General features: G+C 57.9%; 53 protein-coding genes and 1 pseudogene. 22 read left to right on the forward strand and 32 right to left on the reverse strand.

Annotated features, from left to right (window positions below; translation table 11 throughout):
- Positions 1–205, forward strand: a 205-nt coding sequence (locus AC13CN_RS07840) for a hypothetical protein (protein ID WP_483053111.1), incomplete at its 5' end; no start/stop codon positions are given.
- On the opposite strand, the gene AC13CN_RS07845 is transcribed toward AC13CN_RS07840, so the two are convergent.
- The 5 genes from AC13CN_RS07845 to AC13CN_RS07865 all read right to left on the reverse strand — a co-directional run bounded on the left by AC13CN_RS07845 (position 189) and on the right by AC13CN_RS07865 (position 6,583).
- The gene (locus AC13CN_RS07845; RefSeq protein ID WP_062372392.1) at positions 189–383 is read right to left on the reverse strand and encodes a DUF6316 family protein; all 195 of its coding nucleotides are present in this window, start codon (positions 381–383) and stop codon (positions 189–191) included. The two genes, AC13CN_RS07840 and AC13CN_RS07845, sit on opposite strands and share 17 nt — an antisense overlap.
- Before the next feature lie 80 nt (positions 384–463).
- Positions 464–3,610 carry an efflux RND transporter permease subunit gene (locus AC13CN_RS07850; RefSeq protein WP_228168721.1) on the reverse strand — a complete coding sequence of 1,049 codons (3,147 nt, stop codon included), beginning with the start codon at positions 3,608–3,610 and terminating at the stop codon, positions 464–466.
- A 13-nt stretch (positions 3,611–3,623) separates the two neighbouring features.
- Positions 3,624–4,838: an efflux RND transporter periplasmic adaptor subunit gene (locus AC13CN_RS07855; RefSeq protein WP_062363107.1), complete on the reverse strand. Its 1,215-nt coding sequence runs from the start codon at positions 4,836–4,838 to the stop codon at positions 3,624–3,626.
- A 23-nt stretch (positions 4,839–4,861) separates the two neighbouring features.
- The gene (locus tag AC13CN_RS07860) at positions 4,862–6,172 is read right to left on the reverse strand and encodes a TolC family protein (RefSeq protein ID WP_228168720.1); all 1,311 of its coding nucleotides are present in this window, start codon (positions 6,170–6,172) and stop codon (positions 4,862–4,864) included.
- A 63-nt stretch (positions 6,173–6,235) separates the two neighbouring features.
- Positions 6,236–6,583 carry a hypothetical protein gene (locus tag AC13CN_RS07865; protein WP_074210978.1) on the reverse strand — a complete coding sequence of 116 codons (348 nt, stop codon included), beginning with the start codon at positions 6,581–6,583 and terminating at the stop codon, positions 6,236–6,238.
- A gap of 109 nt (positions 6,584–6,692) precedes the next feature.
- Here AC13CN_RS07865 and AC13CN_RS07870 point away from each other — a divergent pair, with 109 nt between their 5' ends.
- Complete coding sequence (locus tag AC13CN_RS07870) at positions 6,693–6,953, forward strand: hypothetical protein (protein ID WP_483053112.1); 261 nt, start codon at positions 6,693–6,695, stop codon at positions 6,951–6,953.
- Positions 6,954–6,968: 15 nt separating this feature from the next.
- Here the strand turns inward: AC13CN_RS07870 and AC13CN_RS07875 are convergent, their stop codons facing one another.
- Entirely contained in the window at positions 6,969–7,925 is a 957-nt protein-coding gene (locus AC13CN_RS07875) for an arsenic resistance protein (RefSeq protein WP_042924031.1), read from the reverse strand.
- A 602-nt stretch (positions 7,926–8,527) separates the two neighbouring features.
- On the opposite strand from AC13CN_RS07875, the gene AC13CN_RS07880 reads away from it, so the two are divergent.
- From AC13CN_RS07880 to AC13CN_RS07895, 4 genes are all read left to right on the forward strand, one after another.
- A complete protein-coding gene (locus AC13CN_RS07880) occupies positions 8,528–9,418 on the forward strand; it encodes a sce7726 family protein (protein WP_054641256.1) in 891 nt (296 codons plus the stop codon).
- 7 nt (positions 9,419–9,425) lie between these two features.
- A complete protein-coding gene (locus AC13CN_RS07885) occupies positions 9,426–10,361 on the forward strand; it encodes a sce7725 family protein (RefSeq protein ID WP_054641257.1) in 936 nt (311 codons plus the stop codon).
- A gap of 50 nt (positions 10,362–10,411) precedes the next feature.
- On the forward strand, positions 10,412–11,395 hold the full coding sequence (locus AC13CN_RS07890; protein ID WP_197746084.1) for an RES family NAD+ phosphorylase: 984 nt from the start codon (positions 10,412–10,414) through the stop codon (positions 11,393–11,395).
- A gap of 97 nt (positions 11,396–11,492) precedes the next feature.
- Positions 11,493–11,720: a DeoR family transcriptional regulator gene (locus AC13CN_RS07895; protein WP_252860391.1), complete on the forward strand. Its 228-nt coding sequence runs from the start codon at positions 11,493–11,495 to the stop codon at positions 11,718–11,720.
- 33 nt (positions 11,721–11,753) lie between these two features.
- Here the strand turns inward: AC13CN_RS07895 and AC13CN_RS07900 are convergent, their stop codons facing one another.
- The gene (locus AC13CN_RS07900) at positions 11,754–12,062 is read right to left on the reverse strand and encodes a hypothetical protein (protein ID WP_054641258.1); all 309 of its coding nucleotides are present in this window, start codon (positions 12,060–12,062) and stop codon (positions 11,754–11,756) included.
- A gap of 254 nt (positions 12,063–12,316) precedes the next feature.
- Between AC13CN_RS07900 and AC13CN_RS07905 the strand changes: the two genes are divergently transcribed.
- The 4 genes and pseudogenes from AC13CN_RS07905 to AC13CN_RS07920 form a co-directional block, all read left to right on the forward strand.
- Complete coding sequence (locus tag AC13CN_RS07905) at positions 12,317–12,898, forward strand: DedA family protein (protein ID WP_058578690.1); 582 nt, start codon at positions 12,317–12,319, stop codon at positions 12,896–12,898.
- A gap of 66 nt (positions 12,899–12,964) precedes the next feature.
- Positions 12,965–13,768 carry a PhzF family phenazine biosynthesis protein gene (locus AC13CN_RS07910; protein WP_253557272.1) on the forward strand — a complete coding sequence of 268 codons (804 nt, stop codon included), beginning with the start codon at positions 12,965–12,967 and terminating at the stop codon, positions 13,766–13,768.
- Positions 13,769–13,937: 169 nt separating this feature from the next.
- Positions 13,938–14,888, forward strand: coding sequence for a DUF808 domain-containing protein (locus AC13CN_RS07915; RefSeq protein ID WP_253557273.1), 951 nt, complete (start codon positions 13,938–13,940; stop codon positions 14,886–14,888).
- A gap of 125 nt (positions 14,889–15,013) precedes the next feature.
- Positions 15,014–15,235 (forward strand): annotated as a pseudogene (locus tag AC13CN_RS07920) (NYN domain-containing protein); the annotation flags it as partial.
- Here the strand turns inward: AC13CN_RS07920 and AC13CN_RS07925 are convergent.
- Genes AC13CN_RS07925 through AC13CN_RS07935 form a run of 3 tightly spaced genes read right to left on the reverse strand, consistent with a single transcriptional unit; the run spans position 15,196 to position 16,583 of the window.
- On the reverse strand, positions 15,196–15,492 hold the full coding sequence (locus AC13CN_RS07925; RefSeq protein WP_058578686.1) for a DUF1330 domain-containing protein: 297 nt from the start codon (positions 15,490–15,492) through the stop codon (positions 15,196–15,198). The pseudogene AC13CN_RS07920 and the gene AC13CN_RS07925 sit on opposite strands and share 40 nt — an antisense overlap.
- A 60-nt stretch (positions 15,493–15,552) precedes the next feature.
- Positions 15,553–16,101 (reverse strand): hypothetical protein, encoded by a 549-nt coding sequence (locus tag AC13CN_RS07930; protein ID WP_232059488.1) that lies wholly within the window; start codon positions 16,099–16,101, stop codon positions 15,553–15,555.
- 29 nt (positions 16,102–16,130) lie between these two features.
- Positions 16,131–16,583, reverse strand: a complete 453-nt coding sequence (locus AC13CN_RS07935; protein WP_172515490.1) for a MerR family transcriptional regulator — start codon at positions 16,581–16,583, stop codon at positions 16,131–16,133.
- A 70-nt stretch (positions 16,584–16,653) separates the two neighbouring features.
- Between AC13CN_RS07935 and AC13CN_RS07940 the strand changes: the two genes are divergently transcribed.
- Positions 16,654–17,682: an SO_0444 family Cu/Zn efflux transporter gene (locus AC13CN_RS07940; protein WP_253557274.1), complete on the forward strand. Its 1,029-nt coding sequence runs from the start codon at positions 16,654–16,656 to the stop codon at positions 17,680–17,682.
- Between the two features lie 311 nt (positions 17,683–17,993).
- Here AC13CN_RS07940 and AC13CN_RS07945 read toward each other — a convergent pair whose 3' ends face one another.
- Positions 17,994–18,899, reverse strand: coding sequence for a LysR substrate-binding domain-containing protein (locus AC13CN_RS07945; protein ID WP_253557275.1), 906 nt, complete (start codon positions 18,897–18,899; stop codon positions 17,994–17,996).
- 170 nt (positions 18,900–19,069) lie between these two features.
- Between AC13CN_RS07945 and AC13CN_RS07950 the strand changes: the two genes are divergently transcribed.
- Positions 19,070–19,648, forward strand: a complete 579-nt coding sequence (locus AC13CN_RS07950) for an NAD(P)H-dependent oxidoreductase (protein ID WP_058578681.1) — start codon at positions 19,070–19,072, stop codon at positions 19,646–19,648.
- Between the two features lie 21 nt (positions 19,649–19,669).
- Here AC13CN_RS07950 and AC13CN_RS07955 read toward each other — a convergent pair whose 3' ends face one another.
- Positions 19,670–20,005: a response regulator gene (locus tag AC13CN_RS07955; protein WP_289099386.1), complete on the reverse strand. Its 336-nt coding sequence runs from the start codon at positions 20,003–20,005 to the stop codon at positions 19,670–19,672.
- Between the two features lie 367 nt (positions 20,006–20,372).
- On the opposite strand from AC13CN_RS07955, the gene AC13CN_RS07960 reads away from it, so the two are divergent.
- Positions 20,373–22,142 carry a mechanosensitive ion channel family protein gene (locus AC13CN_RS07960; protein WP_253557276.1) on the forward strand — a complete coding sequence of 590 codons (1,770 nt, stop codon included), beginning with the start codon at positions 20,373–20,375 and terminating at the stop codon, positions 22,140–22,142.
- Between the two features lie 41 nt (positions 22,143–22,183).
- Here AC13CN_RS07960 and AC13CN_RS07965 read toward each other — a convergent pair whose 3' ends face one another.
- Positions 22,184–25,657, reverse strand: coding sequence for an acyl-[ACP]--phospholipid O-acyltransferase (locus AC13CN_RS07965; RefSeq protein WP_089675960.1), 3,474 nt, complete (start codon positions 25,655–25,657; stop codon positions 22,184–22,186).
- A gap of 193 nt (positions 25,658–25,850) precedes the next feature.
- Here AC13CN_RS07965 and AC13CN_RS07970 point away from each other — a divergent pair, with 193 nt between their 5' ends.
- Positions 25,851–26,705, forward strand: coding sequence for a putative RNA methyltransferase (locus tag AC13CN_RS07970; RefSeq protein WP_172515492.1), 855 nt, complete (start codon positions 25,851–25,853; stop codon positions 26,703–26,705).
- Between the two features lie 107 nt (positions 26,706–26,812).
- On the opposite strand, the gene AC13CN_RS07975 is transcribed toward AC13CN_RS07970, so the two are convergent.
- On the reverse strand, positions 26,813–27,019 hold the full coding sequence (locus AC13CN_RS07975) for a cold-shock protein (protein WP_009095703.1): 207 nt from the start codon (positions 27,017–27,019) through the stop codon (positions 26,813–26,815).
- A 476-nt stretch (positions 27,020–27,495) separates the two neighbouring features.
- Here AC13CN_RS07975 and AC13CN_RS07980 point away from each other — a divergent pair, with 476 nt between their 5' ends.
- Positions 27,496–28,761, forward strand: a complete 1,266-nt coding sequence (locus tag AC13CN_RS07980) for a dicarboxylate/amino acid:cation symporter (RefSeq protein WP_074210970.1) — start codon at positions 27,496–27,498, stop codon at positions 28,759–28,761.
- Between the two features lie 233 nt (positions 28,762–28,994).
- Here the strand turns inward: AC13CN_RS07980 and AC13CN_RS07985 are convergent, their stop codons facing one another.
- Complete coding sequence (locus tag AC13CN_RS07985; protein WP_044629799.1) at positions 28,995–29,168, reverse strand: YqaE/Pmp3 family membrane protein; 174 nt, start codon at positions 29,166–29,168, stop codon at positions 28,995–28,997.
- Between the two features lie 186 nt (positions 29,169–29,354).
- On the opposite strand from AC13CN_RS07985, the gene AC13CN_RS07990 reads away from it, so the two are divergent.
- Positions 29,355–31,397, forward strand: coding sequence for a TonB-dependent receptor (locus AC13CN_RS07990; RefSeq protein ID WP_289111088.1), 2,043 nt, complete (start codon positions 29,355–29,357; stop codon positions 31,395–31,397).
- Positions 31,398–31,631: 234 nt separating this feature from the next.
- Here the strand turns inward: AC13CN_RS07990 and AC13CN_RS07995 are convergent, their stop codons facing one another.
- The 3 genes from AC13CN_RS07995 to AC13CN_RS08005 all read right to left on the reverse strand — a co-directional run bounded on the left by AC13CN_RS07995 (position 31,632) and on the right by AC13CN_RS08005 (position 36,069).
- Positions 31,632–34,205: a glucose/quinate/shikimate family membrane-bound PQQ-dependent dehydrogenase gene (locus AC13CN_RS07995; RefSeq protein WP_273423229.1), complete on the reverse strand. Its 2,574-nt coding sequence runs from the start codon at positions 34,203–34,205 to the stop codon at positions 31,632–31,634.
- Between the two features lie 280 nt (positions 34,206–34,485).
- Positions 34,486–35,490, reverse strand: a complete 1,005-nt coding sequence (locus AC13CN_RS08000) for an NADP-dependent oxidoreductase (RefSeq protein ID WP_062361357.1) — start codon at positions 35,488–35,490, stop codon at positions 34,486–34,488.
- Between the two features lie 186 nt (positions 35,491–35,676).
- Entirely contained in the window at positions 35,677–36,069 is a 393-nt protein-coding gene (locus AC13CN_RS08005) for a septal ring lytic transglycosylase RlpA family protein (protein WP_044629795.1), read from the reverse strand.
- 332 nt (positions 36,070–36,401) lie between these two features.
- Here AC13CN_RS08005 and AC13CN_RS08010 point away from each other — a divergent pair, with 332 nt between their 5' ends.
- The 4 genes from AC13CN_RS08010 to AC13CN_RS08025 all read left to right on the forward strand — a co-directional run bounded on the left by AC13CN_RS08010 (position 36,402) and on the right by AC13CN_RS08025 (position 39,211).
- Positions 36,402–36,809 carry a hypothetical protein gene (locus AC13CN_RS08010; RefSeq protein ID WP_232059490.1) on the forward strand — a complete coding sequence of 136 codons (408 nt, stop codon included), beginning with the start codon at positions 36,402–36,404 and terminating at the stop codon, positions 36,807–36,809.
- Positions 36,803–37,519 (forward strand): hypothetical protein, encoded by a 717-nt coding sequence (locus tag AC13CN_RS08015; RefSeq protein ID WP_307725477.1) that lies wholly within the window; start codon positions 36,803–36,805, stop codon positions 37,517–37,519. Before AC13CN_RS08010 ends, AC13CN_RS08015 begins: the two co-directional genes overlap by 7 nt.
- 117 nt (positions 37,520–37,636) lie before the next feature.
- Positions 37,637–38,428, forward strand: a complete 792-nt coding sequence (locus AC13CN_RS08020) for an RsiV family protein (protein ID WP_289111091.1) — start codon at positions 37,637–37,639, stop codon at positions 38,426–38,428.
- Positions 38,429–38,653: 225 nt separating this feature from the next.
- Positions 38,654–39,211 (forward strand): cytochrome b, encoded by a 558-nt coding sequence (locus AC13CN_RS08025; protein ID WP_228219774.1) that lies wholly within the window; start codon positions 38,654–38,656, stop codon positions 39,209–39,211.
- Positions 39,212–39,236: 25 nt separating this feature from the next.
- Here the strand turns inward: AC13CN_RS08025 and AC13CN_RS08030 are convergent, their stop codons facing one another.
- Positions 39,237–41,030: a 7TM diverse intracellular signaling domain-containing protein gene (locus tag AC13CN_RS08030; RefSeq protein WP_253027425.1), complete on the reverse strand. Its 1,794-nt coding sequence runs from the start codon at positions 41,028–41,030 to the stop codon at positions 39,237–39,239.
- A gap of 157 nt (positions 41,031–41,187) precedes the next feature.
- Positions 41,188–42,054 (reverse strand): LysR family transcriptional regulator ArgP, encoded by an 867-nt coding sequence (locus AC13CN_RS08035; RefSeq protein WP_044628958.1) that lies wholly within the window; start codon positions 42,052–42,054, stop codon positions 41,188–41,190.
- A 160-nt stretch (positions 42,055–42,214) separates the two neighbouring features.
- On the opposite strand from AC13CN_RS08035, the gene AC13CN_RS08040 reads away from it, so the two are divergent.
- The gene (locus AC13CN_RS08040; protein WP_483053113.1) at positions 42,215–43,870 is read left to right on the forward strand and encodes a multidrug ABC transporter permease/ATP-binding protein; all 1,656 of its coding nucleotides are present in this window, start codon (positions 42,215–42,217) and stop codon (positions 43,868–43,870) included.
- A 46-nt stretch (positions 43,871–43,916) separates the two neighbouring features.
- Here the strand turns inward: AC13CN_RS08040 and AC13CN_RS08045 are convergent, their stop codons facing one another.
- The 4 genes from AC13CN_RS08045 to AC13CN_RS08060 form a co-directional block, all read right to left on the reverse strand.
- Positions 43,917–44,684, reverse strand: a complete 768-nt coding sequence (locus AC13CN_RS08045; protein ID WP_062372434.1) for an ABC transporter ATP-binding protein — start codon at positions 44,682–44,684, stop codon at positions 43,917–43,919.
- A 31-nt stretch (positions 44,685–44,715) separates the two neighbouring features.
- Entirely contained in the window at positions 44,716–44,952 is a 237-nt protein-coding gene (locus AC13CN_RS08050) for a hypothetical protein (RefSeq protein WP_062361348.1), read from the reverse strand.
- A 199-nt stretch (positions 44,953–45,151) separates the two neighbouring features.
- Positions 45,152–45,475, reverse strand: a complete 324-nt coding sequence (locus AC13CN_RS08055) for a glycerophosphodiester phosphodiesterase family protein (protein ID WP_062361346.1) — start codon at positions 45,473–45,475, stop codon at positions 45,152–45,154.
- Positions 45,476–45,735: 260 nt separating this feature from the next.
- Positions 45,736–46,941, reverse strand: a complete 1,206-nt coding sequence (locus tag AC13CN_RS08060) for an IS1380 family transposase (protein WP_483053114.1) — start codon at positions 46,939–46,941, stop codon at positions 45,736–45,738.
- A gap of 5 nt (positions 46,942–46,946) precedes the next feature.
- On the opposite strand from AC13CN_RS08060, the gene AC13CN_RS08065 reads away from it, so the two are divergent.
- Complete coding sequence (locus AC13CN_RS08065) at positions 46,947–47,348, forward strand: DUF6691 family protein (protein ID WP_062372443.1); 402 nt, start codon at positions 46,947–46,949, stop codon at positions 47,346–47,348.
- 104 nt (positions 47,349–47,452) lie between these two features.
- On the opposite strand, the gene AC13CN_RS08070 is transcribed toward AC13CN_RS08065, so the two are convergent.
- The 8 genes from AC13CN_RS08070 to AC13CN_RS08105 form a co-directional block, all read right to left on the reverse strand.
- Positions 47,453–48,817 carry an NADH-quinone oxidoreductase subunit N gene (locus AC13CN_RS08070; RefSeq protein WP_483053115.1) on the reverse strand — a complete coding sequence of 455 codons (1,365 nt, stop codon included), beginning with the start codon at positions 48,815–48,817 and terminating at the stop codon, positions 47,453–47,455.
- On the reverse strand, positions 48,817–50,286 hold the full coding sequence (locus AC13CN_RS08075) for a complex I subunit 4 family protein (RefSeq protein WP_062372451.1): 1,470 nt from the start codon (positions 50,284–50,286) through the stop codon (positions 48,817–48,819). Before AC13CN_RS08075 ends, AC13CN_RS08070 begins: the two co-directional genes overlap by 1 nt.
- Positions 50,287–50,301: 15 nt before the next feature.
- Positions 50,302–52,200: an NADH-quinone oxidoreductase subunit 5 family protein gene (locus AC13CN_RS08080; protein WP_074210964.1), complete on the reverse strand. Its 1,899-nt coding sequence runs from the start codon at positions 52,198–52,200 to the stop codon at positions 50,302–50,304.
- Complete coding sequence (gene nuoK / locus AC13CN_RS08085; protein ID WP_036206236.1) at positions 52,197–52,508, reverse strand: NADH-quinone oxidoreductase subunit NuoK; 312 nt, start codon at positions 52,506–52,508, stop codon at positions 52,197–52,199. The genes AC13CN_RS08080 and nuoK overlap by 4 nt, the downstream gene beginning before the upstream one ends.
- A complete protein-coding gene (locus AC13CN_RS08090; RefSeq protein WP_074210963.1) occupies positions 52,505–53,041 on the reverse strand; it encodes an NADH-quinone oxidoreductase subunit J family protein in 537 nt (178 codons plus the stop codon). The genes nuoK and AC13CN_RS08090 overlap by 4 nt, the downstream gene beginning before the upstream one ends.
- Positions 53,041–53,937: a complex I subunit 1/NuoH family protein gene (locus AC13CN_RS08095; protein WP_074210962.1), complete on the reverse strand. Its 897-nt coding sequence runs from the start codon at positions 53,935–53,937 to the stop codon at positions 53,041–53,043. Before AC13CN_RS08095 ends, AC13CN_RS08090 begins: the two co-directional genes overlap by 1 nt.
- Positions 53,934–55,526: a heavy metal-binding domain-containing protein gene (locus AC13CN_RS08100; protein WP_483053116.1), complete on the reverse strand. Its 1,593-nt coding sequence runs from the start codon at positions 55,524–55,526 to the stop codon at positions 53,934–53,936. The genes AC13CN_RS08095 and AC13CN_RS08100 overlap by 4 nt, the downstream gene beginning before the upstream one ends.
- 263 nt (positions 55,527–55,789) lie before the next feature.
- On the reverse strand, positions 55,790–56,152 hold the full coding sequence (locus tag AC13CN_RS08105) for an NADH-quinone oxidoreductase subunit A (protein WP_036206228.1): 363 nt from the start codon (positions 56,150–56,152) through the stop codon (positions 55,790–55,792).
- Positions 56,153–56,496 lie beyond the last annotated feature (344 nt).

The following is a 56,496-nucleotide window of genomic DNA, read 5'->3' on the forward strand; positions in this document are numbered from 1 at the left end:
GGCTGGCAACGGCTGTTTGCTCAAGGCCGAAGTGTTTTCTACCCCCTCTGGAGAAGAGCGCCAGACGCCGAGGCACGAATACCAGACTTGTTCACCTCCTCAGGAGGACTATGCCGATGACACGCCGGAAAATGGGGAGACCCTAGGTCGCCTGTACCTTGGCGACTTTGTGGATTTTGGGCCATTGGCTACTCATCCTTTTTGACAGTTTTCAGGAGTTCCGCAAGGCTGTCTTCGGCCGCTTTTTTGTTCGGGAATGGCCCGATATTTTGACCTTCACGGGTTAAAAAATACCAGTCACTGTTGATGGCGTGGATGCGATGTGTTCGAAAGGGTGAGGCTTCTTTCAAGTCATCTATTCGTTGCTTGGGTGGATCGTTCATAGTCTTTCCAGGATATAAACCGCAATAAAAGAACATTGAAAAAATCATGGGGAGATTCCCCCCCCACGATGGAGTGTTGGTTAACTATCAGTGTCGTGATTAATGTCGCCTGTGGGCGTGGAGTTACTGGCACTTCTGCCATGCAACAGCGCATAGAGCACAGGGAGTACAAACAACGTCAACAGGGTGGACGAGATAATCCCGCCGATCACCACGGTCGCCAGAGGACGCTGTACTTCGGCACCGGTGCCGGTATTGAGTGCCATGGGTACAAAGCCGAGGCTTGCTACCAGGGCGGTCATCAATACCGGCCGTAAGCGGATCAGGGCGCCTTCGACAATGGCCTTCATCAGGTCACCCTGCTCGTGCCACAGATCGCGGATAAAGGCGATCATCACCAAGCCGTTTAACACCGCCACCCCGGAGAGGGCGATAAAGCCAACACCCGCCGAGATCGACAGGGGCATGTCTCGCAGCCACAGGGACAGAACCCCGCCGGTGAGGGCCAGTGGCACGCCGGTGAAGATGATCAAGGCATCTTTGAGGGAGCCGAAGGCCATCACCAAGAGTGCGAGGATGATGGCGAGGGTCACGGGCACCACGATGGCAAGCCGCTGACTGGCGGACTGCAGTTGCTCGAAGGTCCCGCCGTAATCCAGCCAGTATCCGGCGGGTAGGTCCACGTCGTCCGCAATGCGCGCCTGTGCTTCCTCGACAAATCCGCCCAGGTCGCGGTCCCGCACGTTGGCGGTGACCACCACCCGACGCTTGCCGTTTTCCCGGCTGATCTGGTTGGGCGCCGGAGCCAGCTCCAGCTCGGCCACTTCCGACAGGGGCACATAGCCACCGTCCGGCAGGGGGACAGGTAGGTCCGCGAGGCTGTCCACATCCCGGCGGATGTCTTCGGGAAGACGCACCACCAACTGGAAGCGGCGGTCGCCTTCGTAAATCAGGCCGGCGTTTTCGCCCCCGACACCGGCTGCCACCAGATCCTGGAGATCATCCACGGTCAGCCCGTAGCGGGATAGCGCCATGCGCTTGGGGTGTACCGACAGCATGGGCAGGCCGGTCACCTGTTCGACCCGGGCATCGGCGGCGCCCTCCATGGATTCCACAACCTCAAGGACGTCGTTGGCCGATGCCAGCAGCTGATCCAGGTCATCGCCGAACACCTTGATGCCGAGGTCGGCGCGCACGCCGGAGATCAGTTCGTTGAAGCGCATTTCTATGGGCTGGGTGAACTCGTATTTGTTGCCCGGCAGTTGGGTCACGGCGTCCTCCATTTCCGCCACCAGTTCATCCTTCGTCTTGTCGGGATTGGGCCACTGGTCGCGAGGCTTGAGGACGACAAAGTTATCCGCTACGCTGGGGGGCATGGGGTCGGTGGCCACTTCCGGCGTGCCGATCTTGGCGAACACCTTGTCCACCTCCCCAAAGGCCTTCAGCCGTTCTTCCAGCTGCGATTGCATCTCGATGGACTGCTCCAACCCGGTGCCCGGGATGCGCAGGGCATGGAGTGCAATATCCCCTTCATCCAGTTGTGGAATAAATTCCGACCCCAGGGTGGTCGCCAGCCAGAGACAGACCGCTACCAGCGTGGTCGCGCCGCCCAACACCAGCCAGCGGAACCTCATAGCCACCCGCAGCGCAGGCCTGTAGAGCGATTTAGCACCGCTGATTACCGGGCTTTCCTTTTCGCTGATCTTGCCCCCCATAAAGACCGCAACAGCGGCGGGCACCACGGTCAGTGACAGCACCATGGCCGCCAGCAGTGCCATTACGACAGTGGCCGCCATGGGGTGGAACATCTTGCCCTCGACCCCGGTGAGAGCAAAGATCGGCAGGTACACCACAGTAATGATGGCGACACCAAACAGGCTGGGACGAATCACTTCGTTGGTGGCCTCGAACACCAATTGCAGACGTTCCTTGAGGGCCAACTGACCCTGGTGCTGGGCCTGGGACAGGCGCCGGATACAGTTCTCGACGATGATGACCGCGCCGTCGACGATCAGGCCGAAATCCAGCGCCCCCAGACTCATCAAATTGGCGGATACGCCAGACCGCACCATACCGGTGATGGTGGCGAGCATCGAAAGCGGAATGACAGCTGCCGTGATCAAGGCGGCGCGCAGGTTGCCCAGCAACAGAAACAGCACCACGATCACCAGCAGTGCCCCTTCAAGCAGGTTCTTCTCCACCGTGGCAATCGCCTTGTCCACCAGGGCTGTGCGGTCGTATACCGCCTCCACCTTGACGCCGTCGGGCAGGGAGGGCTGAATGGCCTCCAGCTTTTCGGCCACCGCCTGTGCTACCGCCCGGGAATTTTCCCCCACCAGCATCATGGCGGTGCCCATCACCGTTTCCTTGCCGTCGCGGGTGGCGGCGCCGGTGCGCAGCTCCTTGCCAATGGCCACTTCAGCTACATCGGCTACCCGGACTGGCGCACCATCCCGGTTGGCAATCACCACCTGTTCAATATCGCCAATGGTGGCCAGCTGCCCGGGCGAGCGCACCAACAGCTGTTGGCCGTTGCGTTCGATATAGCCGGCGCCGCGATTGGTGTTATTGGCCCGCAGGGCGCTGACCAGTTCATCCACCGTGATGCCGAACTCCAGCAACCGTTGGGGCGACGGCGTGACGTGGTACTGCTTGTCGTAGCCGCCAATGGTGTTGACTTCGATCACGCCGGGCACCTGGGCCAACTGGGGTTTGATGATCCAGTCCTGGATCTCCCGCAGTGCCGTAGCGTCCAGCGGACTGCCATCCGCTTGAGCGGCGCCGGGCAGGGCTTCTACGGTGTACATGAAGATCTCGCCAAGACCGGTGGCGATGGGACCCATCTCCGGCTCCAGCCCGGGGGGCAGCGCGCTCTTGATGGCGCCCAATCGCTCATTGATCAGATTGCGGGCGAAATAGATGTCCGTGCCTTCCTCGAACACCACCGTGACCTGGGACAGGCCGTAGCGGGACAGGGACCGGGTATAGGACAGGTTGGGCAGGCCGTACAAGGCCGTTTCCACCGGGAAGGTGATGCGTTGCTCTGCCTCCAGGGGCGAATAGCCCGGTGCCTCGGTGTTGATCTGTACCTGGACATTGGTGATATCCGGCACCGCGTCGATGGGCAGGCGCTGAAAACTCCACACGCCCACGCCGACCAGCACCAGAATAAGGGATAACATTAAAAACCGTCGCTCTACCGAGAGACGTAAGATGGCATTGATCATCATAGCCTCCTGGTTAGTGGTCGTGGGATGCGCCGGATTTTTCGATATCGGCCTTGATCAAATAACTGTTTTCCACCACATAGCGATCGCCTGCTTGCAGGCCGCCCAGTACCTCAGTCAGGTTGCCGTCGCTGCGGCCCAGCTCCAGTGGGCGGATCTCGTAGGTGTCATCCACCTGAATAAACACCACGGTCCAGTCCCGGAAGGATTGCAGGGCGCGGTTGTCAACCACCAAGGGGGCCTCCACCGTTTCCACCACGATATCCCCGGCCACCAGCAAACCCGGGGTCAGCAGTCCCTCGGCATTGTCGACTTCGACCCGGGCCAGGGTGTAGGGCGCGTTGCCGGGTGCCGGCAGCAGGTGGCGGATGGTGCCTTCCCGGTCAATGCCGTCAGCCTTCAGTCGGACTTTCTGGCCAATGGCAACCTCGGCCCGTTGGCCGGGGAAGACCTTGAATTCCGCCCACAGAGTGGTCAAATCGGCAATGGCGAATAGGGGTTGCTCCCCGGTCATTTCTCCGTTGCTGATCCGACGCTCAATGACGATCCCGTCGATGGGCGCTCGCAGTGCGTAGGTTTGCAGGCTTTCGTTGGACTCGACTTGAGCGAGCACGTCACCACGCTCGACCCGATCGCCCAGATTGACCTTCACCTGGCTGACCACGCCCGGGAAACGGGCGCGGATCCGGGCAATCTGCTGCGGTGCCGTGGTCAGGCTGCCGTAGGTGGTGAGGCTGCGCTCGATGGCACTCGGCCCGGCTGCGGCCGTTGTGATACCCGCTTTTCGGGCGATAGCCGGGGCGATCCGGGTGCGACCTTCGTGGGATTCCCAGTGCCAGCGGTAGTTCTTGCCGTCCATGGCGAGGCTCACTTCTACGTCGAAGGAGTGGGGTTCGGTCACCACGCCATCCCCCAGCCAGTAGTCCCCCTGGTAGGCGAAGTCGAAGGTGTCCACTTGCCCACCCAGGCGGGTGAGCTGGACATTGAGGTCAATATCATCAGTAACGGCGCGGCCATCCCTGGTGACCCAGGCCCGGTATTCCGGTGGGACCCCCTGCTCGAAGATCTGCAGTTCGACGGTGGCGTCGTTCTGTTGCAGCAGTATGCCGCCGTTAGGCCCCTTGACCTCTGCCTGCGATTCGTCGTGTTGTTCCTCGGCAGCTTGTAAGGGGCTGATGGCAAGGCAGGTGGCCACCAGAATCAGACAGAGTTGTTTTATCAGTTGCATGGTGTGAATCCTGAATTTGTGGGTTAGCGCGTCGGGGCGCCCGGAACAGTCGCGAGTGGCTGCGCCGTAAGTTGTTCGATCAACGCCTGGTTGAGCAGCGCCGTGGTGGCGGCGTCGACCAATGCCTGCCGTGCTGAGAGCAGCTCCCGCTGTGCGGCGGTCCACTCCACATAGCTGTAGCGGCCGTTTTCATAGGCTTCGCGGGTCTGAGTGAGTGCCTCGGTCAGGTCGGGAAGCATTTGGCTGCGAATCTGCTCAACAGTCTCGATACTTTGTTGCCGCAAGTGGTAGGCGTCGAACAGGCGCGAATGGAGGCGCAGCAGGGTATCCTCCCGGCGGAATCGGACCTCATCCCGCGCCGCCAGGGCGGCCTGCACCTCGCCGCGATTGCGCCGTCCGGAAAAGAGCGGTACCGAGAGCCCAGCGGTCAAGCCCGTATCATCCGTCTCCTCGAAACGCCGGACGCCCACCTGCCAACGGATGTCGCTTTCGGACTGGCTGCGCGCCAGCTGAATCTCCGCTTCGCGGATACGCTGTTCGCTCGCGTAGATTTGAATGGCTGGGCTGTCGCTGACCCGCTGGTACAGGGCATCGAAGTTGTCGGATGAACCGAACTGGAACAGATCGCCTTCCAGCATTTGAAAGTCCGGGCTGGTATCGCCCCACAGGGAAGCCAGAGCCATTTTCCGGCTCTCGTAGGCGGCTCGAAGACGGGACTGCTCAATACGACTCTGGGTGAGCGCGGCCCTGGCGCGCAGGACTTCGGCCTGGGGCGCCGCGCCCCTGTCGGCGCGACGGGTGACGATCTCGTGGGTGGCCTCGGCCAGCGCCACAGCTTCAGCGGCCAGTTGGAGTTTTTCCTGCAGGGCCAGTGTGGCGACAAAGCGCTGGGTCGCCTGTCCCAAGAGATCCAGGGTCTCGGCCCGGCGCTCGGCCTCGACCCGCCCGTATTGTGAGTCAACTACGCTGACGCGGGCCTGACGCTTGCCGCCAAGTTCGAGGACCGATGACAAGGACAGGGTGTACTCTGCCCCGTCAACTCCTCGCAGATTGTCGCTGCCGAGGAAGTTTTCCACTCCCAGGCCGGCCTCCAGGGCAGGATTTTGATCTGCCGTGATGCGTCGGCCATCAAGACCCTGAAGGCGAAAATCGAAGACCTGGAGGCCGGGGTTTTGTGCCATGGCCCGCGAGAGAGCTTTGGACAGAGTGAGCGGTTTCTCCCCGGCGAGTGCCAGGGTAGAACCAAATGCCAGCGTTAGAAGGCAAAAGGCATGGATAATAGAGTGGCACGGCATTGCGCGCCGCCCGTTTTTTACGGGCATTCTGAAAAGCATGGGACTGCTCCTACGAAAGTCTAAATGACAGTTGTTCCCCGGGTGGGGAAGGTATTCGCAGGGTCAGGAAATGGGAGGGCGGAAAAGGGAGGATTGAACCCCGGTGGTGAAGTTGGCTTGGTAGTCGGACTGTACTATTCCCGCGGTCAGGGTGAAAATATTGGTGAGGGTTCCCATCAATACCATGTGAAAGGAGCTATGGCTATGATGGCAATGGTCGGCTGAATGACTGGGGTTGTCGGGAGACGACTTGGTTGCCTGATTTTCGCTGGAAAAATCCGCTGATTCGTGTGAATGCGCATCATAATGTGGCATTGCGGGGTTGTGCGGCTGTGCCTCATAGGCAATAGACACCACTGATTGCAAAGCAATCAACAGCGTTATTACCATTATGAAACAGCGTTTAACCATGCAAGTGGTCCCGGAATTGGAATTTGACCGTGAGCCTAGCAGAAAGGCAACCACATGGAAAGGACTGGACTCCCATGGCGTTACGTGAGTCCGTCGTGCGCTGCCCTGAGTGGCGGGCGATTGCACCGACCAACCGCAGTTCGTCTATGTGGCTGCCGCCGGGGGCAGCCGGGCCGGGATCAATATGGCCGGCGGCGACGCTATGCTCGATCTTCGCGCCATGCCGGCGGTCATGGCGATGCGGGCCAATATGACCGTGCAGGAATTGGCTGAAGAGCTGTTTCCCTACCTGACCATGGTGGAAGGGCTCAAGCTCTGCGCCCAGACTTTTATCAAGGACGTGACTCAATTGTCCTGTTGCGCCGGGTAAGGCTGCGTTCCCGGCTCAGTCGGCATTCCTGATCAGGCGCGGCAGCCAACGCAGATACGCCACCATGCCAAACAACTCGACCAGGGATTGGAAGACGATGACAACGATGGCGGCACGCCAGGGCTCCGGCAGTGACAGCGCCAGCGGCAGCATGACGAAGGAGTTGCGGGTACCAAAGCTGAAGGTGAGGGTGCGGCCGATAGTGGGCGTGAACCCGAATAGCTCACTGAGCCCCTTGCCGATGGTAGCGGCGGCAACCAGATAAAGTACAAAAACCACAAGCGCCGACCACAGCAGGGCGCCATTGTCGATCACCAGGCTGACCTGGGAACCGGCAATTAGAAACACCACCAATGCCAGCAACGGCACGGGCAGCCACCCAAGCCAGTCCACCAGTGTTTGCGCGCGCGGGTGCTTTTCCGTCAACCGTTCGGTAATCCAGGCCAGGATCAGCGGGGTGACAATCAATCCGAAGAATGCCGGCAGCAAGTGGCTGCCAACCGCCAGTTCAATGGCGATATTGCCCATGAAGAGCCAGATATAAATGGGTAGCAAAATGAGCTGGACCAGCAGAAGGATCGGCGCGGCCGCTATGGCCCTGGCACCGTCCCCACCACCGAGATGGGTAAAACTGATAAACCAGTCCGTACAGGGCACCAGCAGTACCAGCAGTACGCCGAGACGAATAGCGGGATCATCCGGTAACAGCCACAACAGAAGACCAACGACCACCGGTATCAGGATAAAATTGCCCGTCAGCAAAGCGGCCAGAAAGCGGCGATCACGAAATGCCGACCTGAGATGTATCAGTGGTACCTGAGTGAAAGTGGTGTACAGGAGAACGCCCAGTGCGGGCCAAAGCAGCGCTTCCCAATGACGGGTCTGCTCTGGTGACATCCAGCCGATGGTCATGCCGGCCAGGATGACTAGGAGATAAAGCCAGACTTGATATCGCTCCAATTGTTCGCGCATTTAAGGCTGTTCCCGCTGTTTTTTCGAGGGCACGATAGTATCATTGGGGCGCAATGAACTCCCGACACTTGCCCTGAGCATTTCGGCAGGCTTCGAGGGGGACTGAAATCTCTTTAGGTTGGGTCGGGAGAGATACGGTAAAATGGTTAGCGTCAGCGTTATACCTTTTTTCTGACAGTAGCGGGGATGGGCGTCTCCACAGGGTTGGTGGCTTTTTACCCGGTTTGGCTGGTTCTGACCCTGTTGAGAGGAGCTGTCAGTAAAAAATGAAATTATTTTTAAGGAATTTCTGAGCATGGTATTTATCATGGTGTTACCGATTATCAGTATAATAAGCCGTTGAAAATAAAAGACAAAAATGGCTTATTGATAATAGAGTGGGAGTGAGCGTAGGCTTATTTCTTATATAGTTGCGTGGGCGCAAGTGATGTAGCCTAACCTTAAACTGTTCGGTATCAGGTCTATATTTAGTATTGAGAATATGCAACGGTAAAGTTGTTCGCTTCGAGCGGCGGTAAGGATACTGCCGTTTTTGCTAAATGTAGGTTAGGGGTCAACTCATGCCCCCTGATTTGTCCGAAATGGACGGCTGAGGTAGGAGTATGAAAAATTATAGTACATCGCAACTGTCCGCCCTGACCCGACTCTTCTCTGCAGCTGTCTTCCGTGAATTGGCGAAAAAAGGCCAGTCTGGCTTATTCTGTCGGTTACTGGAACAAACAAACTTGCTTGATAATGCCGGTTCGGGTGCGACTGTTGGAGATGTTTTCGACCAAGCATTCGAAATTTTGAAGGTCGCAGGACAGCGCGATGAATATATTTATCGGGCGGCTATCAGCCAGAAGATACTGATGGGAACGCATTCGCTACGCACAGCTTCGATGCTCAATGAGTTTCGTGCTGGTAGTAGCAAGGCTGATCTCGTCATCTTGAACGGCACAGCTACCGTCTATGAGATCAAGTCGGAGCGGGATTCGCTTGCGCGACTAGCCAACCAGGTCGATAACTATAAGCGTGTTTTCGCCAAGGTAAATGTAATTGCGAGCAAAGATCATATAGAAGGCATAATAGAAACGGTTCCGAAAGACGTAGGGGTAATGTGCCTTTCTAAGCGCTTCCGGATAACAACAGTGCGCGAAGCAGCAGAGCGCCCTGAGCGAATCTGCCCAGTAACCGTTTTTGAGTCATTGCGTATGGCTGAAAGCAACACAATCTTGCAGACGATGGGCGTGGTGGTACCTGAGGTTCCTAACACTCAACGGCACGCGACTATGCGTGACCTGTTCTCTAGGCTAGACCCGGTAGAGTTGCATATAGAGATGGTTCGCACGCTCAAGCGGACGCGTGATCTTTCATCACTTAGTGACTTTGTCAATCGTTTGCCCAAATCTTTGCAAGCAGCGGCGCTTTCTATATCGGTGCGCCGCTCTGATCACTCGAAGCTGATTGATGCCATTGAGACTCCGCTTCAAACAGCTATGACTTGGAGCTGACCTTCGTATGTATTATCCCTATTTTCGCGGAAAACAATACGAGCTAATTACTATCCGCGAGACGTCAAAGTTGCTTGCCGAAAAGAACTTTGTGCCTGTGATTGAGCCTGTGCGGGAGTCACTTGGCAGCCTTAAGAAAACATTGAGTGCTGTGTGCGAGGCAGGTGGGCGCGCTATAGTTATCGTGAACCCTTATCACGGTGACCACAAAAAAGACGGGGCGAGCATTACTGGTCTACTCCAAGAATATTTTTGCGAAGTTGACAATATCTCAGCTGGCATTTTATTGCGTAATGATATGAATGCAGATGAAGTAATAGCCTGCTATGACCAACATGCTGATCATCAACCTGTTCTAGTCCACGCGGGCTTCACTGCCCCCAAGGAGCTGGCGGCTGCGCTTAAGAAAAACACGGCGGGCCTCGATAACGTATTTATAGAAGATCATGCAAAAATGCTCTACCGGAAGCACTTCGACCAGGGCAAACGCATTCTCGTACGCGACGGCTTCAAACGGCAACGTAACGCCGATTATCTTCCTGTAGAGGAGTTCTCCGACCTTCATGTCACCTATGATGAACTCCGCATGACGGGATTTGGAGATTTTCTTATCGCTGGCGACGTTTATAGTGAGAGCGGTGGTCCGGCTTACGCCGTCGCGATCCACTTGACTTTCATTGATCCTGACAAAGACGATGTCATGTATGTCTACCACTTTATCTCTGATACTAACGACACTCCAACCGACCCTGCTGGCAAGTTCGCTCAGGCGCTGGAGAAACTGATCGCGAAACTGGATAGTGACAATTCCCACATTCTTGAAACTGAGGCGATAAAGGAGTTTCGCTCCCTCCATGCTAAAGGCCATTTTCCAGGCCTCGGCTACATTAAAAAGCTCTCGATGAAGCATCACATCGAGACACTTGCCGACTATCTTGGTTAAGCCTTATGGTACAACGACTCTGTTGCCCTGAATGTTTTGATGATCGCAGTTTGCGCGATCAGCTCTTCCCGTCGCTAGATCCCAGTTACGGAGCATGTGATTTTTGCGGGACCGCTGATACCCAGCTTGTTGAGCCGGGTAAGCTCGCCAATTATTTCGAGCTTCTAGTTAATGTCTATGAGCCGAGTGAGGACGGTAAGTCGCTGGTCGAATGGATGAAGGATGATTGGCAGCTCTTTAGTCACCAACGTATGGACACCGCCCACGCTAAAGAACTGCTCGGTGAGATTCTCGATGACGGTGAAATCGTCCGAAAAAGCTTTGCACCATCTCCAAGCTATATTAGTGAGGGGCTCGCACAGTGGGATAAGTTGCGCGACGAAATGATGTATGCCAACCGCTGGTTCCTTGATGTCGCCATTGATTTAGACCGCCTCGAACAGTTGTTTGGCATGTTGTTGGCGTCGCAATTACCTCGGCAATGGTATCGCGCGCGCATCCTTGCCGAGGACCAGGTCTTCCCAATTGAGAAGATGGGTGCACCCCCGGAGCGACGCTCATCACATGGTCGGGCTAATCCTGCGGGCATTCCCTATCTTTATCTGGGATCAATTCCTGAAACCGCTGTGGCTGAGATAAGGCCTCATACCGGCGAGCTTGCATGTGTTGCTGATTTCACAATTCCCGATATTAAGGTTGTGGACTTGCGCAATCCGCGCAAACTCGTTTCTCCCTTCATACTCTCCGAGTCGAGCGAGATTAGTCAGTTACGCGCCGATTTGCCGTTCCTCGAACGTTTAGGTGAGGAGTTGACTCGACCTGTTCAGCCGTCAGGGGCCGCGATCGACTATATTCCGAGCCAGTATCTTTGTGAGTTCATTAAGAAAATCGGTTTCGACGGCGTGCTCTATCGTAGTTCAGTCAGCGACGGTATCAATCTCGCACTGTTTAACCCCGAAAAGGCTGTCGGCGGCAAAGTGGAGCTCTACAGCGTGTCCAAAGTTTCGGTCAAAGTATCCCGCCCTTTAGAATAAACAGACTTTTACAGATACTGTTTGTGTGAACCCAGAACCAGATTCAATTCGATAGATCTCTTTGAGCTAGGCCTCATTTGGTTTTTTTGTCAGTATCATGGCAACTACGATACTCAACGAACGGCAAATTAAGGTGCTGAACCGTTTGTTGGATACCGCAGTCGAAGAATTTGCACAGGGTATTAATGCCCGCAAGTACCAATCGTTGGCTGAGGTGAGCAAGGCCACCGCCACGCGGGATTTGGCAGAACTGGTGGAGAAAGGCTGCCTTTCCAAGCTTCCCGGCGGTGGGCGCAGCACGCGTTACTCCGTGGAGGTGGGTTAGGGCTGCTTGTTGAGAACGATAGGTTTCAAGGCGTTAGTCAGAAACCCTATCGCAGTTATCTTGATACAGCGGCGCATCGGTGCCCAGCGCTAGGCGCTCGGTGGCGCTGTTGTAGTAGAAGTGGCCATGCTCAACGTTGGCAAGGTGATAATCCCCGCATACGCCATAGCCCTTGTTGACGCGCTTTAAATGCGAGAGGTCGGCCTGCGTTTGGCTGCCGAGGCGTTCCGATATGCTTGCGGCGATATGAGCATCACGCTGGGCCTCGGAGTAGGCTTGGCCGCCGAATATCAGGCCCGCAACGATGAAAATGGCGACGACGGGAATCCATAGGTTATGCATAGCGTGCCCAGTGAGTAGGTGTGGTGTGCATGATGCCAGTAGGCAAAGTAGTTAGCAGGATAATAACGGGTTGCTGGTTTAGCTGCACTGATGAGTGTGGGCTGCGTGCGTTGCTGTTGAACGCCACTCGCATATTGAATAAGCTGCCTGCCGCTAAAAAGCCCTATTCAATCCTCTGCATCATCCCGAATCGAGATAAAGAGGGCGTTTACCTAGCGCCCACGGTTCCGGGGTTACTTTATGGATGAACGCAAATGACGCTTGAGCATTTGGTGGCGAACTATGGCAGCTTCGGGCTGTTCGTGGGGGCGAGCTTGGAGGGCGAAGCCAGTGCGATGCTGGGCGGCATCCTGTCTCATCAGCACCTGATCGAGTTTTGGCCCGCTATCATCGCGCTCGCGCTGGGCTCTTTCCTGGCGGATCAAGTGTTCTTCCTGCTCGGGCACGGGTGGCGCAATAGCGCTATCGTTCGTTCGGTGCAGGGTAGTGCGGCAGGTGGGCGTGTACTGACAACGTTCAACGCCCACCCGAACGTTTTCGCGTTCTCCTTACGCTTCCTTTATGGGCTACGCATGGCCGGTGCGGTGACCATCGGCACGACCGATTATCCTTGGCCACGCTTTATCCTGCTCAATGCTCTTTCGGCGTTGATCTGGGCGCTGGCCTGGGTCACGCTCGGTTATCTGTTTGGTCAGGCCCTTGCGCCACTGTTCGAGCGGCTGAGTGGCTATTCCCATTTTATATGGGCTGGGATTGCCGCTGCCCTTTGCATCGCGGCAGTGGCCGTGATGGCTTCCAGGCGGAGACGAGCTCAGCGCTTGACGACGCGCGATTGAGCTTGATGCCTCCGCCAGAAAGCGGCACTAACCTAGCGTTTTCGCCTCTCTTTTTCGGTAACTGCCATGAAAATCGACCTCTACCAAGTAGATGCTTTCGCCTCAAAACCCTTTGAGGGCAACCCAGCCGCCGTGTGCCCGCTGGAGGCGTGGTTGGATGATGCGCTGCTGCAGGCCATTGCAGCGGAGAATAACCTTTCCGAAACCGCGTTTTTCGTACCCACGGAAGCGGGCTATCACCTGCGCTGGTTTACGCCTTCGGTGGAGGTGGATCTGTGCGGCCATGCCACCTTAGCGGCGGCGTGGGTGGTGTTTCATGCCTTGGGCGTGGTGGCCGAGGCGGTGGCCTTTGAAACCAGAAGCGGTGTACTAACCGTTCGCCGCGAGGGCGATGCGCTGGTGATGGACTTCCCCGCGAAAACGCTCGCACCGCTAGACATGCACGCGGAAGTCGCCGCTGCCCTGGGCGGTATCGAAATCGAAGAGCTGCTGATCTCGGATGACATTGTGGCGGTAGCTGAAGAGGCGAGTGTGATTGAACGCCTCGTGCCGGATATGCAGCGGCTTAAACAGCTGCCAGGGCGAGGTGTGGCTGTTACTGCGAGAGGCGATGATGTGGATGTTGTCTCTCGCTGGTTTGGCCCCAAGGTCGGCGTGGAAGAAGACCCGGTGACCGGCTCGGCACATACGTCGCTCGCACCTTACTGGGCAGCGCGTTTGGGTAAGCAAGCGCTTACTGTCCGCCAGGGTGGCGCACGTCAAGGCGCGCTGAGCTGCGTGGTAGAAGGTGAGCGCGTGATGATTAAAGGCCGCGTTGCGCCTTATCTAACGGGGCAAATCACGCTGCCTGAAAATGCTTCCTCAAGGTAATACCCCTCACTCCATAGCGCGCTCCCTCGAAGGCCGCTCTTTGAAGTGACGCAGTGAGGGTAGGTCATGAAGGGAGAGAATCGACACTGCCCTTGGCATAAAAGAGTCCGCCCGCCCCAGCCACCGTGTGCTTTACTATCTGCAATGCTGATTCACGGAGGAAATACCCATGGCTATTGGCGGCTTGATTGGATTACTGGACGACATTGCCGCGCTGGCGAAGCTATCCGCTGCATCACTGGACGATGTAAGCGCCGCGGCTGGTCGTGCGACGGTGAAAGCGGCAGGGGTGGTGGTGGATGATGCGGCGGTGACGCCGCAATATTTGCACGGGGTAGTGGCAGAGCGTGAATTGGCGATTGTGAAGCAGATCGCGCTGGGCTCCATCCGCAACAAGCTGTTGTTTATCCTACCAGTGGCGCTGCTGCTGAACCATTTTCTGCCTGGGCTATTGCCGATCATCCTGATGATAGGCGGCACTTACCTGGCCTTTGAGGGCGCGGAGAAGGTGTGGCATAAGCTCTCTGGCCAGCATGACGATGACAAGCCTGCGGTTGAGGAGGGGCCGGAAGCCGAGAAGAAAATCGTCAGTGGTGCTATTCGCACCGACCTGATTCTCTCTGCGGAAATCATGGTGATCGCGCTGGCCACGGTGTCTCACCAAGGGTTTTGGTCACAGCTGGCAAGCTTGGTGGTGGTCGCGTTTGTGATCACGATACTGGTGTATGGCGTGGTGGCCATGTTGGTCAGGATGGACGATGTTGGCCTACAGCTTGCCCAGCGGGATCACTCAGGCGTACAAGCCCTGGGCCGTGGCTTGGTCACGGCCATGCCCAAAGTGCTCGCGACCATCTCAGTAGTGGGCACCATCGCCATGCTGTGGGTGGGCGGGCATATCTTGATGGTGAATCTGGGGGCAGAGGGAACGGGCTGGTTCAACGCGCCCTACGAGTGGGTGCATCACATCGAGCATGCCATTCATGAGTCCACCGGTGCCTTTGGTAGCACGCTGGGCTGGAGCTTCAATACGCTGTGCTCGGCGGTGATTGGCTTTTTGGTGGGCTCGGTGGTGGTGGGGGTATCGCGCCTCGTGCCTACCCAGAGGGCGCATTCTAAATAACGGCGCGGTACCATGCACCCTTACCAACGCCAGCCTCATGAAGCTGGCGTTTTATTACTTGCCGAGGCTTTTCCATGACCACCCGCGTCGCCATCTTCGTCGATACCCAGAACGTCTATTACACCGCGCGCGAGGTGGATGTGGTGGTGCTGGTGTCCGGCGATGGCGACTTCGATCTGTTAGCCCAGAAAATCCGTGAGGTGCACGGTAAACGTGTCGAGGTCTACGGTGTGCCCCGGCTCACCGCTGCCTCGCTCATCAATGCCGCGAGCGAGTTCATCCCCATCGAGGGTGACTTGTTGCGCCATCACACCTCTTCGATGCCTTCTACCAAAAAGACGCGGTAATCGGCACCCAGGAAGCGGTGCTTGCGGGCTTCTTGGTAGGCGGGGCTTTGGTACCAGGCGCGGGCGGCGGCCATGTCCGGGAAGCGTAGAATCACCGCACCTTCCATCGCGCTGCCTTCCAGCACTTCAAAATCGCCGTAAAACGCTAGCGGCTGCGGGTCGTGGCCTTCGCGGGCGGCTTTGGCTTTTTCGCTGTAGCGCTGCATCTCTTCGCTGTTGTGGGTGTGTTCACGGGTCAGAACGATATAAGCGGGCATTGCTTTTTCCTAGATAAGATGACAAGACGCTCCAGCATACCATTGCCGACGGGCGCTGCGTTATGAATCAGGGCGAGTGGGGCCGTTGGTGGGGGTGTACGCGTCCGCTTCGATAACGGCGTCGTCCTCTACCGCGCGTTCGAGCTGGCGGTGCTCTAGGGCAGCGAGCGCGATGCGGTAGCAGTCGTCGATGTGGCTGTTACCCATGTATTTCATGGCGGTAAAGCTGATGCCGCCTGCCACGGCACTGCCGATCAGCGGTACGAACTTGGATGCGCCTTTTGCCGCCACCCGAACGCCCATTTTGCTGAGTAGCGAGACGATGAGGTTCTGGGTGATGTATTTGCCCGCCATCTTGCTGCCGGTGTTGGAGATAGCGGTCATGACGAACAGCTTGCTCTCGGTATCCAGGCCGTCGATTTGCTCCGGTGTCAGGCCAAACTGGCTATTAATTTTGGGGATGATGCGCATCAGAATCGCCACGTCCGAGCCGATATCCAGCCCCGGTACGGGGATGATGGCGGTGCCCGCTGAGAGTCCGGCACTTTTGGTGACCATCGCTTGGCATGTCTTTTTGATGGCCTCGAGTTCTTCCTTCGTTTCGATCATGGGCAGTTCCTTTGGGGGGGGGGCGCGCGTCATTTGAGCAAAGATTGGCGGTCGCCACAGCGGGTGTCACTGCAGCTGGGCTGGTGCTCATACAGCGTTTGGATGATTTGGCAGTCGGCGGCTTTGCCGCCCCGGCACTGATGAACCACTTGGCGCAGCTCGTCGGCTAGCGCCTGAAGCTTGGCAATGCGCGCCTCCAGGTGCGCGAGATGGCGGCTAGCAATGTCATCGGCGGCGCTGCAGTCGGTGTCGGGGTGGTCTGAGAGCGCTAACAGCTCCTGAATGCTGTGCAGGTCTAGCCCCAGGTTGCGGCCATGGCGAATGAAGCTGATGCGCTCAAGCGCCGCTTGGTCGTAGTGTCGGTAGCCCTGTTCACCGCGTTGTGGGGGCGGCAGCAGGCCGAGTTTCTCGTAGTGGCGAATGCTCTCCGGTGAACAGCCGGTGCGGGCGGCCACTTCGCCAATGCGGTAGACGTGTGTCATGGATTGACCCTGTAACGATGACAGGGTTTAGGCTAGTCCTCATTCCCACCGTGAACAAGTAGGTGATGAGATGACGCTGATAACCGAGCTGCTGCAAATTGCGCTGACGGCAGCCCCGTGGCTGCTGCTGGGGCTGGTGATTGCCGGGCTGATTAAGGCGTGGTTGCCAGAGCGCCTACTGCAGCGCTGGATGGGCGGGCGCGGCCTGGGCAGTATTGTACGGGCGGCAGTGATTGGGATGCCGCTGCCGCTGTGCTCCTGCGGGGCGATTCCCACCGCGATTGCGCTGCATCGGGGCGGTGCGGGGCGCGGGCCTACCACGTCGTTTTTAATCAGCACCCCTGGCGTGGGCGTGGACTCGATTCTGCTCACCAGCGTGCTGCTTGGGCCGCTGATGGCGGTGTTACGTGTTGGCGGCGCGTTGGTAACGGCCATTGTGACGGGCCTGCTGGTCGGCTTTACCCGCGATGCTGCAAAGGCTAGCCCCACCGTCGCTTCCGGTGGCTGTTGCTCCTCGAGCGGTTGCCACGACCATCACGCTAACGCCAATGAGCCGGAAGGCTTGAGAGCGGGGCTGCGCTATGCGTTTAGCGATCTGTTGGATGATATCAGCGCGTGGATGTTTGCCGGGCTGCTGCTTGCCGGTGTGCTGGTCACTCTGGTACCGCCGGATACGCTAGCACAGTTTTCGGGCGGTATTTTGGCTCTGATACTGATGGCAGTGGTGGGTATTCCGCTTTATATCTGTGCGGCGGCAGCTACGCCAGTAGCGGCCGGGCTACTGTTAGCGGGTATCTCGCCTGGGATGGCGCTAGTGTTTTTGCTGGCGGGGCCGATTACCAGCCTAGCAACGCTGGCCATTTTGCGCCGCGAGTTGGGTAATACCGCGTTGACGGTCTACCTTGTCTGCGTGCTCACCGTGACCGTGCTAGTCGGCTGGCTGTTCGATGCGGCCGTTGCCTTGGCCGGTTGGAACCCAGTGGAGCAGGCCAGTCAAGTGCAAGAGCTGCTGCCCCACTGGTTGGAGTGGTTAGCGTTGGTGGTGCTGGCGCTGGTGGCTATTAGGCCGGTGCGCCGCCGCGTGATGGGGTTTTATTAACCCGGCATCTAAATAGCTATGCGATAATGCCGGCATGAACAGAGAAGATGCTCGCACACTCCATCCCACCGCTCAGGAAGAAGGAAGAAAAGCGAAAACTTGCGGTTCGCCTTTCCAAGCGTGGGATGAAGAACAAACACTAGCCCGCCTGCGTTGAGCCAGGAGGCGAAGGTCGCCCACTGTGTTTGGTAGTTGTTGGAGTAGGCGTAGTCGCTGAGCGTTGCGCTAAGCAACGACCTCCTATGTTGCCTACCCAGTGTAGGTCAGGGGCCGAGTTTTACCCAAAGCGAAGCAAGCGGCGCTTAGCGTTCTCACGGGCCGTGGGCATACTGCGCGGGGAGCCGCTCGGCTAAAAAATCCATGAACAGCCGGGTACGCTGAGACAGGGTGGCTTGCCGGTAGTAAACCGCGTTAATCGGCTGCGTGACGAGCTCGGTGTGGTCGGGCAGTACCTCTACCAAGGTGCGGTTTTGCCGGGGCGCTCGGGTCATGAAGTCAGCCAAACACACGATCCCTTCACCCTTGAGTGCGAGCTCCAGCAGCGTGCTGCCGCTGGAGGCAGAGAGGGTGGGCGTGATATGTAAGCGCTTACCATCGGCACAGGTCAGCGGCCAGTGGTTCAAGTGGTCGAGCTGGCTAAAACCGAGCAGGCTATGGCGGCAAAGCTCCTCTACCTGCTGCGGCGTGCCGTGGCGGGCTAAATAGGCGGGGCTGGCCAGCACCCGCAGTGCGCTATGGCCAAGGGGGCGGGCGTGAAGGGAAGAGTCCTCCAATGCGCCAATGCGAATGGCTAGATCGACCCGCTGCTCCAGCAAATCCACAAAGCGGTCATGGGTATCCAGCTCTAGGGTAATGCCAGGGTAGCGGGCGCGAAATTCACCAATCACCGGGACAATCACATACTGCATAAAGCTTGGCGCGGCGTTGACCCGCAGCCGGCCTTTAGGCTGGTCGTGGCGGTCGAGCAGGGCCTCTTCGGCCTCTTCCACGGCGGCCAGGATGCGTCGGCAGTGGGCGAGAAAGGTTTCCCCTTCTTCGGTCAGTTCCAAACGGCGGGTCGTGCGGCGCAGCAGCGTCGTGCCGAGCTTCTGCTCCAGGCGGTTTAGCGCGCGGCTGACGCCTGACACGGTAATGCCCAACCGTTCGGCAGCGGCGGTAATCGAGCCGCAATCCACCACGGTGATAAACGCTTGCTGCTCTTCCAGAGTGCTTTTCATTGTTGGTTTGGGGTGCCTCGATAAAAGGTTGATTGTTGATTTTAGCGCAAAAGTCTCTTGCTAGATGTTTGGTTTTTCTTTGTTGCTCTGCACTACACAATGCTTGCCAATTAATGCCCTGCTTACTTCTTTTAAGCGGGGCGGTCACGATACTCGGTGAGGTTGAAGCAATGAAGATACTGTTAATCAATGGTGGTAAAGCGTTTGCCCACTCTGGTGGTGAGCTCAACAATACCCTGCATGCCGTGGCGGTGGATACGCTGAAAGAGCTAGGCCATGAAGTGCGCGAAACGGTCATCGAGCAGGGCTATGAGGTTGCCACCGAAGTGCAAAACTTCCTCTGGGCGGACAGCATTGTGTATCAAATGCCCGGCTGGTGGATGGGCACCCCCTGGACCGTAAAGCGCTACATTGATGAAGTCTTCACTGAAGGCCATGGCTCTCTGTACGCCAGCGATGGCCGCTCTCGCCAAGACCCGACCAAGCAGTATGGCAGCGGTGGCTTACTGCAAGGCCGCCATTACATGCTGTCGCTGACCTGGAACGCGCCGATTGAAGCGTTCGACGAGCCGGATAACTTCTTTGAAGGCCGTGGGGTGGATGGCGTTTACTTCCCGTTCCACAAATCTCAGGAGTTTATTGGCCTTGCGGCTCAGCCGACCTTTATTGCCAATGATGTGATAAAGGTGCCGAATGTAGAGCGTGATAAAGCCGCTTACCGTACGCACCTGCGCCGTGTGTTTGGTTAATTCGCCACGCTGCTAAAGCATTCACACACGCATCAACACAAGCGCCCACCGACGTCGGTGGGCGCTTTTTTGTGCCACGCTTAGCGCTCTCGGCTCAGGCTTTACACGGTGAATGAGCCGGTAGACGTAGGCAGAAAGATACGCCCTGATTTTTTCAAGCGAGGCGGACGCCATAGCATCCACTCGCCGAAACAGCGCTTTTACCCGGACGGAAAGCTCTGCCACGCTGAATGGCTTCGTGAGATAGTCTTCTGCTTCCATTTCCAGCCTCAGCACTCTGTCCAGCTCGGCCACGTGCATACGAACCAGCTCGCCGATACCTGGGTTATCCTCGATGATCAGTACGTTTCGCGTCATAGCTTCCTGGCTCTCGAAAGGGGCGTTACTCTTTCATGCTGTCGGTGGAGTCCATGTGATCGTTCTCCATGCTCATGTCGTCCATGGAGTGGCTCATGCCATCGACGAGCTGTTGCTCACCGCGCTGTATGACGACGCGTTTAATCGCCTAGGAAATTTGGAAAACTGAGTGAAAAACTAAGCGGCCATTTCTTGCCTTCGCCTTACGCCACCAAGCGCTATAGCCACGATTGCTTGCCGGATAAGGTAACGTGGTCTGTACTTTGACCAACCATCGACACGGATAGCCCACTGATTTAAATGGGCGGGCGGCACAAGCCGTTGGTTGATGGCGGGTCTTGGCTCACTTTTACTGAATAAGGCAAGTATGAAAAATTACAGCTCGTGGCCCGTTTGGGGTGTGCTGGTCGTCACGCTACTGTTCTCTAGCGTTGGCATGGCGCAAACGCAAGGCGATGAGAGCGAGAACCCGCGTTGGTTCACCATGGATGCGATCAACACAGGGTTGGGTGAAGTTCCCGAAGAGGCGAAGCGTATGTCGCCACGGGAAACGATCCGCAGCTTTTTAAACTTCACCGAAGAGGAAAATTACGCCGATGCGGCGCATTTGTTGAACCTAGCAGACGTTGATCCTAGCGAGCAGTCCACGCGGGGAGCCGAGCTGGCCAAACAGTTGGCGGAAGTGCTAAGGCGCGGCGAGTGGTTGAACGCTTCTAATTTGCCTGGCCGCCAAGACGCTGCTATTGAGGATCCGTCTGGCCAAAACCCTTTGGCTGGCGAGCCACGGCGCAACATTGAACTGGCTGCGTTGCAGGTAGAAGGCCAAGCCTATGATGTGCGCTTAGGCCGCTACCGTGTTGGCGAAGAAGACCCCGTATGGCTCATTATGCCGGAGAGCGTTTCGTCGATTCCCGCGCTCTACGAAGAGTACGGCCCCTCCATGCTAGAGAGCTACATTCCCGAGCAGCTCAAAGCGTCGTTTGGCGTGCTGAAAATCTGGGAGTGGCTGGCGATCCCTATTTTTCTGATCACGATTGGCTTAGTGGGAGTGGCAACGTATTACCTTGTCAGTTTGATCGCGCGCATTCTGCCCTCCGGGCTCTCGACCATTTTTGCTGATCAAATTGGCGTGCCCGTCGCGTTCATTGTGGTGTCATTGGTCACCCAAATGCTGCTGGATTACGTGATCTCGTTTTCAGCGGTAGCGACCACGACGTTCAGGGTACTACTGATCGCGATCATGGCCTGGGGGGCAGGCACCATTGCGCTGCGGTTGGTCGATACCATTATGCTACGCATGACCCGCCGCTTGGTGGGGGAAATCGACGATACCAAACCCAAAGACAAACGCCGGCTGCTGACCTCACTCTACGCCCTGCGCCGGGTGATTATTTTAATCACCGTGGTGGCGGTTTCGGTGTATGTGCTGGGGCAAATCCAGCTGTTCGAATCGTTGGGCCTGTCCATTCTGGCCTCGGCCAGTGTGTTGGCCGTGCTGGTCGGTATCGCGGGGCAGACGGTGCTGGGCAATATTCTGTCGTCGTTCCAACTCTCACTGGCCAAGCCCATCCGCATTGGCGATTTGGTGATCTTCGAAGGGCAGTGGTGCTATGTGGAAGGGATTTTCTACACCTTCATTCGGCTGCGTTCTTGGGATGAGCGGCGGTTGATCGTGCCGGTCACGTACTTTACGTCCAAACCGTTAGAAAACCTCTCGGTGAAAAGCACCAAAATGTACCGCTTCATGGAGCTAACCCTGCACCTCAGCGCGGATATCTCTCAGGTGCGTGAGAAGTTTTTAGAATTCGCTAAGGAAGAAGAGTGCGTGATTGAGCACCATAAGCTGCTCTGCTACGTCACAGGCCAAACTTCCTACGCACAAACGGTCACCTGCTACTTAATGACCTCGGACCCGCTAGCGGGCTGGACCGCTGAGATGAACGTGCGTGAGAAGCTGATGGCCTATATCCGCGACGAACATCCCGAGTGGTGGCCCCGCGACGTGGTGGTGATTAGCCATCATGATATTGCGCGTGGGGAGCATGCTAGACAATCAAGCGGCCAACAGAAAGGTGCGACGGGACAAACCGGTGAGTCAAACGACTCAAGTGACGCACCGGACGGCGGTGCTGAGTAAGTTCGCCAGAAAGGGCAGCGGCCATGCCGCTGCCCTTTTTACTAAGATGATTCAGCCGCCAGCTGCGCTTCGGCAAGCCGTTTCGCGCCAGCAAAGTCTGCTTTTCCTGACCCTAGACGAGGTATCTCTTCCACGGTGAGCCAGTCGCTGGGAATCATTAACGCGGGCGTACCGTGGCTGCGCAGGGCGGTTTTGAGCGTTTGGGCGTCCAGCGCTGCTTCGCTCAGTAGGACGATGCGCTCGCCTTTGTTTGCATCGGGCAGGCTGACGGCCATCAGCGGTATGTTGGGGTCGTCGACGACCGCTCTGACCGCGGCTTCGACGGCGCTGAGGCTGACCATTTCGCCGCCGATTTTGGCAAAACGGGCGTAGCGGTCGATCAGTGTTAAAAATCCATCTTCATCGATAAACCCTTTATCGCCGGTAACGTACCAGCGCTGGCCGTCGAAGCTTTTGAGGACCTGTTCGGTGCGCTGGGGGTCGTTGAGATAGCCCTGCATCACCTGCGGCCCGCTAATCACAATCATGCCTGGCTCGTTGGTGGGTAGCTCCTCGAAGCTCTCTGGATCGACGACCTTAATGCTGGTGCCGGGGAGCGGCATACCCACGGTGCCGGGCTTATTGCCTTTTTGAACCTGCTGGTAGTGAACGCCGACGGCGTCGGGTAGGTTAACGGCCGCTACGGGGGCGGTTTCTGTCGCGCCGTAACCTTCATAAATCGCCTTACCGAATTTTTGCGCAAACCCTTCACGTACGCTGTCATCCAGTTTCTCGGCACCGGCCACCACAACACGTAGGCTTGCCAACATGGCGGGCTGTACCTTTGGGCTGCGGTTGAACAGGCGCAGCATGCTGGAGGTGCCGAACATAATGGTGGCTTTATGCTTGGCCACCGCGTTGGCGACGCCTGGGGCATCGGTGGGGTCGGCGTGACTGGCCATCGGCAGCCCTTCGATCAATGGCAGTAGCTGGGTGACGGTAAAACCGAACGCGTGAAAGAGCGGCAGCGAGGCCATGACCACATCGTCGTGCTGGGTATTGAGCACGTCGGAGGTCTGCTTGATATTCGCCATCAGGTTGCGGTGGCTCAGCATCACACCCTTAGGCTGCCCTTCGCTGCCGCTGGAGAACAGAATGGCCGCCGTGGCGTCCGCATTCCGTCCATAGCAGAACAGCGCTTGTAACAACCAAGCGGGCAGCAGGCGCACGGCAAGAAACGTACTGACGCGCTCAAACCGGGAGATCCCCGCCTGTAGATCTTCCAAATAGATCACCTGCTTACCTTCCAGCAGCGATTCTACTGCCAGCCCCCGCTGGCTCAGCTTTTCCACAAAGCGGCGCGCGGTGACGACGGTGCGAATATCGGCTTGCTGCAGCGCAGAGGCAAGGGACGCTTGGCTGGCGGTGTAGTTCAAGTTCACCAGCGTTTTACCCGCGAGCAGCGTGGCCATATTGGCCAGTACCCCAGCAGTGCTGGTAGGCAGCAAAAGGCCAAGCGTCGCTTCGTTGAGGCTACGGTGGCGAAAGCGCTTGGCGAGCAGCAGGCTAGCGGTGAGCGCTTGGCCTGCGTTGAGTGGGCGACCCAAGGCGTCGGCCAACGCTGGGGCGCTTGGGCTGCGTTTGACACTGTTGATCCAGGCCTCAGGCAGCGAAGGCAGCTCCTCCATGGCGTGTTGCCACGAGTGGGTCGCCTGCTCGAAGATACGCCGTTTGAGTACGTCGGCGGGGGTGTCTTTGGGCAGCGGTTTACCAAAGGCGACTACCACAGAGCGGTGCAGCGGCGCATTGCGTAGCTCTTTGAGTTTACTAGACGAGCGGGAGAATTGGCTGCCCCACAGGCCACGCAGGTAAAACGGCACGATGCGCACGTCTGGGTGGGCGTGTTTGCAGGCGCGCTCGTAGCCTCGGCGCAGCTCGCCCAACTGGCCGTTGCGGCTAATCGCTCCTTCGGGAAACAGGCAAACCACTTCCCCTGCGTTGAGCTGCTCGGCCACGGCGGCCAGCGCGTTCTCGGCCCCTGCGCCGCGCTCAATGGGAATGCAGCCCAGCGCTTTAAAGAACCAGCGTAGGTACCAGCGCTGGTAGATGTTTTTCAGCATCACAAAGCGCACCGGGCGCGGGCTAGCAATTTGCACCATCGCCCAGTCTACCCAACTAATGTGGTTGCCCAGCAGCAGCACGCCGCCTTGGGCGGGCAGGTTTTCCAGCCCGTGAACGTCTACGCGGTAACGGCGGGTAATCAGGAAGCTGAGAATAAAGCGCACTAAGCTCTGGGGCAGTTTGGAAATGGTGTAGCCGCCGCCCACCATCGCCACGCTGGCGACCAACAGCAGCAGGTAGTGGCTATCGACCCCCGCCAGCGCGAACAGCGCGGTGAGCACCAAAAAGCCCAGCATCGAAAGGTTTTGGATCCAGTTATTGGCGGCCAGCACGGTGCCTAGCTCGTGATCCGCCGCATGAAACTGGATCAACGCGTTGAGCGGCACGATAAATAGCCCGCCCATCATGCCGATGAACACAAAGTTGAGCGCTTGGCTGGTGGGCGTGGTGAGGAGAGGAAGGCACCAAAGTCCGACGGCGACCCCGACAGCACCCAGCGGAATTAACCCGGTTTCAATACGGTTGCGGGAGAGCTTGCTGGCTAACAGCGAGCCGAGAGCAATGCCGATACCGCTGGCGGCGAGAATGGCTTGCAGCACCAGCGTGTTCTCAATGCTGAGCGCCTCTTTGGCATAGGCGGGAAAAGCGGCTAGCAGCACTTGCCCCACCGACCAGAACGTCGCCAACCCAATGATGGAGAGCCGCAGCACCGGCTGGTGGGCAAGAATACTCAGATTGTTTTTTAGCGCAGTGCCGCTGCGGTAGCGTGCCCAGGTGAGCGGGGTAGCCGCAGGCTGTGCTTCATCCAGTTTGAGCCGATAGAGGGCGACGACCTGAAGGCCGCTGTTAAGCACCAGTAGCCAGCCCAGCGGAGCGATATGGCGCAGTAGGTCGCTTGGCGTACTGGCGCTGGGGGTGACCCAGTGTTCAAACAGGGCGGTAAACGCTACCGTGCCGGCCAGGATCGCACCAATGGTAACCGCCTGCACTAGCCCGTTGGCTTCGGCTAGCCGGGGCTTACCAAACAGCCCTTTTACCAGGCCGTATTTAGCAGGCGAGTAGAACGCCGACTGAATGGCCAATAGTAGCGTCATCGCAAAGGCGAGCCAGAACCAGCCTTGATAATAAGCGGCCGTGATCCCCAGCGATACCGCCACCGCCGCCCAGGCGGAGAGCCTTAGCACACGTACTTTGGGAGTGCTGTCGGCAATATGGCCTGCCGGGCTGAAGAGGAGAATAAACGGCAGCAGAATTAGCCCATTCACCAGAGCGGTAAGCACGACCTGGGTCGCGCCATCGTAGCTTTTGAAAATCGTATTCTGAATGACGATTTTGTGCCCGAGATCTACGAAGGCATTGAGAAAGATGGCCATCAAGTAGGGCCAAGCACCCGCGATGCGCAGCAAAGGTTGCATGGTATGTCGCCTTAGTCGCCGAAAGTTAACGCACTGTCGGCAAACGGGGTGAGTGTTGCAACGCTCACCGTTCAAGTTGAGTTATATGGGCTTTCCGGTATCGTTAATGTTTAGATGCCTGATGCCCATCGATGATGTGTCAGCATATTGCCCGTCTATTCACACCAGAAAAAGCCGTCACGAGAAACTTCCGATGAATCGTACCCCTTTTCAGGCCCTGGCCTGCCCATTAGACGGCGAACCGCTCCAGTTGGAAGGTGGCACGTGGCGGTGTGCCTCAAACCATAGTTTCGATGTGGCCAAGCAAGGGTACGTGAACCTGCTGCCCGTGCAGCAAAAGCGCTCCACCGATCCCGGCGACAGCAAAGCCATGGTGGCCGCACGCCAGCGCTTTTTGGCGGCGGGTGACTATGCGCCTATAGCAAAGGCGCTTAGCCAGGCGGTGATGCGCCACTGTGAGCAGGCAGAAACGTACAGCTGCCTGGATGCAGGCTGTGGCGAGGGTTACTACCTGCGCCAACTGTCCCAATACATGACCGAGTCGCAGGCGCTGTCACTGATGGGGTTGGATATCTCGAAGTGGGCGGTGCAGTCGGCGGCGAAGCAAGACGATAAGCGGGCTCCCATAAGTCGTTGGGTTGTGGGCAGTAACGCCCAATTGCCGGTGCAGTCAGCAACGCTGGATAGCGTGCTGTGTATGTTTGGCTTTCCAGTACATAGTGAGTTTGCACGTGTACTTAAGCCGGGCGGGCAACTGCTTCAAGTAGAAGCGGGGCCGGAGCACCTGCGCGAGCTGCGGGAAATTATTTATCCCACCTTAAAACCTGCACGTGAGAAAGCGCCTGATGTACCGGAAGGGTTTGCCCACCGAGCTTCCGAGCAGATTCGCTACGCTATTTCATTAGAAGGGGCAGACGTTATCCGCGATTTGCTGACCATGACGCCGCATTTGTATCGTGCCAGTGCGGAGGGGCGCGAGCGAGCAGCTAACTTGGAGCAGCTAACGCTGACTATTGATGCTCAACTAATCGTATGGGAGAGGATTTAATACCCAAACGCAAAAAGGCCCGCCGAGGCGGGCCTTTCTGTTCGAACCATTCACCTAATGGGTGAGGGTTCTAGCAAACTTTTCAGTGCTATCTAGAAAGATAGGACTTAGGAGATTTGCTTGATGTTAGAAGCCTGAAGGCCTTTTTTACCCTGGGTAACGTCGAAAGAAACGTTAGCGCCTTCCTGAAGGGTTTTGAAGCCGTCAGACTGAATTTCGGAGAAGTGTGCAAACAGATCGTCGCCACCGTCAGAAGGAGCGATGAAACCGAAGCCTTTGGTGTCGTTAAACCATTTAACTGTGCCAGTTGCCATTGTGTAAATCCTTTCGCGCTAATGCGCCGTAATAAAATTCCTGGTATTACCCAGATGAAGTAGCGGGTGAAACAAGGAATACAATATCAGGCTGCCGAAAAAGATCGTACACTTCTGAAACCATGCTGCTTGCTAACCAACTGACGCTACAGTGTCATGCTTCTTAGCCTAGGTCAAAGCCTTTCTGCATTTATTTTCATAGGGCAGCGAGTGGTAGGTTCGCTACTTCCAACCCATTTTCCAGGTGCTATCGTCTTTTAGCGTTGATCGTATTCATGATGGCTCCAGTCAATAGTGTTGAGCAGGGGCACGCCGTCTATCCTAGCTAAAGTGGCGGGAGACTCCATGCTAAGCTATTTAGTCGGCGTAATGGAGCTCAAGCAAACGCCACGCTGGTTTGGCAACCCGCGATGATGCTACATGACGTGGTTTTCCATTGATTTATACCAACCTGATTTAAACCAACAGGGCATTCAATGACATATTTATGGAAGCGCTACCTTCAAGCGTCGCTCATTTTGCGCGTCACCATTGCGCTGGTGATGGGGGTTCTGGTGGGTATTGTGGGCGGTGACTGGGTGGCCGTTTGGCTGGCACCGCTGGGCGATTTACTGCTTCGTCTCCTGACTTTCCTCATCGTACCGATTGTACTGTTTACGCTCATGGTAGGGGTGAATCAGTCTCGGGAAGGAAGCGCAGGGCGCGTTGGCGGCAAAGTGTTTATTTACTATTTGGCCTCTTCTGCATTCGCCATTGTGGTGGGCTTAACCGTGGCAACGCTATTTAGCCCAGGCAGCGGCATGACGCTCAACGACAGCGCGAGCTTCTCGGTACCCGAGAATCCCGGTGTGGTCGATGCGCTGCTCAATATTGTGCCGGGCAATATCGTGGCCGCCTTTGCCGAACTCAATATGCTGGGCATCATCTTTACCGCGCTGGTATTCGGGATTGCGCTGTTGAAAATGCGCCAATCCGAGCAGCAGCACGCGCTTGGCGAGCAGCTTTATCAAGTTATTGAAGGGTTAAACGAAGTCACCCTGAAAGTGATGTCGGGGGTGCTGCATTTTGTGCCCATTGGCGTCTTTGCCATTGTTGCTGAAACGGTGAGCCAGCAGGGGATGGAAACGCTTCTTTCGTTGGGTGACATGGTGATGGTGCTGTACATCGCACTCGGCGCACAGCTGTTGATCTACTGCGCGGTGATGCTGCTGTTTGGCGTGAAGTTACGCAGCTTTTTTGGTGAGGCGCGCACGCCGATGGCCACCGCGTTTGCAACCCAAAGCAGCTCCGGCACACTGCCTGTCACGATTAACGCCGCGCAGCGTTTAGGCATCCCGAAAAGCATTTATAGCTTTAGCCTGCCCCTGGGAGCAACGCTCAATATGGACGGTGCCGCCATCCGTATTGCCATTTCAGCGGTGTTTGCCGCCAACGTGATTGGCGCGCCTCTGGATTTGATGAGCATGGTGCAGATTGTGCTGATCGGCACGCTGGTGACGGTAGGCACGGCTGGGGTGCCGGGGGCGGGCATTATCATGATTGCCACCGTGTTTGCTCAAGTAGGCCTGCCCATTGAAACCGTGGCGCTATTAACCGCCATTGATGCCCTGGTAGGCATGGGTGCAACAGCGCTGAATGTCACGGGAGACTTGGTCGGAACGACCGTGATTGCCCGAAGTGAAGGGCATACGCTGGCTGAAGCGCCTGATGAAGAAGGCGGCCACGCGGTGGAGAACGGCTAATCCGTATTCAGACGATAGGGGGGGCAGCATGGTTTACGATCATGAGTATCGCTACTTAGAACGCGCCGTGGCGCTAGCAGAAGAGGCGCTCAACGCCGGTGATGGACCCTTTGGCAGCGTATTAGTCAGCGCCTAAGCCGTTTCAACCAGAGTTTAACAAACGCCGCCTTGCGCAATGCAAGGCGGCGTTTGTTAAACTAATGACGCAATGAGAGATTACGCAATGAGAGAGGCTAGTGCTTCAATATGACGTAGAAGGCGTGAATGATGCCTGGAATGAAGCCAAAGAGCGTCAGCAGGATATTGAGCCAAAAGTGTCCTTTGAAACCGACCTCAAAAAACACCCCTAGCGGGGGAAAGATAACCGCAAAAATCATCTTGATCGGGTCAGTCGCGGTAAACGCCATGTAGCCTCCTTTGCTTACACCGTTAGTATAATGTTGCCCAGCCGCCAGTGTAGAACTAATCCCTACACTTGGCTAATTAGTCACTCCATCATACCACTACCATTTTACGTAGCCGTTCCCCGATGAACGTCATAACGTTGAGCGCTCACTGATGATTCATTGGGATTTTTCATTGGAAAGGATGCCATGACTCGCTATCTCCCTCCTTCATTATTGTTACTCAGCACCGCTTTTTCCGCCCCCGTATGGGCACAAACCGATACAGAAGCCGTACTGCCCACTGTAGAAGTCAGCGCACCGCGCTTGGCGCGTGAGATTTACGCCACGCCTGCTGTGGTCTCGACGATAGATCAAGACACCATTGCCCAAGGCCAGCAGCGGGTGCGTTTGGATGAGTCGCTCAACCGGGTGCCGGGCGTTTTCCTGCAGAACCGCGATAATTTTGCCCAGGGGCAGCGTATTTCGATTCGCGGCTTTGGTGCCCGTGCGCCGTTTGGGGTGCGAGGCATTACGGTGATGGTGGACGGTATTCCTTACACGCTGCCGGATGGGCAGGCCCAGCTAGATGCGATTGATTTGGATAGCGCTGAGCGCATTGAGGTCATTCGTGGGCCGTCCTCGGTGCTCTACGGCAACGCGGCGGGTGGCGTGATCGACATCACCACCGCCGATGGACGCGACAACCCCGGCACTCGGCTGCGCATGGGTGCCGGTAGCGATGGCTACCAGAAAGTGGCGCTGCAAAATGGCGGCGTGCAGGGGGATTGGTCGCACCATATCAGCCTCACCGGGCTGAACGTAGATGGCTACCGGGAGCAGAGTTCCACCGAGAAGTATCTACTCAATGCCAAGCTGCGCCGTGAGCTGGGCAGCGATCGGGCACTCACCGCCATCATCAACTTGCTGGATAACCCCCGCTCGGAAGACCCCGGCGCGCTCAACGCCCGCGAGGTGGCCGAAGGGCGCGACCAAGCCGCACCGAACTCGCTGGCGCTAGATGCCGGTCAAACCGTCGACCAGCAGTTGATCGGCCTGCAATACGAGGATTTGTCTGCAGGGGAGGGCGAGCTGTACCTGAAAGGCTTTATCGCTCAGCGGGATTTTGAGCAACAGCTACCGTTTGTGGGCAGCAGCCGCTTGGGCTATCAGCGCGATTACATGGGCGCTAGCGCCGAATATCACCACGAGGTAACGCTAGGCAACCTGCCGCTGAATTACATCGTTGGGGTGGATGCCGCACGCCAGAAAGATGACCGCTTCCGCAACGATGTGAATCCCCAAGGGGCGGTGGGCGAGCCGCTCGCGGATGAAACCCAAACCGCGACTTCCACTGGTGTGTTTGCCCAGGGGGACTTAGCGCTGTCAGAGCAGCTTTCGCTCTCATTGGGCGCACGGTTTGACCGGGTGGCACTTGATGTCGACGACGATTTTGCCGCCGATGGCGACCAGAGCGGCCAGCGCACCTTCAACGAATGGAGCGGCTCTGCCGGGCTGAGCTACCGCTATCGCCCGCAGCACCAAGCGTATATCAATACCGGCACGGCCTTCGAGACGCCGACGTTCTCTGAGTTTGCCAACCCCGCTGGCGGTGGCTTCAACCCCAGCGTAGAGCCGCAAAAAGCCTGGAACCGTGAAGTGGGGCTGCGTGGTTACATCGAGCCGCTGGCGCTGGATTACGATGTCGCGCTCTTCTCCGTCCGCGTGCGCGATGAGCTGGTACCCTACGACGAAGGCGGCCGTACGTTCTACCAGAACGCCGGGGATACCAACCGTGATGGTGTCGAGCTGGCGCTGGGGTGGCAGTTGGCCGACCAGTGGCGCTTGGACAGTGCGCTGACCCTGGCGCGCTACGAGTTCGACGAGTTTGCCACTCCTTCTGAACGCTTCGATGGCAACCGCATTCCCGGCCTGCCGGAACAAACCTGGGTGAACCAGCTAACGTGGGAGAACCTTGACGAGCGCTTCGCCACGTTAGAGACCGAATACGTCGGTGACTTGGTGGCCGATAACGCCAACCAGACGTCGGTGGATAGCTACTGGCTGGTGAACCTACGGGTGGGCGACGGCTGGCAACTGAGCCAACAGACCCGGCTAAGCGCCTATGTGGGCCTGCGTAACCTGCTGGATGAAGAGCACTACTCCAATGTGCGCTTGAACGGCACCTTTGGACGCTTTTACGAACCCGCACCAGGGCGCAGCGTTTATGGTGGTGTCGAGCTGAGTTTTTAACGCTGGCTATGCTTAAGGCTGACTCAGGGTTCAGGTAGCGCCAGATGCAAAAAGGGCGGCCTATGGCCGCCATATCAGTCAGTTAAAGTATTGATCTATCAGTTACGCTTGGTAAGTCTGCTGTGGGAGGCCGCTTTAGCGGGCGAATGGCGCCGTCAGGCGCCTTGGCTAAGCCACCAGTCGCGAGCTGAAGCTCCCTCCCACCAGCACTAGCTGACTCCGTAGAGCTAGCGGTTACTCCGGTAACGCGTAGCCAATCACGTAGTCACCCATCTTAGTGCCAAAGGTACCGTGACCACCGGCTGTCACCACCACGTACTGGCGGCCATCGGCGCCGGTATAGGTCATCGGCGTGGCCTGACCACCGGCGGGTAAGCGAGCTTTGTACAGCTCTTCACCCGTGGTGATGTCGTAGCCGCGTAAGTACTGGTCCAGCGTGCCGCTCAAGAAAGAGACGCCGCCAGCGGTGGTCAGCGGGCCGCCCAGCGCGGGCACGCCCACGTTCAACCCAATCGGCAGGCCAAAGGGCATGCTGTCGCGGGTGGTACCGTTGCGATGTTTCCACACCACTTCCGACGCTTGCAGGTCGATACCTGCCACATCGCCCCAGGAGGGCGCTTGGCAGGGTAAGCCCAGCACGGAAAGCAGCGGGCCTAGTTCTACCGCATAGGGTGCGCCTTCGTTAGGCTGTAGGCCTTGTTCACTGGCGGAGCCTTGGCCCTCTTGCACTTGGTCACGGGGCACCAGCGTAGAAACAAACGCGAGGTACTTCGCACCGGTAAATAGCGCCTGGCGTTCAGGGTCGACCGCAACGCCACCCCAGTTCATTACCCCCACATTACCCGGGTAGACGATGCTGCCTTCCAAGGAGGGCGGCGTGTACTGGCCTTCGTAGCGCAGCGAGCGGAACTGGATGCGACACATCATCTGATCGAACGGTGACGCGCCCCACATATCTCGCTCGGTGAGCGGTGGTGGCAGCAAGTTCAGCGCCGAACGTGGCTGCGTTTCTGCGGTCCAGTCGCCTTCGATAGCCCCTTGCGGTGCGGGCACTTCTTCGATTGGCACGATGGGCGCGCCGGTTTCCCGGTTGAGCACGTAAAGGCTGCCCTGCTTGGTGGGCTGAATCACGGCGGGCTGGGTGCCGTTAGCCGTTGCTAGGTCGATCAGAACCGGCTGAGCCGGGGTGTCCATGTCCCACAGGTCGTGGTGAACGAATTGGTAGACCCAGGCCACTTGGCCGTCGTTCAGGTTCAGCGCTACGAGTCCTGCGCTATACGTTTCATCGTTTTCAGAGCGATCGGCACCGTACTGGTCCGGGGTGGCGTTGCCCATGGGCAGATACACCAGCCCTAATTCTTCATCGACGCTGATAGGGGCCCACACGTTGGGAGAGTTGCGGGTATAGGTTTCACCCTCTTCGAGTGGGGCGGTGTCGTCTGGGTTGCCACTGTCCCAGTTCCACACCAGCTCGCCGGTATGCACGTCGAAGGCACGAATCACGCCGGACGGTTCGTCGATGGAGCTGTTGTCGGTGACGTGGCCGCCCAAAATGACCAAATCTTCCGTCACCGTGGCCGGGGAGGTGGAGTAGTAGCCGCCGGGGGAGAACTCGCCAATGTTATTGGTGAGATCCACTTCGCCGTTGTTGCCAAAGCTTTCGCAGCGCTCGCCGGTATCGGCATTCAGCGCAATCAGGCGGGCATCGGCAGTGGGCAAGTAGAGCCTGCGCGGGCACATTACGTCCGTGGCGCTGAGCATGGCCGCTTCACCGCCGTCCTCAGACGCTGGGTTATCGCCTAGGCCGCTGATGAAGAGCAGGAAGGCCAGGTCCAGGTCGAACTGGCTGCCGTCATCAAACAGCACGCGAGCGGCGGCCGCGCCGTTTTCCGCAGGCGTCGTGCCATCGTTAGCGCTGCTGTCTGTATTTTCAGCGTCGTCGTTCGAGGCTTCGTCGTTAGAAGAATCGTAGTTAGCAGCATCATAGTAGGCGAGGCCGCGGCAGGTCATGTGGGCCCAACCGGAGAAATCGTCTGCGCCCATGGTGCTGATATTGGGATCAAACTCCCAAAGGGTTTCGCCGGTTTCCGGTGACAGCGCCATGGCACGGCTATGCGAGGTGCAGATATATAGGCTGTCGTTGACTTTCAGCGGCGTATTCTGGTTGGTGATTTCCGGCGGGGCATTGGGGCCGGGTTCATCGCCGGTTTGAATGCGCCACACTTCTTCCAATTCGCCAACGTTCTCGGGCGTGATTTGGTCGAGTGACGAGTAGTGGGTGCCAGCATTGGTACCACCGTAGGCAGGCCAGTCGTCGCCCGCGACCTGGGCCGGGTTGACCGCCTCGGTGTTATTGGCAGACTCGATGCTGCCCTCAATGGTGCCTGGGTAGCTAAACTGGCTGGCAATAGCGACGATGATAGCCGCGCCAATGCTGGCCGTAAGGGCGAGGCTGCCACCGCGCGAGTTGAGCGGTTTGCGCCACCACGGCAGCAGCATGATGATGCCGATTAGGCAGGGAATGGCGACCCTAGGTACCAGTTGCCACCAGTCTAGGCCTACTTCCCAAAGCGCCCACACCAGGGTGGCGAACAAAATGAGGGCGTATAGCCAAAGTGCTGCGCCTTTGCGCAAGGCCAGCAGCAGCCCAGCCACCACCACGGCGACCCCAGCAATTAAGTAGTAAGCACTACCGCCCAGCATAAGCAGTTGGCCGCCACCTACGGCAAGTGCTACGCCAGCTATCGCTAGCAGCAAACCCAGCAGCAAGGCTGGCCATTTGCCACGATCACGCGTGTGTTCATCCATGAGGTAAACCCCTATTGACAACAAGTTGATGCTGCTTTGATAAACATCAAAGCAGCGGCTCCACAACGTGCCCTAACCCATCGGCAGCGCCGATGGGTTAAAACACACATTGATTAGCTGTGATTTTAATAATCAATTCGCTTTTGGTCTAACACTTTGCTGGCTAATTATTTCTATCGACAAAAAAGCCGCGCTATTCACCATAGCGCGGCTCAGATAGATAAGCTGGGAAAGGTGTCAGATTTAACCTAGCGTAACCCCGTTAACAGCAGCCTGGTGCTTAATCAGATAGCTTCACCAGCATTTTGCCGGTATTGCCGCCTTCAAACAGCGCTAAAAAGGCGTCTGGCGTGCTTTCAAGTCCTTCTTTGATCGTCTCTTTATAGTCCAGCTTGCCATCAGCCACCTGAGGAGCGACTTCATTTAAGAAGTAGCCATAGCTGGCCCAGTGGTCGGCGACAATAAAGCCCTGCATTTTGGCTTTACGTGCCACCAACTGCGACAGGTTACTTGGCCCTGGGGCTGGGGTTTCCGCATTGTAGCCATCAATCATCCCGCAGACGGCAATGCGTGCGCCTTCGTTAAGTTGGCTGAGTGCCGCTTCCAAACAGATACCGCCTACGTTCTCAAAATAGACGTCGATGCCGTTGGGGCTGGCGAGTTTAATGGCATCGCTTAACTCTTGCGCGCTGCGGTCACGGTAGCTGACCGGTTCAACGCCTAGCGACTCCAGCCAAGCAAGCTTATGCGCAGCACCTGCGATACCCACGACATGGCAGCCTTTTGCTTTTGCCAGCTGCACCACCAGAGACCCCACCGCGCCGCTGGCGGCACTCACCAAAACGTTATCGCCCGGCTTGCACTCGGCAATCAGGTTAAGGCCTGTCCAGGCGGTCATGCCGGGCATGCCCAGAACGCCTAGGTAGGCTTGGTCTGGCACGTTGTGATCTGGAAGAGCGGTGACACTATCTCCCGGCAGCTGTGCGATATCGCGCCAGCCGCCCATGTGGCTCACTTTATCGCCCACTTTCAAGTTGGGGTGGTTAGAGGCGATGACTTCGCCAATCGCGCCGCCCTCCATTGGCTTTCCAAGCTGAAAGGGCGCTACGTAGGTGTGCACGCCGCTCATCCGGCCACGCATGTAGGGGTCTACCGAGAGCCAGTGATTGCGAATGCGTACTTCGCCTTCATCTAGGTCGGGAAGCTCCTGGCTCTCTAAGGAAAATAGCTCGCGCTTAGGTAGGCCGGTGGGGTGGTCGGTGAGGGTATAAAAACGAGATAGCATCGCTGCCTCCTGCATCAAGATGGTAAGTTACGCTTCTAGCAGGGTAGAGACCATTAGCACGCATGCAAGTTCGCGGACTTAACACGAGCATATAAAAAAGCGGCCCTGGGTGGGGCCGCTTTACTCAGCATTTGCTGCAACGCTGATCGCTTAAGGGGTATCACACGCTTGCGGATGTGTTATCCGTTAATCTACCAGGGTGATCATTACAGGTGCCGTGCCTCGGCGAATCATCCCGAGGGCTCGCGCTGCCCGTTTAGAAAGGTCGATCACGCGTCCTTTTACGAACGGGCCACGATCATTGATCATGACTTCGACTTCTTGTCCGGTATCGGGGCGGGTGACCAGCACCTTGGTACCGAAGGGCAGACTCGGGTGCGCTGCAGTCAGCGCTTGTTGATCGAAGGGCTCACCACTGGCGGTGGTGGCCCCTTGGAAGCGGTCGCTATAGAAAGAAGCCACCCCTTCTTGTAACTCAGTTTGCGCATTGGTTTGATGAGCAACTGCTTGATTGGCCGTCAAAAAAAGCAGTGCGACTGCCAAGCAGGTCGTTCGTAGTCGGTGTTTATGGGCTCCCATAGGAGTACCTCAGTGGTTCGTAAAGCGGACTCCGCATTCGTCGACGAGGTGCCGATAGGCGTATGGATAGTAGCTTGCTATGCAGGGGTCGGCAAGCTTTAAGAAGATCGGCGCAATTGGCCGCATAATTTCACTTTTTATCACATGCCGGTATGCCCTTGCGTTTCAGTGAGTTATGCCGTTCCCATGAAGCCAGTTAATGATGATATTTGTGCGGTGCAATATTTTTCATTAAACGCTCACTTTAACTCGTTTAGCGCCATATAATTCATGTACGACATCACTGCGCTCTACTGCTGACCACTATCTCGCCAATGAACAAGGATGCACCCATGGCTAAGTCTTCCTCTCTTACTCTTTTGATTGTGGCGGTGGGCGGCGTTGCCGTTGGCTACTTTGCCGCGCAAGCGTTACCCAACCAAGCGGCCGCTATGGAAGAGCCTGTAGCAGAAACTACCGCTGAGCAGGACACTACGCCTGCTGCGCTACAAGGCCTGGATTATCTGACCTTGGGCGAGCGTGCGCGGGGTGAAATCACTTCTGCCAGCGAGCTTAACGGTAAGGATGGCAGTCGCTTCACTCGCTACGCTATTTCACTTGAAGAAGAGACATTGGTGGAAATCGCTTTAAGCGGTGCACTGAAAGGTACGGTCGCGCTGTATGACGACCAGCTCCAGCTATTGGCCAACGCTGAAACGGTACGCCACCGTATTGAAGAGGGGGCGATTACATTGTGGTGATCAGCGGTGTTGATGCCCATAGCTATGGGCCTTTCAACGTCAACAGCCGCACTATTGAGCTGAGCGATGCCGATACCATGACGGTGGGTACGCCCATCGATAGCTGGCTCGATACCACCGAACGTGAGATCACGCTAACCATCGAAGAAGCAGGCATGTACCAGATCGAAATGCGTGCCGATGAGTTCGATGCGTACCTAGAATTGGAAGGCCCGAACGATTACTACCGCGAAGATGACGACAGCGCGGGTGAGTTGAATGCTCGCATTGCCGATTTTCTCGCGCCGGGTACTTACCAACTCACGGCCCGTACCGCCTATGGCACCGACAGCGGGCTGTTCACCCTCGCCATCGAGCCGCGTGATCTGCCGAACGATGTCGAGTTACGCAACGAAGGTGCGCTCACTCCCGATGAAACGCTCAACGGCTGGTACAGCGGCGAGGCTCTGACCTATCAGCTCACGATAGAGGAAAGCTCGCTCGTCACGCTGAGCATGAGCTCTAACGACTTCGATACGTATCTTGAACTGTACGGCGAAGGCGTGTCCTATACTGACGACGACAGCGGCGGTGGTACCAACGCCCGTTTAGAGCAGGCGCTACTGCCCGGCACCTATACCGTGAGCGCACGCGGTTTTAGCGCCAGCGGCAGCGGTATGTTCGAACTAGCGGTGAGCGCAGAACCCACCGAAATGCAGCCGGACACCTAAACGCGACCGCGAAGTATCGGTTCGTTTTCAACAACGCCCCTGCCGCTCTGCAGGGGCGTTGCCGTTCTACGATGATCAGCCCGCCTCATAGGGTGAGTGATTCACAAGGAGGTTAAGATGCTACGCACGTTCAAAACACTAGGAGTGGGTCTATCGCTCGCCGGAGCGCTTCTCTTGGGCGGCTGTTTGGCCGCTGATACATCGCCCTCAGAGCCGTTTGCACTGGCCTCGCTGGCCGTGGAAAAACAGTACGTGGCCCCGGGATGCCAAGGGGAGCAGTGTTCGACGGTGACTATCTCAGCGCTGGCATTTCCCCAGGCGCCTGCGTTAAGCGAGGCCCTACAAACCCGCTTGCTCACCCTAGGCATGGCGATCAGCGACGAGACGGCTGCCCCTGCCGAGAGCTGGGACGCGTACGCTGAGCGCTTCCTGAGCCTAGCTGAAGAGGACAACCAAGCCGCGCCTGGCGACATGACCAGCGAAGCGCTATTGGAAGCCACGGTGTACGCACGTCATCACGACCTGTTGGTCATCGAACTCAATAGCTATGTGTATCATGCCGGCCAAGCGCATGGGCTTCCGTTGACCGAATACATGGTCATTGACGAGCGGGAGCGGCGCGTAGTTGAAGCGGATGAGATGCTGCTAGACGGCCAGGAGGCAGCATTCGATGCACTGCTGGTACAGGCACATCAGCGCTGGATAGGTGAGATGGGCTTCGATGATCAGTTTACTGCCAACTGGCCGCTTAGCCAGAGCCACAATATTGCCCCGCTGGAAAATAGTTGGGAAGTTACCTACAACGTTTATGAGATAGCCCCTTATGCCGTTGGTCAGCCCACGCTCACCATTCCACTTGAAGCGTTAGAGGGCGTCGCCAAACCGCGCTACTTGGGTCGGGGGAGGTGATGAGGAGATAGGGAGCGCCGCGCGTAAGTGCCCTAAACCAGCTATGTTTAAACTAGCTATGTTTAAACCAGCTCACCGAAACGCCATCATGGGTGAGCTGGTTTTATCTATCACTAATAGGCATGGATCGCTTATAAGGTATGTCATTACCTAACAATCATTTTTCTATCGTGACGCCGCTGAACTAAGCTAACGGTGACGACGCTACTGGGCAGGGAGTTTTGAATGCACGAGTTAGATCACTATATCTACCCGCATCGGGTGCTGCACTGGCTGGTAGCACTGGCGGCGCTGCTCTCGCTGGCGAGCGGCCTGACGCTGGGTTTTTTAGGGTATGAACGCACGTTGGCGCTGGTTGGAAATACGCTGACGAATCTGCTCTATACCAGCCATAAAACGCTAGGTGTCACAATACTGCTGCTCATGACGTTGCGGATTATCACCCGGATCGCCTTTGTAGTGCCGGATCACGATCCGCCCCTGAATGCCTTTGAGCGCATTGTGAGCACCAGCGTGCACCATTTGCTCTATGTGGGGCTGGTCGTTATGCCGCTCCTCGGCTGGGCAGCCACCGCCACAGGCGGTTTTCCGGTGGAGTTTTTCCACTGGCATTTGCCAGGGCTACTAGGTAAGCATGAGGCGCTCTCGGAAACGCTGTTTATGTGGCACGAGCGTGTAGGTTGGGCGCTGGTGGTGCTGATTACGCTGCATGTGGCTGGCGCGCTGTTTCATTGGCGAATTAAGCGCGATAACGTGATGAAGCGCATGAGCCTGTTTGATTAACAGCGCGCCTGCAACGCTCCTCATGTCACGCTGAGCCATAGCCATAAAAGCGTTTGGTTTGGCGTGATTTATCGGCGTACATCTGCTGGTCGGCATCTCTTAGTAAGTGAGCGAGCGTGCTGTTTTCGTCACTACTGAGACTAACGCCCATACTGACCCCTACATGTACCAGCGCGCCGTTAGGAAGTTTAATCGGCGCGCTAACGGCTTGGGCAATGCGGCTGCATATATCGTCTAGCATGGTTGGCTGCTGGACATGCTCGAGTAGCAAAATAAACTCGTCTCCACCGAAACGAGCGCAGTGGTCCTCCTCGCGCGCCAAGTGCTCCAGCCGCTTGGCAACCTGCTGAAGAACGAAGTCACCCGCCTCATGCCCGTATTGGTCGTTGATGGGTTTAAAACGGTCTAAATCACACATAATGAGTGCCAAGGGAGCATGCTGATGGCTTCTTTGCGCCAGCGCTGCCTCTGCATAACGAACTAAACCATGCCGGTTAAGGAGTCCTGTGAGCATGTCGTGATTGGCAAGTTGTTCTAATTCATGGGTGCGAGCGGCGACCCTAGCTTCTAGGGCCGCTTCCTGTTTCTTCAGCATGGCAACGGTATTGGCCTGGGCGTGCTCTTTTTTCCATTTTAATTTGTTAAAGCGCGACGCTAAGGCAAAGGAGAGCAGCAACATCTCAATAGCAGAGCCGATTTGAATACCGTGGAGGGTGATAAAATTAGCTGGTAAAACGCCCATGTTGCGCAACGCAAATACAGCGGCACCGAGTAAAAAAATAGACCACGCGGCAACAAATAAGCGGGCGCTGGGTACTCGCCGCCAGCTACAGTAAATCCCGCAGACCAATAGTAGTAGCGACGCACTAAAGCCGACAACGTCCATCAAGCGCAGTGCGGGCTGGATCGGCAGTAAAAAGGCGGCAAGAAGAGCCAGCCAGCAGGCAGCACGAAACCAAGAAAGGAGTCGGTGCCAGCGAGGGCTATAGCGCCACGTGTTGAGAAAGCTTTGGGCAAACAGGGTGGCCATGGCCGACGCAAACGTAAAACCAATGGCCACCAGCCGAGCGGTCTGGTCTCCCAAGAAGCTCCAGAACATCAGCGTGCCAATGCCGTTAAACGTTAGAATGGCCAGCGTAAAGCCAAAGGCGAACAGCGAATAGTAGAGAAATACTCGCTCTTTCAGGCCAAAAAAGAGCAGAAAGTTGTAAAGGCCCAGAGCTATGAGCATGCCGAAGTAGGTGGCGAGCCAAAAGTTATGGCGGTCATTTTGGGTATAAAACGCTTCGGGCGTCATGATGCTGTAGTTCAATACTTTACTGCCTGCCGCCATGACATTGCTGTAGAGCGTTACTGTCTCTCCACCCGCCAGCGTAATAGGAAATACCGCTTGGCGATGGGCCAGGGCACGCTCTGCAATAGGAATGGCGCTACCGCTGTATTGAACATCGCTAAACTGCTCGCGCAGAGTGTAAAGCGTCACATGATCTAAAAAGGGGTATTCGAATTTTACCATCCAGGTCGCCGGGCGCGGTGAAGCATTGTGCAGGCGAGCTGTGAGCCAAGTATCTCCTTGGGTGTAGCCAAATTGTAGCGCTGAGTCGCTAACAACGGGGTGAAACTCGGGTGCCTGCTCGAGCACATCGCGCAGCGTCAGCGGTGCTTCGATGTGCCAGTAGCGTGTCACTTCGTTGAGCGAGTAATGAGCGTGCTCAGGTGAGATAGACAGCGTATCCGTGGCACTCACCTGTGAGCACCAACTCAAGAGTCCGATCAGTAGGCTGGTCAGAAAGCGTTTTAACCAACGGTGGGCACCCATAGCGTTCGCTTGTGTGATTTTCTACTCCGCTCAGGAAACCCTGAACGCTGACGGCAGTATTAGGTATTTGCTGTAAATCAGCATCAATTAGCTGGTATTGACCATAAAAGCCAACTTTAGTGTAGCTTCCTTTTGCCCTTATTTGATAAGAATGATGCTAAAGCGTGAGATGGCTCAGCCTTTCCGTTAGTCGCTGAATCAGCTGCCCGCTGTGACGCCAATAGTGCCAGTAGAGCGGTACGGTTAATCCTTGCCCCGGTGCGATACTCACCAGTTGGCCTGCTTGCAACTGTTCAGCAGCTTGGCGTTGAGGAATCATGCCGTACCCAATCCCCGCCGTTGCTAAGCGCACGAAGCCCTCTGACGAAGGGCACAAGTGGTAGGGGAAGTGCCCTTGGTAGCCGCACTGCGCCAAAAACTGGTGCTGTAGCTGGTCGTGGGGGCCAAAGACGATAGCGGGGGCTTTTTGAAACGCCTCTGCGCTCGGGCCTTCCGGAAAAAAGCGTGCGGCATAGCTGGGCGATGCCAGCGGTTGATAAGACATATCCCCCACGTGTAGGCAGCGGGCACCGGCAATTGGGTTGGGTGTGGCGCATAGGCAGGCGGCAACATCGCCATCGCGTAGACGCTTTAAGCCTACCTCCTGGTCTTCAATGACCAAATCCAGCAGCACCTCTTCCGTTTGGCAGATATCCGCCACGGCGTCGGCCCACCAGGTCACCACGCTATCGGCATTCAGGGCAATGCGTAGCCTTGGCGCGGCTTTTTCTAGAGAGGGAAGAGCATCGTGTAAATCGCGCTCCAAGAGCTGCACCTGCTGGTAATGAGCTAATAATCGCTGGCCGGCAGGCGTGGGCGCGAGAGCGGGGTGGCGCACCAGCACCGGCTGGCCCAAACGAATTTCCAGCGCTTTTATCCGTTGAGAGATAGCTGATTGCGAAAGGCCCATCACGTCGCCTGCTCGCTCGAAGCCGCCGCACTCCACCACGGTGGCCAGTGCATGCAGTAATTTGTAATCCACCATGATGTCCTCTCTGTTGTTGGCTCTGGCAGTTAATCAACACCGCAACGGCGAGTAAAGGAAGGCGCGCGGGCCAAGATGCGTAAATGAAAATCAGTCTCTTTGTTTGACTTGCCGGGGAAGTGCGTCACAATTCGCCGCTTATGTGTAAAGGGGTTGCAGCATGGAATTATTGCGGGTGGTTTTTCGTCACTACCGCTGGCCGTTTCTAGGCGCACTAGCGCTGAGCCTGGTGAGTGCCGGGCTAGGGGTGGGGGTGATTGCGTTCATCAACCAGCGGCTGATCGAAGCGGGCAGCGCCCTCTCCGCATTGCCTCAATTTTTAGGGCTATTGGCGCTGCTGCTGGCGGTCACGCTGGGCACGCAGCTAGCGCTCACCTTGCTTGGCCACTACTTCGTCTTTGATCTGCGCTCCCGGCTGGTGAAGCGGATTCTGGATACCGATATCGAACGGTTAGAGCAGCTTGGTAACGCGACGCTGCTGGCAAGTCTCTCCAGCGATGTGCGCAATATTACCATTGGTTTTGTGCGCTTACCTGAGCTGGTGCAGGGCGTAGTACTCACGCTGGCCTCGGTGGCGTACCTTGCGTGGCTCTCGCCGCAGATGGTGGTGATCACCGTGCTGTGGATGGCCTTCACCATGGGCGTTGGCTGGGTGCTGGTATCGAAAGTGTATCGCCACTTCCATCAGGTGCGCGAAAGCGAGGATCGGCTGTATAAGGATTATCAATCGGCGATCGAAGGTCGCAAAGAGCTGGCGCTTAACCGTGACCGTGCGCGGCGCTTTTTTGATGAATCCTACACGGATAACGCAAAAGCGTATCGCCACCATATTATTCGCGCAGACACCTACCACCTCAGCGCCAATAACTGGTCCAACATCATGATGCTGGGCGCTATTGGCGTGGTGTTCTTCATGGCCAACGTGCTGGGTTGGGCAAGCCCTGCGGTGGCAGCCACCTTTGCTCTAACCCTGCTGTTTTTACGCACGCCCTTGATTCAGGCCGTGGGCGCATGGCCCACGTTAATCAGCGCCCAAGTGGCGTTCGATAAATTGGCCAGCCTGGAGCTAGCGGAGTACCAGCCGGGCTTCGATGTGGAGGATCGTTTCCAAGGTTGGCAGCGCTTAACGCTCACCAACGTGGTGTATCGCTACACGCCGTCCTCCGGGGGCGAAGGCTTCCAGGTGGGACCGCTCAATCTCACGCTGGCGCGTGGCGAGCAGGTGTTTCTGATTGGCGGTAACGGCAGCGGTAAATCGACGCTGGCGCGTCTGCTGTCAGGGTTGTACCGCCCGCAAAGTGGCCAAATTAGTGTGGATGGAAAGGAGCTTAGCCCGCAAGAGTGGGCTGCGTTTCGGGCGCGCTTTGCCAGCGTCTTTACCGATTTTCACCAGTTCGACCAAACCATGGGGCCGGGTGGCAAAGCGGCTGACCCGGTACTGGTCGCGACCTGGCTCGAGCGGCTGCAGATGCAGCAAAAGCTTGAATGGCAAGATGACCGCGTGGTGAATACGCAGCTCTCGCAAGGGCAGCGCAAGCGTTTGGCACTGCTGCTGGCGATTGCCGAAGAGCGGGATATTTTGCTGCTGGATGAGTGGGCGGCGGACCAGGACCCGCAGTTCAGGCGGCTGTTTTACCGCGAACTGTTACCTCACTTGAAAGCGATGGGCAAAACCGTGTTTGCCATTAGCCACGACGACAGCTACTTCGTCCATGCGGACCGCTTATTGGAGATGTCTAAGGGGCAATTGAGTGAGCTGACGGGAGAGCAGCGGGCACAGGCCAGTGAAGATGCGGTGGCGCAGATCAGCTCGTGAGCCTACAGCAGCCACCGACGCAGGGTGGCCACTTTTCAGCGGCCAGCTACTGGGCAACGGCGATATTGTGCTCTCCATTGGGGTGTCGGATGACTTGCATCGGCAACCCGTAAATGGCTTCCAGGGTGCTGTCGCGCATTAGCTCGTGGGGAGACCCGTGTGCCAGGAGTCGGCCGCTGTGCAGGGCCATCAGCTCATCGCAGTAGCGGGAGGCCATGTTGATATCGTGCAGCACGATCACCACGCCCAAATCGAGCTCGTCGCACAGCTTGCGAATCAGCGCCAGCACTTCGATTTGATGGGCAATATCCAGCGCCGCCAACGGCTCGTCCAACAGCAGGAAGCGGCTGCCCTGGGCAAGCAGCATCGCCAGCCAAACCCGCTGGCGTTCGCCGCCGGAGAGGGTGTCGACCAGTCGGTCGGCGAAGGCTTCCGTATGCGTGAGCGCAATGGCGCGTTCCACGGCTTCTTCGTCGGCCTGGGTGTGGCGCCCCAAGAGACCGTGCCACGGATAGCGGCCAAAGCCGACCAGTTCACGCCCGGTCAAGCTCTCGGCGCTCGGCAGGTGTTGAGGAAGGTAGGCCACTTGGCGAGCAAACTCACGATGCCCCCAGTCACTCAGCGGGCGCTGATCGAAATGGATCGCGCCCCGAGCGACCGGCTGCTGCTGTGCCATCAGCTTGATGAGCGTCGACTTGCCGGAACCATTATGGCCAATCAGGCCATACACTTTGCCTTCGTGAAACGTGTGCTCGATGGGGTTGAGGATGGGTTTGCCATTGACTTCAAACGTGGCGTCTTTGATCTCGAACATGGACGACTCCTGGTGGCGAATGCATCAATCATCATGCTGCCATTCTAGTGCTAATGGTTCTCATTTTTAATGAAAAAATGAAAAAAATAGCCGAACGCTCAATGGGACCCGCCTTGTACTCATCGATCATCTTCTGGGCGTAGGCCTGCTGAGTGAAACCCTCGGAAGTATGCCCGGTGAACGGCATGTCGACCTCGTGGGATTTCAGTTCCGGTGCCATCATGATCCCCTGCTGCTGGAAGAGCACAATACTGTTGGCATGGCTCATCAAGGTACCAGGGGACGTATAGAGGTCTGTGCGCCACCCTGGGGTGCCCGTCACTTACACCACGATACTCGTGGCATCGCTATTCACGCCCTTGCAGCGTATGAAACTCCGCGAGCGTCAAGTCACTAGTGCAGCAGCGTATATCGGCCGCGTTGGTCAACGCGCCGGTGGTGTCATCGAACGCTGGCGGCACGCTGCACTACCCGGCCAATGGCGTCTCGACGATATTGGTGGTGGCGTGGAGGTCACACTGTGAGTGGCGGCAGACTAGTGCTTCGTTGGCGGTGAAGGCGACGTCGCACTCCAAGATATCGGTCCCGCCCTGAGCGCCTGCGATATACGACTCGAGCGTGTGTTCGGGAAACTGAAGCGGTGCGCCCCGATGCCCAATCGGCAGCGGCGAGCAGTGCCAGGTGGTTCGCTCGGCGGCACTGATCAGTAACGTCGCTTTGAGTGCCTGCTCGTGAGCATTGTCCGCACTCATGTCGTTGACCAGAAAGAGCGGGCGGGGTCCCAGCGTCACTGCCTACGCCGCCTCGATCAGCGCCTCGTTCCAGCGGGGCGTCTTCTCGCTCTCTTCAGCAATGGCAAGGGCAGGAGCCAGCAGGCTGCCTAGCCCGGATGTTGCACCGGGTCAGTCAGAAGTCCCCAGATGCCAGGCTCGGTGGGGATAAAAGGGATCTGGAGTGGAGTTTGGCTGCTTTTTGATCAATTTTCTGCGCTCAGGACGCACTGCCCCCAACCCCCATGTGTTTTCTGTGCCGGGGACAGCACGCCGCGGCGCTATCCCGGCACCAGCTTACTGGCCAGCTTCAGGAAGAGGTCCTGCTCCGGGTACTGGCTGCTCAACATCAGCCGGATGGTGCGCGTGTTGCGGGTGATGACGGCGCCGATCTTCAGCAGCTTCAGGCGGATGGTGTTGACCTGGGCTTGGGCGAAGGCGGTGCGCTTAAGGTAAATCCGACGCAGCCGCTCCAGGAGCAGGTAGGCCAGCCCCGAGAGCAGCAGTCGGTACTGATTGGGCCACCATTCGTGGCAGCTGGTGCGGTCGGAGAACAGGAACTGCTGCTCCACATAGCGGGTGTTGAAGCCACGCCGGCTGGTCTCGGACTTGACGATTACCCTTCGTCGACGCTCCTTCCAGCTCTTGGCAGCGTACTCGATGAAGCCGAAGACACGCTCCTTCTCCCAACTCTTCTCGAAGCGGATAGCCGACGTGTAGTCGATGTCCAGAGCCAGCTTGGCCAAGCGCTTGTTGCCGGCGAGGCCGATGATGTAATCGACGCCGTGGCGGTCGCACCAGTTGAGAATCAGCGGACGGCAGAATCCGCTGTCGCCTCGGAAGACGATCTTCACCTCAGGCCACGCCTGGCGCAGCCGCCGGACCAACAGGGCGAGGATGGCGCCGGCGTGGTGAGCGGCATCCAGCGAGGCCGGACGCAGGTAGCTGACCAGCAGCTGGTCGCCACAGAACACGAACAGCGGCAGGAAGATGTAGTGGTTGTAGTAGCCGTTGAAGTGCCGCCCGAGCTGCTGGCCATGCACCCGATCGGCGGTAGCATCGAAGTCGAGGTAGAGCGGCTTCTTGGGTGGCCGCCGGAACGAGCGGATGAACTGCTCGATCATCTCCTCGTGGATGGTGATCGCCCAGTCCCGGTCAGCTTGCTGCTCGAAGCGGCACAGGGTGGACTGACTGGCCAGCACGCCATCGGTATCGACGGCGGTCTGCAGGGCGATATCGTGACGCAACGCATGGTGGTCATTGAGATCCTCATAGCCCAGCGCCAGGCCGAACACGCGCTGCCGGACCAGGGTTTCGGTGCGGTGCAGGCAGCGCTGAGCGTCGCGCTCGTCGCTGAGTCGGCGAGCGACGGCGCGGGTCAGGCCCATCTCGCGATCGAGCTGCCGCAGCAGCAGGATACCGCCGTCGGAAGTGACATCACCGCCATCGAAACTCCCGTTTACGTCGTCAGACTCATGACAGGACACTCTTTATGAAACTGATTTTTGGTTACCTGGCTGGTTTGTTGTTTGGCCTGGGTCTGGCTATTGGCGGTATGACTGACCCCCATCGTGTTCAGGGCTTTCTCGACGTCTTCGGTAACTGGGACCCAACGCTCATATTTGTGATGGGCGGAGCCGTGGTAACAACGTTTGTCGGCTACCAATTGGTGTTCCGTCGCCAGGGCCCTCTGTTCGCGGAAACGTTTATCGTGCCCACACGTCGTGATATTGATACCCGTTTATTGATTGGTGCGGCTGTGTTTGGGATAGGCTGGGGTCTATCAGGTTATTGTCCGGGCCCGGCCTTTGCGTCAATAAGTGGTATAACCTGGCCTCTCGTGGCGTTGTTGCTGTCGATGGTCGCTGGTTGGTGGCTGGCTCGCCGGGTCTGAGGTAGCGCAGCATAGTTTGTCTGCTGGGGTAAGATGGCGATTTCTTGACCACGTCAGCGTTCGGCGGCTTTCTCGCATGGATGCCGAACACAACACTAGGCACATCATACGATGTCGCGAACAATCATAAACTGGGCACCCAGTCCGATGATGAATGTGGCTGCAACCGTCGCAAACACCACGAATCCCAGCCATGCATCAAGCTCAACGGATGCAGAATCCCCTCCCCTGTACATCGGCACAACAATGCGCAGATACACTGCCAGCGACAGTGCACTATTGATGATCGCCACCACCGCCAGCCATGTGAACTGGACGTCAATGGCTGCCGCAAACAGAAGGAACTTGCCGACGAAACCTGCCAGTGGCGGAATGCCCACCAATGACAGCAGGAAGACTACCATTGCGATGGCAATCAAAGGCCGCGACCGGCCCAGCCCGCTAAAATCGTTCAGAGTGCGCCCGGCTATGGCGGCAACCGCGAAAGCGCCCAGGTTCATAGCCGCATAGGCGGCGGCGAACAGAATGATCGATGGTAAGGCCAGCTCACTGGAGCCCACCGCGAGGATGCCCAGCAGGAAATAGCCGGACTGGGCAATCGACGAATAGGCCAGCAGCCGGATGACGTTATCCTGCACCAGTGCCGCAAGATAGCCATAGGTCATGCTCAGCACGGCCAGCCCCGCCATGACCGCAGCCCAGCCGGTTTCCGGTGGCAGGTGACGAACCACCTGAGTGAGCGCAAACAGGGCGCCAATCTTGGGCACGACGGATAGGTAGGCGGCAATCGACAGTGGCGCGCCCTCGTAGGCGTCGGGTGCCCAGAAGTGGAACGGAACCAGTGATGCCTTGTAGCCCAGGCCCACTACCACAGCCACGAACCCGAGAATAACGGCCAGCGGCATGGTATCCATGGACGGCAGATCGGCGATCAGCGTAGAGCCGGAGGCACCGAACCAGTAGCTCAAACCGAAAATCATGATGGCAGTGGTGACGGAAGCGAACACAAAGAATTTCATGGCGGCTTCGGTCGCCGGGTCGGTGTCCGGATAGGCGACCAGGGCGAAGGTGGCCAAACCGGTCAGCAGCGTGCCCAGCACCAGAAACATGGTGTCCCCTGCCCCCGCCAGCACCAGGGCGCCGAGAGTGGAAAAGATCAGCAGGCTGTAGACCGTACCCTCACGGGCGCTGCCTCGGACATCCACCCGCGCCAGTAACATCGCAAGCACCGTTGCTGGCAGCAGAATGAGCTTGGCCCAGATGCTTAACGTGTCGATCCGGAAGCTGCCGCCAAATATCGTTGTGTCTGTGCCGAGCAGGCGCAGGGCCAGCCCCGTGGCAACAACCAGGCCGATGACGGCAATGATCAGCGAAATCCGGGGTTGTCGCAGCATTTCCGCGATCAGGGCACCGACAGCCGTCAACAGAACGGCAATTTCCGGAATGATTAATGCGAGATCTCGACCCATTACAGCACCAGTGCCGATGTGGTCCGGTGAATAACGTCCAGCACCCAGGACGGCGCCACGCCGGTGGCAACGGTGAGCACCAGCAGGGGCGCCACCGCGAGAATTTCTCGCGGGCTCAGATCCGGCATTTTATTCCAGCGATCCCGGGGCTCACCCAGAAAGGTTTCACGCAGTGCCTTGAGAAAGGTTCCGGCGATAATGGCAATACCCAGAATCACCACAACCGCGATGGGAGTAGTGCCCAGGGTGGCGAGAAATATCTGGAACTCTGCCGGGAAGTGCGCCAGGCCAGGGAGACCCAGAGACGCGAAAGCCGCCAGCACAAAGGACCAGCCAAGCAATGGAACCGTTTTGAGCAAGCCGCCAAACTCCCCCATTTCGCGGGTATGGGCGCGCTCCTGAATCATGCCCACCAGGAAGAACAGGGCACCGGTGACCAGGCCGTGACTGAACATCTGCAGCACGGCTCCATCCAGCGCGACGGCACGCACCGACGGGTCCAGAGTCAGTGCGGCAACGGCAACGCCGACAATGACGTAGCCCATGTGGTTGATTGAGGTATAGGCCACCAGGCGCTTGAGATCAGTTTGTGCCAGGGCGGCAAAGGCACCGTAGATTGCGCTGACGACACCGAAAAACAAAACAACGATGCCGGCATCGCGGAGGGCGTCAGGGGTCATTTGCAGGGCGAACCGCACCAGCCCGTATGTGCCGAACTTCAGCATGATACCCGCCAGGATGACGCTACCAACGGTCGGTGCCTGCACGTGTGCCGCAGGTAACCAGGTATGCAGGGGTATCGCAGGAATCTTGACCGCGAAGGTAATCAGCATGGCGATCAACGCCCACATGGCCGCCGCCCCCTCGAGGGGAGGGTTGGCAATCCACGCCCGCATATCGAAGGTGGGGTCGGGGCTGCCGAGGTAAAGCCCCAGAATCGCGAGTAACAGTGGCAGGCTGCCCAACAGGGTGTAGATAAAGAACATCAGGGCGGCCCGCTGCCGGTCTTCATGTCCCCATCCGGCAATCATGAAATACATCGACACCAGGGAAACTTCGAAGAAGACGTAGAACAGAATGCCGTCCAGGGCGGTAAAAGTACCGATTGCAGCGGTTTCCAGAAGCAGGATCAGAGCTACGTAGGCACGTGGTCGGTCGCGAAGCGATGACGCGTAGATCAGAGAAACCAGGAAAAGCACGGCACTCAGCAGCACCAGCGGCAGGCTGATGCCATCAACCCCGACCCGGTAGGCGGCGCCAATGGCCGGCATCCATACCAGCTCTTCGACCTGGGAAAAGCCGTCACCACTCACGCCCTGAAGCCACATGGCCAGAGCGCCGACCAGGGTCAGGGCGGCACTGGCGATCGCTATGCTGTGCACCGTCCGTGCCGTCGGCTTCGGCAAACACAGAATCAACACAGCGCCGACGAGTGGCAAAAACAGGGTCAGAGATACGAGTGGTAACATGAGTACAGGGTTCCTTTAGACACTCAGTGAAGCTGAAAACAGGATGGCCAGGAGCACAGCGGTGGCTACGGCGCTGATCGCCAGGCTATGATGGATCAGGCCGCTTTGCAGGGTTCTCGCCCGCGCGCCGAGGTCCCGCACACCGGCCACCAGGGCGAAGATCAGGCCGTCTATACCACGCTCATCCCCGCCCCGAACCCAGCGACCCACCGCCAGATTGGCGCGGCCGACGCCAAGCACGGCCAGATACAAACGTTGTTCCAGTCGCTCGCCCCCACGGGCAATGCTGAGAGCTGTATGACCAATGGCAAGCGCGGCCGCGTACAGATGATCCTCCAGACGGTCACAGCCCCGGGCAACAGCCATTGCGGGCCGGCCTATCCAGGCGGTAAGCCCGCCCGCAACTTCCAAACCCGATTCTGCCCATTGATGGGCAGGTCCAAGCAGGCGCTGGACCGGCACCAGCCAGCCCAGGGCCAGCCCGACCAATGCGGCGACCAGCCCGAGCACTATGGCGACGGTACCTGCGGTTTCCGGAGCGGGCAGATCAAGTATTGTTTCCAGGGGACCAAAGGCCAGACCCAGGCCAGCGGCGGGAATTGCCAGCCCCCAGATGCCAGCGCGCATCCAGCCAGTACCTTCTACCGACCGGCTGTCGCCCGTGCTCTGCCAGAGCACCCGTAGAGCCCGGGCCACATAGGCGCCGGTAAGTAGAGTGCCCGCCAGGGCCAGAGGGCCGAGCCAGGCGGCGCCTTGCCCCGACAGCGCGGCAGCAATTACCGCATCCTTGGAAAAGAACCCGCTCAGCGGTGGAATGCCCGCCAGTGCCAGCGCTGCCAGCGCAAAGCCGGCAAAGGCCCAGGGCCTGGCGCGGCCAACGCCTTTCAACTGATCAAAAGCGGTACCCTCGCGGGCATGTTGAAAGTCACCGGCAGCAAGAAACAGGGTGCTTTTAATGGCAGCATGGGCGAGAAAGTGCAACAGCGCGGCCATCGGAACCCCGGCGCCCACAGCAATCAGCATCAGGCCGTACTGACTGGCCGTGGAAGCCGCCAGCAGGCGTTTGAGATCACGTTCAGCCAGCGCAATGACCCCGGCTGCCACCGTGGTGACACCACCCACAAGCCCTATAGCGAAAAGCGCTTCAGGACTCAGCAGCGTCGCAGACCGGATTAGCAGAATGGCGCCCGCCGCCACCAGCGTGGCCGAGTGCAGCAGCGCCGAGACCGGTGTCGGGCCGGCCATGGCGCGCATCAGCCAGTCCTGCAGGGGAACCTGGGCCGACTTGCCCATGGCCGCCAGCAATAACAGCAGCCCGGCGGCGGTCGAGGCATTACCGCCAGCTTCCAGAGAGGCGGCAATCTCACTGGTACCCGACGACCCGATGAGTATGAATATCGCCACATAAAGCCCGAGATCGGCGCTGCGGGTATAGAGAAAAGCACGGCTGGCTGCGTTTGCGGCTTCCGGCCGCTGGAACCAGAAGCCGATCAGCAGGTAACTGCAGAGGCCGATGAGTTCCCAAGCCGCCAACAACAGAACCCAGTCGCCAGCCAGCACCAACGCCTGCATCGCCGCCAGGAACAGCGACATTACGGCATAAAAGCGCGCCTGGCCGGACTCCCGCTTCATATAGCCGATGGCATAAACCAGAACGAAGGTTCCGACCGTGGCCACTGCCACACTCAGCAGTGCCGTCATCGGACCCGAAACCAGGCGCAAGGGCATGTCCGGCAGCCCGGGTAGAAGCAGGGTTTCGGCCTGGCCGTCAAGGGCTCCGGCCAGCAGCCGGACACCGCCTGCCAGGCTGAGCGTCGCGCCAGCCAGGGCCAGCGCAGCGCTGCCACGGCGCAGTATCAACACGGCCAGGGTGACGATCAGCGGCGGCAGTATCGGCAGAAGTACTGCACTCATCCTTTCAGGTCCTCCGCTTCTTCCATCTCGACCGAGCCCTTGGCCCGGAAACGCGCAATGGCAACGCCAAAGCCGACCGCCATCTCCAATGCCATAACCGTCATCACCACCAGCACAAACATCTGGCCGGAATAGGCTTCCGGATGCAGAAAGCGCCAGAAAGCCACCAGATTCACCATGGCGCCTGCCAGCATCAGCTCCACGCCCATCATGATCATCACCAGATTGGTCTGTGACAGAGCTCCATAGACTCCGATACCGAACAGGATGGCGCCGGTCACAAGCGCCAAGATCAGAATCATGGTCATTCCGATGCCTCCTTGTCGTCTTTACTTGACAGGTTCTGCACCGGTATTGCCACTGCCGTGGCGGCAATCATTGCGGTCAGGATGGTGATACCGGCGGTCTCAAAGATCATCATCGAGCGCCCGAGCAGTTCCATGCCCAGCGCCCGTGTCTGCGCTTGCGCGTCCACCACCTGCTCCGCTGCGGGGCCCCAGTCGGACAGCAGCGCAACGGCGATGGCGACAACGGCGGCACTCACCCCGGCACCTATCGAGAAGCGCTTCTGGTGGCTCATATCCATACCGCCAAGCCCGCCGGGATCCATCATGAACATCACCATGAAGATGGCCATGATGCTCATCTCGGTGGCCATCATCATGATCTGCAGCACGCCCAGGAATTCGGTTTGCATCGCCAGGAACAGGCAGCCGACGGCGGTCATCGAAAACAGCAGTGCCAGTGCGGAACGCATCATGGACGAGGTGCGAAACACCACCACGCCGAAGCCAATGGCAGCCAGCCCGAAAACGGCAACGAAAAAAGCCTGTGCGTACATCAAGGAACCACCAGAATCAGTAAACCGACAATAATGATATTAACCAGCGCCAGGGGAATCCCGAGAACCCAGCACCACCGCATCAGATCCGCCTCGCGAATGCGTGGCAGGTAGCGACCGGCCAGCAGCATCGACACGGCCACGGCCAGGGTCTTGATCAGGCTCCAGGCCCAGGGCGGCAGCAGCGGGCCGTACCAGCCACCAAGGTAGAACACCGTGGTCGCGGAGGCCAGGGTAACCACCAGCGTCAGGCGAGCCAGGCGCAACACTGCCAGGCGGACGCCGGTGTACTCGGCATCCACACCGCCGCCAAGCTCCCCCTCCGCGGTGGGCAGATCGAATGGCGCGCGAAACGCAAGCGCCATGGCGGCAATGAAGAACAGCACGAAGCCCAGGGGCTGGTAGACAATGTTCCACAGGCTCTCCTGGGAACTAACGATCGCAGTGTTCACCAGAGACTCAGCGCGCATGGCCACGGCCGTGATCGGCATGACAATAAGCATGGAATAGGCAATAAGCTGGCCCAGAAAGCGCCAGCCACCGATCATCCCGTAGGCTCCATCCGGCCCCCAACCCGCCATGATCACCGCGACGAGCACGTAGGCCAGGGCCGCGTTCACAAACAGTGCGCCAGTGCCAAGGTCCGCAATGATCAGGTCCGGCGCCAGCGGCAGGACTGCCATACCGAGCACGGCGACAACCAAAAGAAGCACGGGCGCGGCCTCGAAGAAGACCCGGTCTGGTGAGCGCGGTACTATGGACTCACGACCGAGGTGAGCCAGGCCGCGAAACAGAGGCGCGGCCGGACTCAGACGCCCAGTCGCCATCCAGCCCTCAATCACAGCCAGCAGCCAGGCGCTGCCAAGCAGCGCGAGCAAAACAATAGCGACGGTCACGAAGTCACCTCCCAGGGCGAAAGATCCAGTGACCCGACTGCCAGCAGCGCATCGCCCAGTTCCTGGCCCTCGACAAGCTTAGGGACCAGGCCGATATGCTGACTACAGGCGGTGTCCAGCTCGTATGACTTCACATGGCCGCGCTCCAGTTTCAGACTTAACCGGGCCTCGCCGCGCGGAGTGTCAACGGTGGCCTCACCGGTTCCTGACACATCGCCAACGTCGCGCAGAACCGGCAGCTCCGGTTCTCCGCCCGACTTTATAAGGTCAAGGCTGGCCGAAATTTCGGCCAGGCGTTGCCACAGGCGCGCCCAGGCATCACCGCCTTCATCCGCAGCACGCGCTACGGGCCCGCGCAGACCAAAAGAGTCCGTTGGCAGTAGGCCGACACCCTTAAGCCGAGATTTGAGCAAAGGCGTTCGCCCGAGGCGGATAGTTAATTTGTGCAGCGCTGGCTCCAGTGCAGCAAGACTGTCCCTGTTAGCCTCTCTGACTTGCAGTTGCAGAGTTGCTGCCCGTTGCGTCAGCCAGGCAAAGCCGAGCTGGCGCCCTAACTGAGCCAGCCAGCCAAGGTGACTGGCGATGCGCTCACGCTCAAGGGCGCCGGTGCGAGCACCGGCGTTTGCCGAATCGTCCTCCAGCCCTGCCGCTTGCTCTATTGCCAGACAGACTAAAAGACGGTAGCTCACCGGTGCCAGTGGAATTGCGGCTGACAGATACCCAATGAAGGTCTCGGCATCCATCTCTTCACTTTCTTCAATATTCTCACCTTCGCTGGTCACCCCCACCAGGGAGGTCGCCTGCCCCTCCGTTACGCCGTCACCATCAAGGGTCAGCGTCAACTTCAGTCCGCCGGGCAAGCCGGGGAAGACCGGACCGAACGGCACCTCAAGCCAGTCCATCTGCAGGCCATCGGCGCTGCGTGGCAGATCCTTGGTGACTTCAATCATCGACATGAATCCCGAGGCGCCATGATCGTGGCCACCGTGATCGTGCCCTCCATGCTCATGCTCACCGTGATCATGGCTGGAATGTTCATGTTCTGAGTGGCCCTCATCTTCCCCGTCCTCGCGGACTACCAGGTCCATACCGCACTTGGGGCAGCTGCCAGGCTCGTCCCGAACAATTTCGGGGTGCATGGGGCAGGTATATTCGGTCCCGGCATTTTCGTGAGCGTGTTCCGGTTGGTGTTCGTTACTGTGTTCGTTACTGTGGTCGTGGTCGTGGTCGTGGTCGTGGTCTTGGCTCTGGTGTTCGTGATCATGGTGATGTTCATGATCGTGGCCGCCCTCAGGGGTTTGCTCCCCCGCTTCGCGTGCTACCAGATCCATGCCACATTTGGGGCAACTGCCCGGCTCGTCTTCGACAACTTCCGGGTGCATAGGGCAGACGTACTCGATTTTGACGTGCAGGACGGAGGCATCAAAATCCTCCGCTGAAGTAGCGAAGGCACCTTCCGCCAGTGCCCGCTTCAGCCGCCCAACCGCGTCGGCCAGTGCCTTTTGCGACAGACCCGCTGATACATCAGCATCCGGAAAAGACGATGGCGTCTTGCCGCCAAGCATGAGAATAGTGCGGGGCCGGGGCATCTGCGCATAAAGCACCGTTGCAACCTCGCCCATTTTTTCTGAAAGCCCGCCGACGATCAGAAGCACATTCGCATCACGGGGTGAGGCGCTGACACGCATGCCGGTGGCACTCACATTCAAGCCATGCGCCAGAGCGACATCCTGTCCCGGGACGATGAGACAACTCAGGTCACGCGCAAATGCACGGGAAACCCACTTCTGAAGAGCGGCAAACCGTGTCTGCCTCTGACGCGAACCTGTGGTGTTAATGGGATGATCAGAAGTCATTGACGCCTCAATGCCCCCTGACTCCAGCCATAAAGCAGGCCCAGAAAGAGGATGGCAAGAAATACGCCCATATCATACAAAGCAACCAGCCCTACTTCTTTGTACACGACGGCCCATGGGTACATGAACGCCATTTCCATATCGAAGGCCAGGAACAACAATGCGTAACCGTAGTAACGCGCGTGATAGCGCCCCCACACCGGATCCCGCGACAGCACACCGGAGCTTGCCGGCACATCCTTGCCCGGCTCCCCGCGCGCAGAGCCCATCACGCGCACAAACCCGTAAAGGCCCAGGATGGTAGCCACGATGCCGACCACCAGGGCAAGTAAAAGACTATACAGTTCCAAAAAACTCATTATCCAATCCTCGGATCGAGCAACCAAATAGCCCCTCACTCTCTTGCCAGGATGCCCGATGAAAATAATTCCCGGGTACCCTACTCCAGTCCGTGATGCTTCCCTTCGTATAATTTAACATTCCTGATCTCGCCTCCCTCATTGACCAATTCGAAATTATTGCCAGACAAAGGCTTTATCTTGTTACAGGAATAGTTGCGACCGGAGTTATTGTCAAATCTGGTGTATGAGCATCAGGCGGCGTCTCTGCCGGATTGATCATCCACCCGTTCTCCATCCCGAAACTGAACGTTATTCACGACCAGCTTCAGTTGGTTAAACCCCTTGATCCGCTTCCAGCGTTT

The sequence above is a fragment of the Vreelandella sp. L-25 genome, from assembly GCF_056857535.1.

Coding starts and splice junctions, on each gene's coding strand:
- AC13CN_RS07845 (WP_062372392.1), bottom strand. CDS start 383: ATGAACGATCCACCCAAGCAACGAATAGATGACTTGAAAGAAGCCTCA.
- AC13CN_RS07850 (WP_228168721.1), bottom strand. CDS start 3,610: ATGATCAATGCCATCTTACGTCTCTCGGTAGAGCGACGGTTTTTAATG.
- AC13CN_RS07855 (WP_062363107.1), bottom strand. CDS start 4,838: ATGCAACTGATAAAACAACTCTGTCTGATTCTGGTGGCCACCTGCCTT.
- AC13CN_RS07860 (WP_228168720.1), bottom strand. CDS start 6,172: ATGCTTTTCAGAATGCCCGTAAAAAACGGGCGGCGCGCAATGCCGTGC.
- AC13CN_RS07865 (WP_074210978.1), bottom strand. CDS start 6,583: ATGGTTAAACGCTGTTTCATAATGGTAATAACGCTGTTGATTGCTTTG.
- AC13CN_RS07875 (WP_042924031.1), bottom strand. CDS start 7,925: ATGCGCGAACAATTGGAGCGATATCAAGTCTGGCTTTATCTCCTAGTC.
- AC13CN_RS07880 (WP_054641256.1), top strand. CDS start 8,528: ATGAAAAATTATAGTACATCGCAACTGTCCGCCCTGACCCGACTCTTC.
- AC13CN_RS07885 (WP_054641257.1), top strand. CDS start 9,426: ATGTATTATCCCTATTTTCGCGGAAAACAATACGAGCTAATTACTATC.
- AC13CN_RS07895 (WP_252860391.1), top strand. CDS start 11,493: ATGGCAACTACGATACTCAACGAACGGCAAATTAAGGTGCTGAACCGT.
- AC13CN_RS07900 (WP_054641258.1), bottom strand. CDS start 12,062: ATGCATAACCTATGGATTCCCGTCGTCGCCATTTTCATCGTTGCGGGC.
- AC13CN_RS07905 (WP_058578690.1), top strand. CDS start 12,317: ATGACGCTTGAGCATTTGGTGGCGAACTATGGCAGCTTCGGGCTGTTC.
- AC13CN_RS07910 (WP_253557272.1), top strand. CDS start 12,965: ATGAAAATCGACCTCTACCAAGTAGATGCTTTCGCCTCAAAACCCTTT.
- AC13CN_RS07915 (WP_253557273.1), top strand. CDS start 13,938: ATGGCTATTGGCGGCTTGATTGGATTACTGGACGACATTGCCGCGCTG.
- AC13CN_RS07925 (WP_058578686.1), bottom strand. CDS start 15,492: ATGCCCGCTTATATCGTTCTGACCCGTGAACACACCCACAACAGCGAA.
- AC13CN_RS07930 (WP_232059488.1), bottom strand. CDS start 16,101: ATGATCGAAACGAAGGAAGAACTCGAGGCCATCAAAAAGACATGCCAA.
- AC13CN_RS07935 (WP_172515490.1), bottom strand. CDS start 16,583: ATGACACACGTCTACCGCATTGGCGAAGTGGCCGCCCGCACCGGCTGT.
- AC13CN_RS07940 (WP_253557274.1), top strand. CDS start 16,654: ATGACGCTGATAACCGAGCTGCTGCAAATTGCGCTGACGGCAGCCCCG.
- AC13CN_RS07945 (WP_253557275.1), bottom strand. CDS start 18,899: ATGAAAAGCACTCTGGAAGAGCAGCAAGCGTTTATCACCGTGGTGGAT.
- AC13CN_RS07950 (WP_058578681.1), top strand. CDS start 19,070: ATGAAGATACTGTTAATCAATGGTGGTAAAGCGTTTGCCCACTCTGGT.
- AC13CN_RS07955 (WP_289099386.1), bottom strand. CDS start 20,005: ATGACGCGAAACGTACTGATCATCGAGGATAACCCAGGTATCGGCGAG.
- AC13CN_RS07960 (WP_253557276.1), top strand. CDS start 20,373: ATGAAAAATTACAGCTCGTGGCCCGTTTGGGGTGTGCTGGTCGTCACG.
- AC13CN_RS07965 (WP_089675960.1), bottom strand. CDS start 25,657: ATGCAACCTTTGCTGCGCATCGCGGGTGCTTGGCCCTACTTGATGGCC.
- AC13CN_RS07970 (WP_172515492.1), top strand. CDS start 25,851: ATGAATCGTACCCCTTTTCAGGCCCTGGCCTGCCCATTAGACGGCGAA.
- AC13CN_RS07975 (WP_009095703.1), bottom strand. CDS start 27,019: ATGGCAACTGGCACAGTTAAATGGTTTAACGACACCAAAGGCTTCGGT.
- AC13CN_RS07980 (WP_074210970.1), top strand. CDS start 27,496: ATGACATATTTATGGAAGCGCTACCTTCAAGCGTCGCTCATTTTGCGC.
- AC13CN_RS07985 (WP_044629799.1), bottom strand. CDS start 29,168: ATGGCGTTTACCGCGACTGACCCGATCAAGATGATTTTTGCGGTTATC.
- AC13CN_RS07990 (WP_289111088.1), top strand. CDS start 29,355: ATGACTCGCTATCTCCCTCCTTCATTATTGTTACTCAGCACCGCTTTT.
- AC13CN_RS07995 (WP_273423229.1), bottom strand. CDS start 34,205: ATGGATGAACACACGCGTGATCGTGGCAAATGGCCAGCCTTGCTGCTG.
- AC13CN_RS08000 (WP_062361357.1), bottom strand. CDS start 35,490: ATGCTATCTCGTTTTTATACCCTCACCGACCACCCCACCGGCCTACCT.
- AC13CN_RS08005 (WP_044629795.1), bottom strand. CDS start 36,069: ATGGGAGCCCATAAACACCGACTACGAACGACCTGCTTGGCAGTCGCA.
- AC13CN_RS08010 (WP_232059490.1), top strand. CDS start 36,402: ATGGCTAAGTCTTCCTCTCTTACTCTTTTGATTGTGGCGGTGGGCGGC.
- AC13CN_RS08020 (WP_289111091.1), top strand. CDS start 37,637: ATGCTACGCACGTTCAAAACACTAGGAGTGGGTCTATCGCTCGCCGGA.
- AC13CN_RS08025 (WP_228219774.1), top strand. CDS start 38,654: ATGCACGAGTTAGATCACTATATCTACCCGCATCGGGTGCTGCACTGG.
- AC13CN_RS08030 (WP_253027425.1), bottom strand. CDS start 41,030: ATGGGTGCCCACCGTTGGTTAAAACGCTTTCTGACCAGCCTACTGATC.
- AC13CN_RS08035 (WP_044628958.1), bottom strand. CDS start 42,054: ATGGTGGATTACAAATTACTGCATGCACTGGCCACCGTGGTGGAGTGC.
- AC13CN_RS08040 (WP_483053113.1), top strand. CDS start 42,215: ATGGAATTATTGCGGGTGGTTTTTCGTCACTACCGCTGGCCGTTTCTA.
- AC13CN_RS08045 (WP_062372434.1), bottom strand. CDS start 44,684: ATGTTCGAGATCAAAGACGCCACGTTTGAAGTCAATGGCAAACCCATC.
- AC13CN_RS08050 (WP_062361348.1), bottom strand. CDS start 44,952: ATGAGCCATGCCAACAGTATTGTGCTCTTCCAGCAGCAGGGGATCATG.
- AC13CN_RS08065 (WP_062372443.1), top strand. CDS start 46,947: ATGAAACTGATTTTTGGTTACCTGGCTGGTTTGTTGTTTGGCCTGGGT.
- AC13CN_RS08070 (WP_483053115.1), bottom strand. CDS start 48,817: ATGGGTCGAGATCTCGCATTAATCATTCCGGAAATTGCCGTTCTGTTG.
- AC13CN_RS08075 (WP_062372451.1), bottom strand. CDS start 50,286: ATGTTACCACTCGTATCTCTGACCCTGTTTTTGCCACTCGTCGGCGCT.
- AC13CN_RS08080 (WP_074210964.1), bottom strand. CDS start 52,200: ATGAGTGCAGTACTTCTGCCGATACTGCCGCCGCTGATCGTCACCCTG.
- nuoK (WP_036206236.1), bottom strand. CDS start 52,508: ATGACCATGATTCTGATCTTGGCGCTTGTGACCGGCGCCATCCTGTTC.
- AC13CN_RS08090 (WP_074210963.1), bottom strand. CDS start 53,041: ATGTACGCACAGGCTTTTTTCGTTGCCGTTTTCGGGCTGGCTGCCATT.
- AC13CN_RS08100 (WP_483053116.1), bottom strand. CDS start 55,526: ATGCCCCGGCCCCGCACTATTCTCATGCTTGGCGGCAAGACGCCATCG.
- AC13CN_RS08105 (WP_036206228.1), bottom strand. CDS start 56,152: ATGAGTTTTTTGGAACTGTATAGTCTTTTACTTGCCCTGGTGGTCGGC.